This window comes from Alkalibacillus silvisoli, from assembly GCF_039521975.1.
Classification (GTDB): Bacteria; Bacillota; Bacilli; order Bacillales; family Alkalibacillaceae; genus Alkalibacillus; species Alkalibacillus silvisoli.
This window is the reverse complement of record NZ_BAAACZ010000018.1, coordinates 115343-173013: the sequence shown is the minus strand read 5'-3', so window position 1 is coordinate 173013 and position 57671 is coordinate 115343. Positions and strand designations below refer to the sequence as shown.

Sequence of the window (57671 nt, the reverse complement as noted above, 5' to 3'; positions counted from 1 at the left end):
AGGCAGGTTGCTTTTCTTCTTCTACTTGTTGTGTTTGTTCTCTTCGGTGTTTTCTCGTAAATAAATAAAATAATGGTGTATCGATTGCGGCTATAGTTAATTTAATAACATATTGACTTAAAATCATCACCCAAATATTTGGCACAGTGCCTATAAAGGCGATCGTAATAAAAATCGACGTGTCAAAAAACTGCGATGTTGCTGTGCTTAAGTTATTTCTTAACCACTTCAGTCGATTTTTGGTCATCTTTTTAATTGTTGAAAAAACAAACACATCAATGTATTGTGACGTTAAATATGCTGCTGCAGAAGCTAATACGAAGCGTGCATTTTGGCCTAAAAGTGTCTCATAAGCTGATTGCGACTCTTGTGCAAACGGGGCAACTGGTAACAGGTACCCTAAGTAAATCATAATACTTGCGAAAATTTGTGCGCAAAAGCCAAAAAGAATCGTTTGTTTTGCCTGCTTCTTGCCATACTCCTCATGTACGATATCTGTAATTAAAAACGTTACTGCATAAACAACAACAGCAGCTGGCACAACAAAGTTTTCACTAAAAGCCACTAGCTTCCCAGCTAACACATTAGCAATAACAAGTGATGTCGCAAAGATGACATTCAAAAAAATTAACTTTTGATCTTTACTCATCCCGGTTACGCACTGCTTTCGTCGTCAATTCAATTCCACCACGTGCAGACTGATAAACGGTCACTTCTACACTTAAAGGATCAATTGCATAGATGAAGTCATCAGCAATTTGTGCCGCTAACGATTCGCAATAAGCCCCCTCGTCACGATAAGACCATAAGTAGAACTTAAGTGATTTAGACTCAATACACTTTTCATTCGGTGTATATGTGATCTCAACTTGACCAAAATCAGGTTGACCAGTCTTCGGACAAACAGCTGTAAATTCTAACGCCTTAAACGTAATAGTCTGTACATTCGGCGCTTCAAATGCTTCGTCCTTAAGGATTGCACGACCCTCATTAACATTTTCTGGTCTTGGCATTGGCCCAGACCTTGGTAAATAATAATTCTCTGACATAATCATCATCTCTCCTTAGTTTTGATTAAGCAGGATTTCGCGAACTGCTCTTAAATTATAGTTTGCACAAATATATATTTTAACAGATTAAAAGATATTCGTTAACTCATAGACTTTTACAAAATAATGAAGATCCCTTTAAGGAATAGCGATTGCTCCTACCTAATTCTATTCTTCTCCAATTTTTTCTACAAAACGTTTTAAAACATGAATCGTTTGAACACAATCATTTAAAGAAGACCATTCTTTTGGGTTATGGCTAACACCGTCTAAACTTTGTGTAAACAACATCGCCATAGGTACATATCGACCTAAAATCATCGCATCATGACCTGCCCCACTCGGTAAAGAAAACGGTTCTAAGCCAAGAGTTTCTTGAACCGCTTCTAAAGCTTGCTTTTGCATCTTCTCAGGTACTTGAACAGGTGGAACATTCATACTCTCCTCAATCGCAACTGTTGTACCATGTTGTTTACTAACTGAGTGTGCAGATTCTATAACTAACTTAGCAATCTCATCTTTCCATTCCTCTTTAATATCTCGAATATCAACTATTAATGTCACTTCACCAGGAATAACATTAACACCATTCGGGTCAACTTCTAGCTTCCCAATTGTAGCAACACCTGTATTACTTACTTGTGGTGGCAGTTCTTTCACCTTCATTACAAAATCTCCCGCTGCAACTAGCGCATCTATACGATCATTCATCGGCGTATTCCCTGCATGCCCTGCAACTCCGGTAAACGTCACTTTAAGCCATGTTGGCCCTGCAATCCCTGTTACAACACCAACCGGTAAGTTTCGTTTTTCCAGCTGTTTACCTTGTTCGATGTGCACTTCTACAAATGCTTTAACTTGAGATAAGTCACGCTTGGCCTCTTTAAAACCTTTTGGTGTTAACCCGACATTAGCTATTACTTCTTCAAAAGGTGTCCCATTAAAGTCCACACGTTTTTTCTCTTCCTCGATTTCTAATTCACCTGCTACTGATTGACTACCTAGCAGCCCACCATTAAAGCGTGCGCCCTCTTCATCAGTAAACACAACCACTTCAAAAGGAGTAGACGGTATTTCAGCTGAATCTTTCCAGGCAGATGCCACTTCTAAAGCACTAACAACACCTAATGGACCATCAAAATGTCCACCATACATTACACTATCTAAATGAGAACCTGATATGATCGATGGCCCTTCTACTTGACCTTCTATTCGACCAAAAACGTTACCAGCACCATCAACAGTTACCTCAAGACCATCTTCTTCCATCCACTGTTTCACAAGGTCCTTAGCTTCTTTTTCCTCTTGTGAGAACGAAATGCGCCGACAACCACCCTCTTCTGTCATTCCGATTTCTGCTATAGCGGTTAAACGCTCTGCCACACGCTTCCCATCAATACCTGAATGACTAAGACTATAGTCATACTCATAAATTAATCGGTCGTAAAACGCCTCAACTTGTTGCTTAATTTGACTCGTCATATTCAAGCTCCTTCCAAGTTTTAAGAGAGTAATAGTCTTTAACACGATAATTGGTTTAATTAACATTATATATGTTCAAGTGCTGATACAAAAGGTAAAACAAACATATAGTACAAGTGACTTTTTTACTTATTCACGTTATTCTTAGTGAAGTAGGAATTATTGGAGTGAAAGAATTGAAAAAGTTAAGCAAAAAACAACTTGCAGCTAACCGGATTGATGAGCATATCCAGATATTTAAATGCCCTATTTGTCATAAAAGCATGTCATTAAAGGACGAAACACAATTAACTTGTTCAAACAACCACATGTATGACCTTGCTAAACAAGGGTATTTAAATATGGTCCAACAAGGAAAGAAAAGTCAATATGATCAGTCTTTATTTCAAGCAAGACAACGTTTAATAAAGAGTGGGTTTTATCATAAATTGCTCAACCAACTTGAGATGATTTTAAAAAATCAAAGTACTCATTATATTCTCGATGCTGGTTGCGGAGAAGGTTCACATTTGTCATCTCTTTTAGAGCGTGTCAATTATAGTATGGGGATCGGTATTGATTTAGCGAAAGAAGGGATTCAAACAGCCGCTAAAGGGGATGAGCAAGGGCAATGGATTGTCGCTGATATAGCCAACACCCCGTTTAAAGACCAAGCTTTTAACTTCATTTTGAACATTTTATCTCCGTCTAATTACGATGAGTTTAAGAGGTTAATCAAGGATGATGGAATTATTATTAAAGTCGTACCAGGTGCAAATTACTTAAAAGAGATTCGCGAACAAATATTTGAAGGTACAGAACAGATCGATTACTCAAATGAACAGACGATTAAACGCTTTGAAGAGGCCTTTCAACTAAAACAGCGCGAAAACATTACGGACTATGTGTCACTTTCAGAAGAGCAATTTCACGATTTAATTCATATGACACCCTTAACTCAAGATGCTGAGTTGGAAGCTATCCATTTCGTCGATCAAGTTACGATTGATTTAGAGGTTTTAGTCGGGCAAAAAATCAATCAAACGTACTAGCCATATATTAAAGACCTGCTATTTTAAGCAGGTCCTAAACACTTAATCAACTTTACGAAACGTTACAATAACGAATAAGAAAAAGCTGATTAATAAAATTGTCCCCCCAAGGATAAAGAACACTGTCACAAATGGATCGGGTAAAGCAAATGGGCGGACATAATATAACCACATTCCAATCGTTAAACCAAACGCACCAATAACACCTGTCCATACGTGTGATGCTGTAAGTAGTGACGGGGCAGGGTCGTATACTTTATAAAAGATTGACCAAGCAAATAAAGTCAACCAGCCAACAAGTAAAATGTGCGCGTGTACCGTTTGAAATTCATAACCACCAGCACCTGCCATGTGTGAGCCAATAAAAGCTCCAACCGCTGCAAAGAGAGCCGATAACCTTAATAGCGTTTTACTATAATTCAATTTATTTTTCCTCCCTCACAATGAAAAATCCTGTTAATATGCTAAAATCATGCTATGCTATTAAATAACGTAACATACATGAAGACCACGGAGGTATTATTATGAATGAAGATTTAGTGAAAGCCTTTTGGGACAAGTTTGTTCAAAACAACCCGCATTTAGCCAATGAAAATACACCTTATACAACCTGGGCATTTGGTAGTGATGAAAAACTAGCTCGCGAACTACTTGATTTAGTGAAATCAGGCGATAAGACAGCCACTTGCTCGTTATTTAGAATGTATGAAGTTGAAGATGAGCCACTACCAACAGAAGGCGAATTTAATGTGATAACTGATTGGAACGGAAATCCAGAAGCCATTACACGTACAACAGATATTGATATTATCCCATTTAGAGCAGTTCCTGAAGACTTTGCTTACAAAGAAGGTGAAGGGGATAAAAGTTATGAATACTGGCATGAAGCTCATGTGCGATTTTTTACTGAGGAGTTAAAAACCATTAACGAACCATTTGAAGATGACTTACCAGTTGTTTGCGAACAATTTGAATTACTTTATCAAGAATAAAAGAAGCCTCAGTTAGATTAAATACTAGCTGAGGTTTTTTAATGTTGGGCCTTTTTTTTAGGTGCATTAATATCAATAACCACTTATTAACTCACTTAGTTTGTTACAATGTATAAAGACTTACAAAAGGTGAGATGAAATTATGCAATCTATTAAATTCTACATATATTCATCATTTGTCGCGTTATATATGATTAACCTATTTGCTGACAGTAATGTCGTGACATATACTCAAGGGGCGATTGGAATCATAGCTTTACTGATCTCAATCTATGGAGCTAGCAAAACTTATCAAGTGATTGGTCTAATTTTTACTTTTTTTTCAAGCATTATGTTCATAGTCTATGAAGTCCCATTCAGTAATATAGCACCTTATTTTACATCTATGGGCCTACTAATCTCATTATTATATATTATTCCGTTTATTAACCATTACATGATTGTTGGTCGTTTTGATCAATCGTTATATCAAATATTGCAATCAAACACGCCACACCTTGGGAAGTTTTACGCCAAATCATACTTAACGAGCTATGCTTTAACATTGTTTATCTTTTTATCGATGATTCCCTTGTCCTATCAATTCATTAAAGAACGGACGAGTCAATTCAATGAAAAGCTTACACACCAGTTTGCCACACGTTCAATTCTAAGACCGTTTGCTGCTGCTAATGTGTGGAGTCCAATCGAAGTTTATATAGCACTTGTTGTAGCCATTACAGGTGCTTATTATTTGCATTTACTTCCGATTTTACTTGGCTTTTCAATTATTATGGTTTTAATAGACTTAACAATCAACTATTCTCGTTATCGAAACTTACCACTCTCTACTGATAGTCAAACAAACAAACTCAGTAAAGAAACGATTCAAAAGGTTGTCTATTTAGTCGTGTTTCTCATCCTATTCATGATCACCGCAACAACGACACACCTTGTATTTGACTTAGAGTTTTTTGATGCTATTGTGCTAGTCATTATTCCATACACACTCGCTTGGGCATTGGCTACTGGGAAGCTTAGAACTTTCATTCGTTATAACCGGGAAGTATGGGGCACACAGCTTTGGACGATGCAAAATTTCATGATGCTATTACTCCCCGTTGGATTCTTCAATGAAATCGTGAGTGATACAGGGGTATTTGAACCTATTCTAGAAAGCTTATCTTGGTTGGAATACCAGCCTTTATTATTATTTAAGTTTATACTGTTAAGCTCTATGATCTTAGCCTTTTTCGGCTTCCATCCACTCGTTACATTAAGTTTACAAGGGTTATTTGTTGCACCGTTTTTAGATACGATCAACCCTTTAAGTATTTCAATCGTTATGATTGTCTCTGTTGTCGTTAATGACATGACTGGGACATTTAATGTGCCCATTACAATGCTAAACCAATACTTTAAGCGTAACCCGTATCAACTAACATTTTGGAATATTGGATATGCCCTAACCTTTGGTGTAATAGGGGTGTTGATTGGCTATTTATTAAACTACTTGTAAAAAGAATTCTAAAGAAGAGTTGTAGCTTCAATTGATGTTATAACTCTTTTTTTAATCCCCGTCTCAAGTCTGAGATAAAATACTCCTCCACAGTCTTGTAAAAAAATCCTCTTCATTTATAATGGAAATTGTTGGTTTGAAACATTTTATGTAAGGGGATGTATGTCTATGGACTGGTTGAAATTTATTATTCAACGGAAGATTTTAGTTGGTTTACTTGTAGCGTTTATAGTTATGGTTGGTAGCTACGCTGTTACTAAATTAGACAGAGAGTTATTACCAACGATTGATATGAATGGTGCAATTGTTGAAGTAATGGCAGGTGATATGCCTGCATCTGAGGTAGAGAACTCAATTACCAATACCCTTGAATCACAACTACAAGGGATTGATGGAGTTGATGGTACTTATTCGACAACCAATGTCGGGCAAACTACTATTCAAGTAGCATTTGAGGGTAGTGATGGAGACGACATATACAACGAGATTGAATCAATTGCTCATGAGTCAGCTTTAGAAAACCATAATATACAAGATGTTTTCGCTTTTCGTATGAGCACTGATCAAGACTACGAATTTTTCCTAGATATTTCTGGGGATGATTTAGCAGAATTGTCCACCTTTGCAACCGAGATTTTAGAACCTCGCTTAGATCGCTTACCAGAAGTTAACAACATTTCACTAGATGGATTATTCGAACAAGAATTAGTTATTGAGTTTAATCGTGAAGACGTAAACGAACACGGAGTTGAGATTGATCAAATCATCAATATTATTAACACGACTAATGATGAATCTGTGTTAGGTGAGTTAAAAGATGATGATGACTCTCCTACATTACGCTGGGATACACAATTGGAGTCAGCCCAAGAAGTAGAAAACCTTCAAATCCCATCTCAAAATGGTTATGTTTCCTTAGATGAACTAGCAAATATTTCAGTTCAACCATCTCAAAACACTTCCTACGTTTGGAAAGATGGTGCTAAGGACTTTATTTTCATTCAAATTGGGCGTGTACCTAATGTGACCCAAATTGAGATGGCAAGCGCCGTACGGTCTGAAATAGAAAACGTCCATCAAGAAGGTTTAGTCGACGGCTTTGAAGTTAACGAATTAGTTGCACAAGCCGATTATGTAGAAAATTCATTGGACGGTGTGACACAAAATATATTAATAGGTGGTGCTTTAGCGCTAGCCGTATTATTACTGTTCTTACGAAATATTAGAGCAACATTCATAATCGGGTTAACCATTCCAACTTCAATATTATTAACGTTTACGGCGATGTGGCTATTTGACTATAGTTTCAACATGTTAACATTAATTGCTCTAGGTTTAGGGGTTGGGATGATGATCGATTCTTCTATTGTCATACTAGAATCCATTTACCGTAAAAAAGAGCAAGGCTTTGAAAAACTTGAGGCTGTCATGAAAGGAATCAAAGAAGTAGCTACAGCTGTCATTGCCTCCATGTTAACGACGATTGTAGTATTCTTACCAATCGGATTGCTTGGTGGAGACGTGGGTCAATTCATGATCATCCTATCTTTTGTTGTGGCCGCTACTTTAATTAGCTCTGTCGTCGTTTCATTTACTTTGATTCCAACACTGGCAGAACGCTTTTTAAACGTTAAAGATTCACAGAAAAATAAACAAGATGGATTAATCTTACGAAACTATGGAAATATCATTACTAAAATTGTTAAAAGAAAACGAAACAGCTTAGCGGTAATAGCTATTTTTATATTAATGTTTGTGGGGTCATTATTTTTAGTTACTCGCGTTCCAATGGCCATAATGCCTGACATGCTAGACCGTTACGCTGAAATTATGATTGATGTTGAACCAGGTTTATCTGAGGAAGAACAAGATGAATTAGCCCAAGAACTTAATGATTCTCTAAGTTCCATTCAAGATGTCGAATCTAACTATCTTATGGAATACAGTGGCATCTATTTCCTTATGATTAATATGACGAAAGATGACGAGATTACTAGAGAGCAAGATGAAGTCAATGAAGAGATCTTCACGACATTAAGAGAATTATCTGATTCACAGCCTATTAATAGTGTGCAAGATGCGATGACCGGTGGCGGGGGCGTTCAACCCGTACAAATTAACCTCGAAGGAGACGAATTCGATCAACTGTTAACTATCTCAGAAGATTTCATCGATGAATTAGAAGGAATTGACGGAATAGTTGATGCTAGGAGTTCAATTGATAGAACTTCAGTTGAAGAAGTTATAGATATAGATGAGGATGCTGTTCTAGATGCAGGTTTAACAGTCAATCAAGTTAAACAATTTATAGAACAATCTTTCATGCATATGAATGTCGGCGAAATGTCTATTAATAATAGTGATATACCAATTAGCGTTAGGTGGAGTGATACAACAACGACCCAATCAGACTTCCTTGATTTAGCCATAACAACTCTAGATGGTAATGAGGACCTATCGAACTTTATTGAACTCAACCAAGTCGAGGTCCCTAATCAGATCTCACGCATAGATGGTGATCGGTTTGCTTCGATCACTGCTGACACCGAAGGTAGAGACTTAGGTTCAATCAATCGTGATGTCCAAAGTTTAATTGATGATTACAACGCACCTGATGGTTACAGTCTGTCAGTCGCAGGGGATTTAGAGCAACAACAGGAGCTCATGCAAGAAATGCTGATTATTATCGGGATCTCAATTTTCCTTGTTTACTTAGTTATGGCTGTTCAGTTTAACCACTTGTTCCACCCGTTGATTATTATGTCTGTTATTCCGATGACAATTGTCGGAGTCATACTTGGATTATTTATCACACAACAGGAACTAAGTGTATTATCTGCCATGGGTATTGTTATGTTAATTGGAATCGTCCTTAACAACGCTATTTTATTCATCGACAGAACAAATCAATTACGTCGTTCCAATTATTCAGTTGAAACAGCACTCGTTGAAGCTGGTAAAAACCGTATTCGACCAATCTTTATGACGAGTTTAACAACTGTCGGTGGAATGTTACCACTAGCTCTAGCAACTGGCGCTGGCGGTAATTACCAGGCACCGATGGCAACTGTTATTATTGCAGGTTTACTATTCTCAACGTTGATCACTCTTATATTAATCCCAGCTGTATACAAACTTTTCACTTTCAAAAGGGCTAAGGCAGGTAAGAAGCGTAGAAGACGTCGAAATAATCAAACACAATTAGATGAATCACAAGCTGTAAGTTAAAAATGAGCACCTAGTTTGGGATTAACCAACTAGGTGCTCAACTGTTACTTAACATCATATAATTCATCACAATATTTCGCTAACGTCGTATCTTTCTCTGTTAAGCCACCTTCATCCCAAGAAGTCCATTTTACTGTCACTGTTTTATAATCAATGACAATATAAGGGTGGTGGTCTTTAGACTCAGCTTGATTCGCAACTTGCCTTACAAAATCGACACCGACTAAATAGTCATCAAATTTAAAATCACGCTTTAAAATTCGACCCTTTTCTAACTCCCACTCTAGTAAACCTTCTAAAGCACTTTGAACATCAGCATCTGACAATTTTGCCAATATTAAGCCTCCTCATTTAAATCCTTCAATTCCTCAATATATGATTTCACATAATTTAAATGTTCCCCATCTTCTTTAATGATAATCCTTTTAATCAAAGGTTTATAAATTAAATTTCTCACTCCAGATGTTTTAATATTCCCTGTAAAAGAAACCATAGTTCCTTGGTCCACCTCTGAAAATGTATAATCATAAGTCAAGAAGAGCTTGTTTTGTTCACTCTTTACAACGAAACGTTTATTTGATTCGCATTGAATAACTTCCCATGCATTTTGAATGTTTTGTCCACTAACACTTCTCGTTTCAATAATATGGTCTCCTACTTGCAAAGCTTCATTTTCAATTTTTATGTCTAAAACATGGTTAAGTTTTTTGACTGCATATTCATATCGCGTTATGACTTGAAATACTTGTTCAATTGGCGCATTAATGGTTACCTCACGATTGAAACCCATCTTACTCCCCCTAGATCAACTTCTATTTCTAACTCAATCTTAACACAGTCACTTCAAAATAATATAAATATTCTAAAATATCCTTATAGCCTAAAACAAGGTGGATGAAGTGCTGCTTAAGCTATGAACTTCTAATACCTTGCGTTAGATGAGCCGTTATGCGGGTGGATCATTTTATCGACGTTCGGGAGTTTTATCAGCGCTCAAGACTTTTGATGTAGCGATATCGAAACGTAAAAATCTTAAGCGAGTTCAATATGATCGTTCGGATTTTCAATTAAAACTAATGTTCATGCTAAATCTTCTCTATTTAACACTTTCACACCCTTAATATAGTGTCTAAGTTCTTCGATTCCCAACGGTTTATGGAAATGATACCCTTGGAAGAGTTCGCAGTTCAATTGTTTTAACTCCTTAAGCTGACATCCCTCTTCAATTCCTTCTGCTACTACTTTTAAATTCAATTCATGTGCTAACTGGATAATAGTACTGCAAATTGTACGGTCGACTTTATTATCTTGAATGTTTCTAATGAAAGAGCCATCTAACTTAATGACATCTAAAGGTAAATGTCTTAAATAATTTAAGGAGGAATAAACCGTACCAAAATCATCAATCCATACTTGAGCTCCCAAATTACGTACGTCATTAATGACATATGCTGCTTCCTTTAAATTAACGACTAATGATGTTTCTGTCACTTCAATCGCTAAAAGCTCTGGTGGGAAAGATGTCTTCTCTAACGTTTCTTTCAACTCTTTAATATAGTGACCTTTTGTGATGTGTTTTGCTGAAACATTAACGGTTAATATAAATTTCTGTCCTAATTGATCCATCAATTGTTTCATTTCATGACAAGCGTACTCACACACATAACGATCAATTTCATCTACAAACCCTTCTTCTTCTGCAAAAGGGATAAACTTATTAGGTGGAATCGTTCCTTGTTCAGGGTGTGGCCAACGTACGAGCACTTCAAAACCGTAGACTTCTCCATCACCATTCATGATTGGCTGATAGTGAGGTCGAATCTGCCCTTCTTCAATCCCTCTTCTAATCATGAACATATACTTTTCACGATCTGATAATGTTACTGGCCATTCCACTTTACCCAGATCTTTATATGCATCATTTAAACTAACATGACTTTGGTTATTCGTTTTATTATAATTTGAAATTATTAAGCTGATCAATTCTTTGAATGATCGAACAGTCTCCAATTCATCTTCTTCTGGTTCTTTAATATGTTTAGAATACATCGCAAATACACCTGCGATTTGGTTAGTTTCAGGTGTATAAATTGGGATTGACCAACAAGACTTTAAACCGAGGTCATTCACCGCATGCCTAAACTGATCCCACTTCTCATCATCCTTAATATTTGATGTAATCACCATTTCTTGACGCGAAACCGCTGTACCACACGTTCCCATTCCATCATACAGCTCAATCCCCGTATAATAATCACATAATTCTTTTGGTAAACTGTGTGTGACACCACCGGTAAAATGGCTTCCAGTCTCATCTAATAATAAAATAGTGCCTTTAGTAGACTCAAATCGTTTTTCAAAAAACTTAAGTGCCTTCTCTAAAACATCTTTAAGTGGCACACCATCACAAATATACTCTGTTATATATTGATAGCCCTCTACAAACTCTTCAGGGCTTAAGACATAATGATCCTGATTATGATGACTCACATACGAGCCTCCTAACTATAATTCTGAATAACTTATATTAAAATTTGATATTCTTCGACAATTTACTACATAAGTAAATTCTACTACTAAATAACTACTATTGAAACAGGTCTTAAGTTCTAAGGTTAATCCATTTTATAACAATTAAGCTTATGCTTTCTTTAACTTTCTCCATAAAGTAGATCGATTAATCCCTAATCGTTTCGCTGCTTTCGACTGGTTATAATTCTCCTCTTCTAAAACAGACTGTATAACTTGAATCTCGATATCTTCAAGTGTTCCTTCTAATTGATAGACAGAGTTCGAACGCGATTCATACTTCTCTTGAAGATGCTTTCTCACATGCTCAGTCTTTAAGACATAACCCTTTATGGCTAAGACAACGGTTTGGATAAATGACCTCAATTCTCGTACATGACCAGGCCACTCATGTTTAGCTAGTTCAGTAGCCACATCGCTTTGTACCTTAATTACACTAGTACCTAAGTTTTGATGGTAGTGAGCGGCAAATAATGTCACTAATCCTTTAATGTCTTCATGCCTACTCCTTAATGGTGGGACGAATATTTCCAGTGCCTGATAAGATAACTGAGAACTAAATAGGTGTAGCAATGATTCATTAACAGAAACGATGACTTTCTTATTAGACTCTAAGGCTTTCTTTAAAAACCGACCTAATATATCAAACCTGTCATGAGCTAACTGTGAGGCATGGCGTAAATAAATGGTTCCAACATGAGGTGCTAATAATTCATCTAAATATTCATATTGACAACGGTTTAAATCGACTTCTAGTAACGCACGTCCAGATTGACTTAAATCATGCATGTAGTGTGCTAATACCCCTCTTCCAGCACCTGCTTCACCTACTAAGAAAAACAACTGATGTGATTCAAGCCCACTATGAATGACTCGCATGACCGCATTCATTGCCTCACTATCAGCTACAACAGTAGGCCTTTGCTTCAAATATACCGTATTAACCCAAGACAGTTGGTTTAACAACTCATCATTACGCTTGAAACTTAACAAATAATAAGCGTTTCCAACATGTTCTAAAGTCTCTGTTTTAATATCAATTTGTTGCCTACCTTTAATATAGTAACGCCAGCTAACACCACTTGTGATGTTAATCTCTTTAATATGCTGTACAATTTCATCATGTTCTAAAGGACAACGATCAAAAGAACCCCATACATCTAGTAACACTTCACCTTGTGGATTGACAACCATAAAATCATCATATTTATGACGAATGATTTCAGTTAACAAGCTAATCTTTGTAAAGTTCCATTCATAAAAATTATACTGAGCTTTAGCAAGTTCTATCGCATCTAAAATGGTTTCACGACCTGATTGAATAAGAAAGCTTTCAAGACCATGGCGCAAAGCCGCTCCAACCGTACCAACATCCCCGATAATGATTTGATAACCTAAGCTTCTTAACTCACTGACTGTTGACTCTATTTCATCAACGGAATTAATCGTATATAAATCAACTGATAAATCTAATATATCAATAACAGCCTGTGCCCCCATTGTCATGGTTGGGTAACCAACTAATGCTTTATTCCCTTTAAAGTCCTTAGCCATAGTTAAAACTCGCAACAAATCATAACCAGACATAGAAACATCAATTACAGGAATATCAGTCATGTGCCGTAACAAAAGCGCTGTTCCTGCTCGACTAATAATGACATCGTAGCCTTCTTGCTCAGCACGGCAACCAATCAAAGCCCCTTCTTCCATATTACCGACTTCAATTGAAAGCTCTAACCCTTCCGCTTCTTCTCGACACTCTTCTATTAAGGGAACCATTGAACTGTACGGCGCAATAAATTTTACTTTTATGCTCATTTTTACAACACCCCAGCAATCATCTTATGTTGAACACACTCTATACATTGCAATATACAACAAAATCAAAAATAATTCGACTATTTGCTGTTTTTTTCTACAATACTATATTAATAACCACACCACCCCCTTGACAAAAATAATAATATGTTTAAAATGTATAATATAAATTAAATAAATTGATTACCTTTTTGAAAGGTGGATTTAACAAATGAATGAAGACTTGGCGCAATTACATGAGTCTGAGGACGTCATGATCAGTGCGATTGCTCAGTCCATGACTGTATATGGGGTGACACCTTCTGTTGGGCGTATTTATGGTGTACTTTATTTCTCTTTTGAACCTATGACTTTAGATGAAATAAAAGATCAAGTCGCCATGAGTAAAGGCAGTGTCAGTAATGGAATTCGAGAGTTAATGGAAACTGAAATGGTGACTAAAGTTTGGAAGAAAGGTGAACGAAAAGACCATTTCATAGCTGAGAAAGACTTCTTAAGAAACTTCATTAACTTCTTTGTTAAAACGTTACGGCTTGAACGTAATTTAATTAACAAAGCAATTGAACAAACCGAACCAACCATTACTGAAATAGCTAATAGTTCAGAAGATGATGAAGCACTGCGAATCGCGAATCGTGACCTAGAACTGATTCAAGAATCAAAACAGTATTTAGATTGGCTTATGCGTGTAGCTAATTCAATGGAATCAGGGGATATTTTTGAACATCTACCTAAGAAAAAGACATAAAGGAGATTTGTTATGAGGACAAGCGATTCAGCCTTAGTTTTAATAGACTTACAGAAAGAATCAAACTTTGGCTTAAAAAACATGGAAGAAGTAATCAAAAATACAGAGAAGCTACTACCAGCTTTTCGAGCGTCTAATATACCTATTATTTATACAAGACAAATAAACCGTGCCGATACGATCGGCTTATCTAAAGGTGAGCCATTAAATGATGATGGGACACCTTATTATTACAATGCTAATTCGGACCAAATCGAGATATTCGATGAGATTAAACCGAAAGAAGATGAAATCGTCATCGATAAATACCGCTGGAGTGCATTTTACGAAACAAGTCTAGACTTAACCCTAAGAAGTCTAGGTGTTAAACACCTTTATATCGGCGGTGTTGTCACAGATGGTTGCATGATGACTTCTATTTTCGATGCGTATTTTAGAGATTATCAAGTTAATTTAATTCATGATATGTGTACAGCTAGTAATGAAGGGGCCCACCAGTCAGCGATCTTAACGATGACGAATTGGGTTTATAATATGAAGATTTACAAGTCAGATCAGCTTATTAATAAATTAAATGGACAATCACACCACTTCTTTGAAGCTGATCGTGCTGATTCTATGCAGTTCACTAAAGACACTATGGAAGAACAATATAATAAAATTGTTAATTCATTATAGTCATCTAACCGCTTCAGATGAAAGTTAGTTCTAGATAAATAAAACAATCACTTAGTTAAATCACTAGACAATCACTTAATCTTATTAACAGAAAGGGAGTTTTTGATAAACATGAAGAAGTTTATTGCAGTAACAGCAATGATTACAATGTTAGTACTTCAAGCTTGTGGTGATACTGACGGTAATGGAGATGAAGGTGCAGAGGAAACAGAGGAAAAAGGTGAGATCGTTTTCGGTCAAACATCTTGGACAAGTACAGAAGCACCAACAGAAATTGCTAAGCAAATTTTAGAAGAAGTTGGCTATGATGTTGAAATTACATTACTAGACCAGCCTGTTATTTGGGAAGGTTTAGAAAGTGAGGAGATCCATTTCTTTATGGATGCATGGCTACCCTATACAGAAGCGGCATTATGGGATGACTATGAAGACTCATTACAACAAGTCGCAACAAGTTATGAAGAAGTTCCATTAGGTTGGGTAGTTCCAGAATATGTTGATGCTGATACAATCGAAGACTTAGAAGGACGCGCTGACGAATTCGATGGTGAGATTGTCACAATCGGTGAAGGTGCTGGAATTGTTGAATTAACGTATGACGTATATGAAGATGAAAACTATAATTTTGATGGTTATGAAGTTACGCCAACTAGTGAAGCTGCTATGTTAGGTGTCTTAAACAACAAGATTTCAGATGAAGAACCATTCATCATCACTGGTTGGAGACCACATTCCATGTTCTCACAACACGACCTTAAGTTCTTAGAAGATACACAAGGTCATTTCCAGTATGACAATGTTTATGTGCTATCTTACCAAGGAATTGAAGACCAACCAGAATATGAAGAAGCATATAACATCTTATCTCAATGGAGCATTGATGTTGATGATTTAGAAGACATGATGTATGACTACGAGCAAAACGATGTTAGCTTTGAAGAGTCGGCAGCAGAATGGATTGAAGAAAACCGTGACACTGTCGATGAATGGGTTAATCAATAAGTGAGCAACTTCTCCTAAATATATAGTGTTTAACCGAACAACCCCGCAAACTTAAAATGTTTGCGGGGTTGTTCATTTCGACATTTCCTCGGAAATATTGATTAAATTCCTCATTTATGACCTGACTCATCACTAAAAATATTAAAACGATCCCAAACGCCTTCTAACTCTTCTAAATGCTGCTCAATCTCTTTACGTTTACGCCGCCCCACTGCTGTTATTAGTGCATTTATTAAACTGAGTGGCGCAACAAATGAATCAATCAATGATGACATGTCACTTCTAGCAGTCAAAGATATATCCGCATATGGAACGAGGGGGGATAATTTATTGTCTGTAATTGCAACGACTTTCGTTCCGCGATCTTTAGCAAAGGATAGCGCTTCGACTGTATTTTTGGTATATCGAGCAAAACTTAAACCAATGACGACATCATCTTCATCAATCCGGAATAACTTCTCAGAAACACCATGTGGATTGCGAATTAACTCTGCGTTCTCTAACATGACATCAAAATAAAACTCCAAGAAAGACCCAAGGGACACAGCACTCCGATTAGCTACAATGAATATACGTTTCGCATTCACGATTAAATCAACAGCTTGATTAAAATCTGCCATACTTAACTGTTGTGTCATTTCTCTAATTCTTTCAACATCTTCTTCAAACATATCTAACGTGGCTTGGTCTTCTTCATCATAAATATCCTCAGAAAGCTTTAATTGCTCCACAGTCGTTAGCTGTTTTTTCATCGCTTCTTGTAATGCCTTTTGAAACTCAGGGTACCCACTGTAACCTAAATAAGTGGCGAAACGATACACCGTCGCTTCGCCAACTCCTACTTGTTTTGCCAGCTCGCCAACTTTTAAGAAAGGAACAGAGTTCATATGACCTAACACATACCTTGCTATTTCACGTTGAGATTTACTCATATTTGGAAGTTTATCAGTAATCACCTGATATAAATCTGCCATATAAACACCATCCCTATCAATCTATTTCAGTCGCTTAATTGCTTGTTGATGTGCGTCAATAGTAGCTTTAATGTCTGCTTCACTATGAACGGTACTGATCGAATAACGATTACCAGGTTTCGTATAAATGCCTAAATCCAACAGTTCATAGTCTATCCTTTTACGGAAATCTAAATCAGCTTTACTTAAATCGCGATAGTTTTTCACTTTTTCATCTGTAAATACTATATTAAAAATACTCCCCATGCCAATGGTTTGCATCGTAATTGAATGGCGGTGATATAGATTTTCTAACTCGTTTCTTAAAAGCTCTGTTTGTTGAAGCAATCCTTTCATCGTAAGCGGATCCTCTAATACTTCAATCGTTGCAAGTCCTGCTGCCAATACTGTTGGATGACCATTATAGGTCCCACTATGAAACAATGCACGATCTGTCGCTTGTTGATTACCGCCAGATGTTAAAATATCCTGACCCTTTTCAGGTGACATAAGATCCATTATTTCAATCTTACCACCTAACGCTCCAACAGGGAAACCACCACCTAACACCTTACCTAATGCTGTTAGGTCAGGTTCAACACCATATAACGACTGAGCACCACCAACCGTTAAGCGAAAACCAGTTTTCACTTCATCAAAGATTAATATAATCCCTAATTCAGAAGTAATCTGCCTTAATCCTTTTATGAATGATTCATCAGCCGAAATAAACCCACCTTGAACAGGCTCTAAAATAACAGCAGAGATTTCATCTTGCTTTGCTCTTAAAATTTTCTCAGTAGCTTCTAGGTCATTAAAAGGTAAAACGACTGTATGTTCTAGGTAATAATCAGACATACCACTAGACTCCGCTACTGAATTCGGACTTGTTGGTTCACCAGCACCATTAAGGTCCGGATTAATACTGACTAACATTTGATCATATCCACCGTGGTAATGACCCTCGAATTTAGCCACTTTATGCTTTCCTGTGTAAGCCTCAGCCAAACGAATACTAAGCAAAGTCGCCTCTAAACCAGAGTTTGTAAAGCGAATCTGATCCATACCTGGAAACAAGTCGACTAACTTTTGCGCCATTTGATACTCTAAATTATGCGGCGCACCAAATACAAAAGAACCACACTGCTCCATTTGTTTATAAACCGCTTCTTTCACCCTTGGATGACCATGCCCTAAAATTAAGGCACCATAACATAATAAATAATCAATATACTCGTTACCATCAATGTCTATTAACTGACTTCCAGATGCTCGGTCCATAACAATTGGATGAGGTGCGAAGTGTTTAATATTAGCCGTCACCCCACCTGGAATCACTGATTTGGCTTGCTCATAAGCCCTCGCTGACCCACTTACCTTATCTTCAAAATTCATTTCTCTAATAACATGTGCACTCATTTTCCACACACCTTTTGTGAAATATTTATTTCATATAATTATCTATATGATGATTTTATTTCATAATGCAGGTTATTTCAAGTAAAATGAAATATTTTTTTCATTTTGTGTGTGGGGTGTGGTTCGGGGGCTAAAGAGCAGGAGCGGAATCGGGCGAACGCTTAATTAATTAGGCGTTCGCCTGATTATTAAAAAAATCGCCTGATTCTAAAATAATCAGGCGATTTCATTTGAGGTTAACCACTTTATTCCAAATGCATACTGCGATAGTCATCGTAAGCTGCTTCATCTTCTTCTATATGCGCTTCTATATAAGCTTGTTCTTCCTCTTCACTTAAGACCCCAGTTGCCTTGCCGATCTCTCCATTTTGCATTCTCCAAATCGTGTTATGGTCTTCATCCGCTCTTGAAAAGTCGCCTTCTTTAAAGCGCGTCAAAATATCAAGATAGACCCCTGCATCTTCACCTAATTCATCTTGTGAACGCTCAATCCCTTGAATTAACCATTCAATCCGCTCATCAGTTATTAGATAGAAACCCCTTTTTACACTTGCTTCAACTTTTTGGTGAGACATTTTATGAATATAGTCACGTACTTGGGCGTAAGTGAGCTCTGATTGACTAACTGAATCGCCAAATGGATTAAGCTCCACATCTGGGGCTTCTCCTTCTCCTTCAACCTCGTCTTCTATTTCTTCTTCTCTGCCAACATTTTGCTCAACTTCCAACGTCTCTTCATCTTCTTCAGCTTCAACATCGTTAGATTCTGTCTGATCTAAATAAATAACGACACCAAAAAACACAACGAAACTTAACAATATAGCTAGTAAACTACCAATAATCCATCTATAAATACTCATAAACTTCCTCCACTAAATCCAAACTACAAAGAGATTCATAATTTCTAGTGTCTTACTTACTAAACTAGCCATAATATCATGAAATATGCAAATAGCATGAGATTTATTACACCTACAAAAGGTTTTCCTCTCTTAGGAAAAACCTTTTAAGTAGCAGGTTGAGATCATTTCAAATCAGTCTGTTTCTTACTTACAACTTAATTTTAACGCCTATTTATTTTATATTTAGACTATATTTATTATAACGAATAACAATAATATAATCTTTGAAAAGAGTACCTCATATTTACAACTTTCCTTTGAACTTTATTAGTTGGTTGTTCACCTTTAATCACATCGGCGATTAACTTAGCAATATCCGCCATTTCCTTTTCCTTCATCCCTAAACGGGTTACTTCTGTTGTTCCAATCCTTAAGCCACTTGGTTTATCCCAATCTTCCGGTCTGTCTTTTGGAATCAGGTTTTTATTGACTATTATATTAGCCTCAGCTAATTTGTTGGCTACATCATAGCCGCCACCAAAACTACTGACATCTGCAATTACTTGATGAGTCTCTGTATAACCTTTATGCCCACCCATAACCGAAACACCTTCATTTTCAAGAGCTTGAGCTAATGCCTTTGCATTTTTTACAATTTGAGTCATGTACTCTTCACCAAAAGCTAAAAATTCTGCTGCTGCTATTGCTAATGCCGCTACACGATTCACTTGATGAGTAGCTGCAAGAGTAGGAAAGATTGATTCTGTTACCGGCTCAGTTAATTCTGGGTCATTCCATAAAATAATTCCACTTTGTGGACCACTAAATGTTTTTCCAGCAGAACCTGTTACAATGTCAGCACCTTCCTTAAGAGGGTCTTGAAACAAACCAGCCCCAATTAACCCTAATTGATGAGCTCCATCAAAGAAAACTTTTCCTCCCCATTGGTTTACAATCTCTGAAATCTCTTTAACTGGCAATGGGAATAAAGTCATCGAAGCGCCTAGTGAGACTAACTTCGGTTTAACCTCACGAGCAACTTTTTCAAAGGCGGCCAAATCTACTGTCAAGTTCTTATCATCCATTGGTATATCATGAATATTGAGTCCACGAACACCAGCAGGCCCATCATAACGGTTACTAGAGTGCCCACCAAATGGTTGAGTAAGACTCATAATATGATCACCAGGTTCAGCTAACGCAGAATAAACTGTCATATTCCCTACCATGCTAGCAACTAATCTATGATCAGCATAGTTTACTCCAAATGCTTTTTTTAGTAACTCCATACAAAGTGCTTCAATTTCATCAATATATTGTGTACCAGCAAACCAACGTTCTAACCTTCCTATATTCCCTTCAGCTGCTCTCGTACCGACTTCAGATGATAATAAGTCACGAACTATCGGACTAGTAGGCGCTTCAGGCGCTAATAAGTTCAAACACTCTTTACCACGCCAAATTTCATTTCTCCTTACTGAATTTAATACTTCATCAATAACAAGACGTTGAGACGGCACATTATCAATCGTATTCTTTGCCCACTCCAAAACATTGATATCATGCACTTCCTTGCTTCTTTCTGTCACACTCATCTTTTACAAACCTCCTATTTTTGAGTTAACAACTCAAACAAACTCATCCAATTTTGTTTAACGAGGTCTGATACTTTGTTTAAATTTTGGTGATTGCTAGCTTCTATTATTAGTTCATGATCACTCACTGAGTAAATACCTTCAACTGAATTAAACTTCGCAAATTCTAAACGGCGAATTTTGGGCTCAACAGGTTCTAGAGCTCTAATAATTTCATCATTACGAGATTGTTCCAAGAAAACATTGTGGAATTGATCATCACACTCAACAGCACTGATTAAATCATTTTCTCTAAGGCTAAATTCTAGCCTATGATTAATCTGACGTAACTCTAATAAATCTTGCTCTCGCAAGTAATAACACGCTTCACGAGCTGCTAGTGCGTGTAACGTGGCAACCACAAGAGTTGCTTGTTTCACCTCCTCTTCGTGAATTTCAGCTACGCGGGTAAATGATCCTGGGCTTGTAACTACTAATCCCTCATCTTCTAAACGTCTTAAAGCTTCTCTTACAGGTGTTCGACTAACTTGGAATTTCTCTGCCAATTCTTGATCCTTTACCTTTTGACCGGGTTCTAAATCCAATCGAATAATAGCTGTTTTAAGTTGATGATAAACTTGTTCTCTTAATGATTGACGTTGAATTGTTTTAAATGAATTTTGAGTTCCCATAAATCCAATATATTGCATAACAACTAAAAAATGAAGGGTTTTCTTTTACTTTTCTTTCCAAAAATATCGACATTTTCAAACATACTAAAACGGTTAACCTATCCTAAATGAAAAAAGAGTCCACTATTTGAACTCCTTTAAAATACCGGCCAGCTTTTTTGCGTCGCTAACTTCGCCATATTTTCATCAGGATTCACGACGATTGGGTAATCAACGAGATCTAATAACGGCGCGTCTGATTCGCTATCAGCATAGGCATAAAGCGTTTCAGATTGCTCATCCTTCTCATTCCTCCTAAGCCAAGCACGCAGTTGATTAACTTTTTCATCTCCGTTTACTATACGTCCCATCTTACCAACACAAACACCTTCATCATCGAAAACAAGTTGCGTACCAATCGTCGAGACGTTTTCTAACCCGACTTCACGAACAAACGCGTTTAAAAAAGGCATTAATGCACCTGATAAGATAACAATGTCATCACCGTCTGCTTGGTGACGCTTAATCTTGTCCACTAACTCACGATTGACTTTCTCTAGATCTCCACGAGCTAACTCATCAAAAAACGACGCTAAATCTTCTTGCGTCTTTCCTTTAAACGACTTCACAAAACCATGGAAAAACTGGTGCTTAAACGCCTCTTTCCCTTTAAAAATTCCGACGAACACACTCTTAACTAACCCAGCGCTAACTACAGCCCACTCTTTTACACCATACTCTTTATTAGCAACTTGAAACATCACTTTAAATGAGTTACCTTGATACAACGTACCATCAAAATCAACTGTCACGACTGCCATCCAAACACTCCATTCGACTTGTTCTACTTACTATTTTAGCATACTAAATTCCATATATCACCAGTCAGTATTCCGTGTTACAATATAATTTATTTATAAAAAGCAAAAAGGGATGTTCCATATGATTTATAAACAATTGATCATCTTCTTCACCGGTTTAGTTATATTTGCATACGGCATATCACTTGCCATTCAAGTGCAATACCTTGGGATTCACCCTTGGGATGTATTAAGCCTTGCTCTTTTTGACTTAATAGGGTTAACGGTTGGAACGTGGACAATCATCATTGGCCTCATTATTATGATTTTTACATTTTTCACAAGACGCCAATACATCAACGTCGGGACATTCCTTAACGCCTTTTTAGTCGGTGTATTTGTGGATCTATTTCTATACTTACAATGGTTCCCTGTTGGAAGTTCGTTAGTTGAGGATATCGCTATTATGCTGTTAGCGATCGTCGCGATGGGCGTTGGAGGCGGAACCTATTCTGCTGCACAAATAGGGCTTGGCCCTCGTGATGGCTTCATGCTTTCAATCGCTGATTTAACCGGTAAATCGATTCAAAGGATTCGTATTTACGTTGAGTCGTGTGTGCTTTTAATTGGATTAGTTTTAGGTGGGCCTGTCTTTGTCTTCACGTTTATTTTTACTTTGGTTCAAAGTCCGATTTATCAAAAGATTTTTCTTAGCATTAAGCCGTATACGACGCGTGTTTGATACACACTTCCCTTAGGCTTTACCTTGTGTTTCTCTAGCGGTTGGTTGATGTGTACTTAGCAGTGAACATTCACCCCATAGATCGTTGCCATGCTTAGCACACAATAAAAAGTAATCACCTCAAACGAGCTAAGAAGTGATTACTTTAACGTTCCGCTTCAAATATTAAGAGTATTGCTTTCTTGTTAACAGTCCGTCTCGCATTTCAAACAAATGGTCTCCGTAAGTGCTTAACTCTGTATCATGGGTTACAAGAATAATTGTGATCCCTTCTTTTTGAAGGTCTTTGAGTATAGACATAACATGATTTCTGCTTTCTACATCTAAATTTCCCGTTGGTTCATCACAAAGCAATATGTTAGGCCGATTGATTAAGGATCTTGCAATCGCTGTTCGTTGTTTTTCTCCACCTGATACCAAAGCCGGCTGATGCTTCTCTCGATGTGAAAGATTTACTTTGCCCAGAATTTCCTTTGCATTTTTCTCAATCTGTTCCTTCTTCTCATACGGCAATAAAGGTATCATCACATTTAATAATAAGTTAAACTGCTCAAATAACTTAAAATCTTGAAATATATAGCCTATATTGCTTCTTCGGAAATTTCTTTTTTCCTCTTCTTCCCCTTCAGAAATATGAAAATCACCAATCATAATAGACCCTTCATCAGGTTGTTCAATGCCAGATAAGACTTTCAATAGCGTTGTCTTTCCTGAGCCGGACGGTCCAGTGATCGTCAGCCAATCACCTGATGCAACTTCAAAATCAATCCCTTTTAACACGTGCACATTTTCCTTATTTATTTGATAGGATTTTGTTACATTTTTAATCTTGATAAGCATGGTCATCTACCCCTCTAAAAAAGAACCAATTCATAGATTGGTTTGCAAATAGTAAAGTAAGTCCTAAAATAAGCAGTATCGAAACAATACTTCCTACAATAACATGGAAAGATAATTCTACTACGAATGCTAGAGCAATAAGACTGATCACACAACCTAAACCAGTCGCTATACTTCCCCAAATCAAAACTTCTTTCAAAAAATATTGTTTTATTTTCTTTTTACTCCAGCCAATGGTATTAAATAAAGAAATTTCCTTCTTTCGCACTCTCCACAAATTGGACAACGATTGAATAACAGTGATCATCCCCACTATATATAAGAGAAATACCATCACTAGAAATATTCCTTCAATATTGCCATGTACATACACACCAAGCCTTGTTTCCGTAACATTTCCAATGAATTGCAGAAGGAAAAATGGCAGAAAGCAAGTCATCAACGTAATGATAAAGATCTGTATACATGCAGCAAGAATCAGCGGATAATAGAAAAAGATATTTTGAGTCAGTATACTTTTCCCAAGTAATACAACTTGACTGTTTTTCTTCTTAACTAATCGTAACGCAATTACATAGCTTATCAACACTAATATACTGAGAATAACACTGTAGATCAACATTGTGTTATTTCCTGATCTAATATCAATAAAACTGCTTATAAGTAATGCAATCACAATGGGAATCAAAAGCAGTCTCGACCATTCTTTTAATTGCAATTTACGGATATGATTAGCTGACCAGCCAAGTTGTGCTAATAAAGCTTCATCCTTCTGTCTTGCTTTAAGCATTTGATGAAAAGTAAACAGGATAAATGTAAATGCAACGAAAAAGAAAAGAATCGTGATTAATAATTGCAAAGCATTCCAGCTATGCAGAATTTGATCGGCAGCACCTAGCGTTGTAAAAGGCTGAATCACTTGACCAATGCCCTCTACATCGACAGTCATTTCGGTTAAAGATGCTCCAGCAACAATATCTACAGTATAACCCTGCGCTTCCCACTCATTGGCAAGCGACTCAATCAATTCTGCCGCAGCTTGGTCATATCCATCAATTCCCGATACTCTGACACGAATTGCATCAATTGGTTCTTCTCCTTTCACCCTTTCAGCCCATTCCAGTGAAATTAATCCATGTGCAGGTGTTGTTATATAGCTACCTGCAATAGCAGATGGATGCAAGGTAACGGATTCATCACTTTTTAGGTAAGGGGTTTCGCCACCATAAATCCCTAAAGGGGAAGAGGCTAATTGATTTTCATACTCTGTAATCGAGTAGGTGCCATTTTCCACAAATGCAAAAAATTCATTATCGTTCAGTGGTCTATTTTCTTCATCTACCTCGTAAATTGCTTCTTCATGCATTTCTCGATAAATCGGTGCTTGATAATAATCATCTACCCCTACTTGTTCCACTGCCAATGATCCATCTTCCCGTATATTATAGTCTACAGGCTCCAGGTTAAATTTTATTCGTTGAGCAGTATAATGGGATACTTGACCATAATTAGGAATATCATCTGGATCACCAATAGATAAATTCCCGTCTTCCGTTACATATAATACACCTTCAGAAAAAGGAAAATGATTGTCACTTGGATGCAGTTCTAACGTCTTAGGATTATGTAGTCTTTTGGGCGATAGATACTCCTCAACTAATCTAGCATATTCTTCAGGGAACTCTGCCATTGTTAACATTGGATTCCCTTCAACAGAATGATCGTATATTTCCGTCAAATCCGCATCGGTCAATGGTTCTAATGTATCAACAGTTACTCGCATTTCCACAGGAACAGAAACATCAGACAGTGTCATGATGGATGCATATCCTTCTTCTCCCTCAGAATAACCAGTGGTAGGATCAAATGCCTTTTCTTCTAGAGGAGAAAAATCTTGTCCAATTAATTCCCCTTCTTCCACCGGGTCAACAGCAACAACTTGATGATATGAAACAGGAAAATTAAAAGTCGCAATATCCTCTCCAAAATAAGCGCTGCTTACGTCAAAACTTGAACCAAACCTGAGCTGGGGCTCACCAAAATCATACATAAACGTCTTCTCTTGAGCGGTATACTCGTGATACCCGTCCGAAGTACTGTATTCCACTTCATAATAAATGGGGTCAACAGGATCCTTTTCCATCATCCATGTTCTGTCAAGGGCCGTAAACAGACCAATAGAGGCGACGGGGGCAGCAATTTCCACATCCGCATGATTTTTAATATCGGACCATTCTTCTAAACTGATACCACCTTGTCCAACTCCTAAATAATTTTCCTCCACAAGATTTAGTTGACGTTCCAATTCCGTTCGAGCATCTTCAGGACGAACCAGAATATCATAACTACCTCTTGAGAAATCTGTAATATTTTGAGTCACTTCCTCATTCGCTTGTTTCATGATCGAAAAGCTGTAAGCCAGCGTACTAATGATAATCATTAGTACGCTGGCTACTATAAATAAGATACGATTTCTGTGCAAATTCATGGTCTTCCACCACCATTATTAATAGCTTATCGTTGCTTTACCGTAAAAAACTGCTCCGGGACCATAGTCGGCACTAACCGCTTGTCCTGAGGTTGTATTTGTTTCCAAAGAGTTTGTGCTGAATGCATGTGAAAAGTTTCTTGATCCTGTACCATTTCCACTTCTTACTCCCGAACCATCTCCTGGATCAAATCGAAAATTAGTAATTCCACCAACATTTGTACTTACTCTAAATGTATAGTAAGTATATGCTTCTCCGCTTAGGTTTGAAGGCGTTAAATAAGATTCTACACCACTATAAACTTCTGCTTCTCCTTCTCCTCCTTGACTTCATCATCACTTGCCAATACGCCAGTACTACCAAAAAAAGCATAAAACCTGTGACAAAAAGTACTGAAACTATTTTTTTCAATGTTCACCACAACTTATAGTGATGAACCATCTTTATGTAAATATTACACAATAATCTAAAAATTGTCAATTTTAGATTATTGAACAAGGTTTGTAAGTAGATTTTTAACGAACCTATATAATCCTCTCTGTCACAAGACACTAATAAACTGTAGTTGTTAATAGGACAACTATACGGATCATACCAACCCTCCTAAAAGTTTTTACCACCACACCTTTTCCTTCTATTTTAAAATAAATTTTCCATTTAATATTTGATAGAAATTAATCCCTTTTCCAAAAAGATGTTTTTGTAATAAAACTTTGTGAAATATATAAGTAGAGTCGTTTGAAAGGAAGAGGCCAATGAAGTGGAGTGAAAAATTGAATCATTACAGTGTTTTTATCGTCTCAGCAATTGTTGTGTTAGCTGTTGTCGTTTGGGGTGTTGCCGCTCCAGAGGGGATGACATCCACAATGGAAGCTATGATGACGATGATGATTGAGCAATTCGGTTGGTTTTATGTGCTAGCTACAGCATTATTTGTAGGTTATTGTTTATTTTTAGGATTTGGACCGTATCGACATATGAAGTTAGGTCTTAAAGGTGAAAAGCCTGAGTATACATATTTCACATGGCTTGGAATGCTGTTTGCAGCTGGTATGGGGGTTGGACTCGTGTTTTGGGGTGTAGGTGAGCCTTTATCTCACTTCCATGATCCACCAGATGGAATTGAACCAGGCAGTCAGGAAGCAGCTAATTATGGTTTACTTTATGGAATCTTTCACTGGGGAGTTCACCCGTGGAGCATCTATGCCATTGTTGCCTTAGCCCTAGCTTTTGCGAAATTCCGTAAAAATCTCCCAGGCTTAATTAGCTCAGCTTTTTACAATGTCATTGGGGATCAAATCTATCGTTGGCCTGGTAAGACTATTGATATTATCGTTATTATCGCAACAACGATTGGAATTGCGACATCATTTGGTATGAGCACACTACAAGTTGGTAGTGGACTGTCTGAAGTGTTTGGAATTGAAAGTGGCAACATGGTTTACTTGATGATTATCGCCACTGTGACATTCATTTTCTTACTTTCTGCTGTAACCGGCTTAGACTCTGGAATGCGTTATTTAAGTATATCGAACCTAGGGCTTGCAGGCATCTTACTTGTAGCTGGCCTTGTACTTGGGCCGACAATCTTCATATCAGAACATGTGGTTAATGCCATTGGACAATACACCACAAGCCTTCCTGAATTAAGCTTTATGACAACACCTTATACAGACAATGAATGGATGGGAGAATGGACATTATTTTACTGGGCATGGGTCATATCATGGAGTCCTTTTGTTGGTACCTTTATAGCCCGAGTGTCTAAAGGGCGTTCATTACAAGAGTTCATAATAGGTGTGCTCTTTGTTCCTACTTTAATCACCATTCTTTGGTTTGTCACCTTTGGCGGAACTGGCCTACACTTAGAACTTAATAATGACCTAGACATTGCAGAGTCGACAGCTGAAACACCAGAAGTTGGTATGTTTCTTGTCCTCGAACAATTACCAGGAAGCTTACTACTAAGCATTGGCGCTTTAATATTGATTACGATTTTCTTTATTACATCAGCTAACTCTGCTACTTATGTTCTTGGTGTATTCTCATCAAAAGGAGATCTTAACCCAAATAGCTCTACCTTGATCATTTGGGGATTACTAATTTCATCGATTGCAACCGTTTTATTATTAAGCGGTGGCTTAGAAGGGCTACAGGCAACAGCAACCATCACCGCATTTCCTTTTACTTTCTTAATGGTCCTACTCATGTATGCCATCTACATTTCATTGAAGAATGAAGGTCTTCGTAAGCGAAAAGTGAAAGAGAAGGAAGATTGGTAACATTATCAAGGCGCCTAACCTTATAGTTAGGCGCCTTAAACATCTTAATAATCCTCTTCTACTTGAAGTGTCTCGCCATCTTCAAATTCAATATCCAATTCAATCTCATCTACTTCACCTTCCATAATCTCAAGGTGGTCATAGATACGTTGGAACACTTCTTCTTTAGACATGTTAGGGGCAAACTGTACAGCCTCAAACATATTTTCAATTTCTTCTTCCGCTTGATTTCCATCACGATCAGATTCCTGACCATTATCAATCTCCACTTCTGCTTCCTTATCTCCATCCCCTTTTATTTCATATTCGAAGCTCCACTCGCCACCATTTTCAAATTCTATCTCTAGCTCAAATTCTCTAATTCCATAATTACGGCCTTCTTCAGCTTCTTCTTCCATCTCTTCTGACTCCTCATGAAGTTCATCATCTTGATCTTCTATTCCTGTACCTTCTTCCTCATCACGATCCAAAGACTCATCAGGGTCCTCGCCCGCTTCCATATCTTCCTCTTGATCTTCCGGTGCAGGATCACCCATGCCTAAATCCTCATCAGGCTCATCTGCTGTCCCACATGCCGCTATAACTAACATTAAACTTAACACTAACGTCATTAAAAGCTTCATCTAAAGCACTCCTTACTATTTCATTTTATGCCATAACCTTTTCTTACCCATATATTCGGCTTTTTATGCTTATATAAAGGGGGATTTTACCAAAATGGGGAGAAAGGATGATGTTGTAGGAATATGGTGAATTGATGAAGTTATATAAATTGTTTACAATTATATTAACAGTTTGAGGAGGGTAATTATGCCAACTTATAATAAGCTTGTCCGTGACAAAATCCCTGAAATAATTGCAGCTTCTGGAAAAAACTTCACCACTGAAACACTGACGCAAGAAGATTACATAAAAGAATTACAGAAGAAATTAAGCGAAGAAGCAGACGAGTACTTCGAGGCTAGCCATGTTGATCAAGCATTGGGAGAATTAGCAGATATTTTAGAGCTCATTCATGCCTTGGCACAGGTTCACGGTTCAACGTTTGACCAAATAGAAAACATCAGACAAGAAAAAGTAGAAAATCGTGGTGGATTCGCTGAAAAAATATTCTTAAAAGAGGTTGAGGACTAATGTCTAACGTTTCTCTGTATACTCAAAATTTATATCAACACATTAGATCTGATATTCAAAACTCTACAACGATTTATTTACTAAGTTCATTTATTATGGAGTCTGGAGTAAAATTAATCCTTGATGATCTAAGGGAAGCTCTAAACCAAGGTGCAGACGTTAAAATATTAACAGGAGATTACCTATACATCACACAACCAAAAGCCTTAATTAAATTGCTAGAATTAAGTGAATACGAGAATTTCGAGTTACGCCTATGGCAAAGCTCAGGCCATTCTTTTCACCCTAAAACTTATTTATTTAAACATAAAGAGCAAGGTGCTTTAGTAGTTGGATCTTCAAACCTTTCACGCTCAGCTTTTACCTCTGGTGTTGAGTGGAACCTTCGAATGGAGAGAAGCCATTCTACTACAGTTTTTCATGAGGCGTTAAATAAATTTATTGAAATGTTTTATAGTAATCAAACAATAGAAATCAACCATGAAACTATTAAGGAGTATGGATTAACCCATGAGCAGTTTCATGCCCAATACCCTAACTTAAATACTAAATGGACTAAACAAGAAGAAATAGAACTTACTCTCCCTACAGTAGATGAAGTCAGCCAACTTGAAACAACAACAAGAGAAGTTGAGTCAAGGTATAGAGAAAAAATTCCAGAACCAAGACCTGCTCAAAAAATTGCACTTGATTCATTATCTGAAACGGTTGATGAAGGGTATAATAAAGCAGTCGTTGCACTAGCAACAGGTTTAGGAAAAACGTACCTTGCTGCATTCTTCTCTAAACAATACTCTAGAGTTCTTTTTATAGCTCATCGCGAAGAAATTCTTAACCAAGCACGACAATCTTTTGAGCATGTCTTAGAAAAACCAGGTGGAATATATAATGGAACTTCAAAAGAAAAAGATAAAGATATTATATTCGCATCTGTACAGACTCTATCAATACAAGAGAGATTAGAAAGCTTTGATCCAAACGAGTTTGATCTAATTATAGTTGATGAATTCCATCATGCAGCAGCCAACACTTACACAAGAGTCATTAATTATTTTAAACCTGAGTTCCTACTAGGGTTAACAGCTACTCCAGAAAGAACGGACGGGCAAGATGTATTAGCTTTATGCGACGGCAATCTTGCCTGTGAAATTAGCTTCATTGATGCCATTCGCCATGGTTGGCTCTCACCTTTTCAATACTATGGAGTTCTTGATGATATTGATTATAGTGAGATTCGATGGTTAGGAACGCAGTATGACAAAGAACAGCTAACTATTGAGCAATTGCAAGAGGATAGAGCTTCTTACATTTATCAAGAATGGTTAAATAAACGTCAAACAAGAACAATCGGTTTTTGTTCGACAATAAAACAGGCAGAATTTCTTGCACAATACTTTAAAAAACAAGGTGTTGAAGCTATTTCATTAACAGGACAATCCAACAAAGACGTACGTAAAGAAGTAATAGGTCAATTAGAACGACTTGAAGTTGAAATTATATTTACAGTTGATCTATTCAATGAAGGTGTCGATATTCCTTCTGTCGATACTTTATTATTTGCACGACCAACTGAATCGTTAGTCGTATTCACCCAACAAGTTGGACGTGGGCTAAGAACTTTGGCTAACAAGGACTATTGTGTCATTATAGACCTTATAGGTAACTATCGAAACGCAGAGACTAAACTCATGATGTTTAATGATTCCAAACAACCTGGCAAGACTAGTCAACTCTCAATTGAACCAGTCGTGCCAACAAGTTGTTCATTCAACCTAGAAACAGAAGTTATCAATCTAATTGAAGAGTTAAAAAGAAAAGCTAGTCCTTTAAAAGAGAAGATATATCTCGATTATTTAGACACTAAAAAGCAGTTAGGAAGGCGCCCATCTTATAAAGAGGCGCACTTAAGTGCGACAATGGAATCAAAATTATACAAAACAAAATTCGGTGGCTATTTTGCTTTTCTAAAAGAATTTGATGAATTATCTAGTCACGAAGAAGAAGTTTTCAACAAACACTTTCATTGGCTCTCAAAAGTTGAAAAAGAGACAATGTCTAAGTCTTATAAAATGGTGATCTTACAATACCTATTAGAGAAAGGATCTGAAGAATGGACAAACCCTATCACCCCTAAAGAAGTAGCGCCTTACTTTCATAATTTCTATATGGAAAAGAATTATAGAAAACATATCGATTTCTCTGATAAAGCAAACCAAAAACTTTGGGAGTATGATGAGAGAAAGGTATCTAATCTAATTGCTAAAATGCCAATGACAAAATGGACTACAGGCAATGATAACTTAGCTACTTTTGATGATGCCATGTTTCAATTTAATATTGATATTGACGGGAAAGATGAGCAGATATTATTTAAGATGACAAGAGAAATATGTGACTATAAAATGCATACTTATTTTGAACGTAGAATGGATCGAAATCAGTAATGTCTTAGTTTTTTTCAGAGCTCAACCAACAAACATTTGACTGGGTACTTTTCTACCCACCCCATTTCCTATAATATATTTGTAATCAAATTTGGGAGGGGTTAAATTATGAAAAAGCTAATTTTATCTGTTGTTTTGTTGTTTGTTGTATCTTTGTTTTTAGTGGCTTGTGACGAGTCTAGCGTGGAGTCTGTTGATGAGGATGTTGAAGCATCAGAGGAAACGCAAGAAGATAATGGAAATGGTCAAGAAGAGGCTGATCAAGAAGAAGCTGATAACGAAGATGCTAGTGAAGAAGATGGAAGTACAGAAGAAGAGGGTAATGAAGAGGAAGAAGTATCAATTGGTGATACTGTTCAATTTGATGATTTAAAAATCACTTTACTAGGTACTCGTCAAATCGAAAGTGATAACGAGTTTATTGAAGAAGATAACGATTTATTCTTAGCGGTTGAACTTGAAGTTGAAAACACTGGAGATGAAGAAGAATCCATGTCTACTATGTTAAATATGTCACTTTTCACTAGTGATGGTTATTCTCAGGATCAGACATTGATGGTTGATGGGCGCGGAAGTCTAGATGGTTCACTCGGTGCAGGGCGCTCGATGAAAGGCGAAATTGTATTTGACGTTGAAGATGCTGACTTTTATGAATTCATATTTGAGAATCCATTTACAACAGGCCAGGCGATTTGGGAAATTCCAAAAGACGCCATTGAATAGTAGGTTGGAAGTCACATCCGCTACCAACCTCGCATTAATTAAGATGAAAGCTCAGGGTTAATAGCTCTGAGTCTTCTTATTTTACATCTCTATTCAGGCGCCTTCTTTTCATAACCAAAAGTGAAAGCATGATCCCTAATATGATAAAAATCACCAAGCCGCTTAACACCTTTATAGGTGAAATCGTAAAATTCGGGGGTGAAATGATCGTAATATCTTCGTTCTCTAACGTGATTTCTCTAATTGATTTTACCGTCCACCAGTCATCAATAGTAGAGTGATTAGCAGACACATACAGCCATATTAAAAAACTAAACATAGTAAATAAAGCTACAGCTTCAATCCTACTCAAAAAACCACCTCAATTCAGTGAGATATATGGATTTCTACTTATCATGCATCAAAGCCTCTAGGTTCTTCTATAAACAGTTCACTTGTTTATTTCTCCTTCTGACCTTTACACTCCTCTTTAGTCGCTTCATTAACTTTTTTAAAGGAATTGTCCAAACTTTGTCGTAATAGTATTAAATATACGGTTTAATTATGGAGGGTTATTATGGCTTCGAGACAATTAATAATCCCTGGTGGTCTATTGTTAGGCATGGGGATTGGAATGATTTTTGGTGAATCTGGTGCTGGCATGTTTATTGGTCTTGGATTAGGTCTACTGGTTAGCGCCTTTTTAGCCTTTTCAAGTAAGAAAAGTGAAAACGACCTTGAGAGGCGTGTGGCGGAGTTAGAGAAGCAGCAGCTGGACTATAAAGAAGAAGAAACTAACATTTAAGCATACTCTTGTTTCAATGGCTGGGTTGTAAAAGCAAGTCACAGGACATATTTCTGTGACTTTTTATTTGCAAAACACAAATGTACGTTCGATACAACTTCATAAAAATTGGAGGTTCATGTATAATTGAGACAAGCAGTAATTCGTTAAGCAAGGTAAGGGTTTTACCTCTTTTATCTCGTCTATCTATAGGTGAGAAAGGGGGTGAGCCTATGAGCCATAAAATGTTATGGGTAATCCTAGGATCTATAGGATTCATGACGTTATTAGATGCTCATATTTTTGTCTTTCCGTTTATCTTCATGATAAACACAGGCAAAAATAAACTACCTTGCTGTAGCGAGCAAGGTAGTAAGAAAAAAGTTTAGCAACTGAGCTGGTAACAACCCTTACCTTGTGAGGCGGAGAGCTGCTACTAAGATGGAATGTGACAGCATTCCATCTTTTTTAGTTTTAGTTAATACTATTCATTTTATACATGTAACATGTATTGTTTATTTATCTACATTATAGCCATATGTTGATGAACCTGTCAATTTGTTAACATTAATAGGTTTTATAAGTATAATGTTTCTTTTCAAAATTGTTGGCGAAGTTAGAGAAGCAGCTGGACTATAAAGAAGAAGAAACTAACATTTAAGTATACTCTTGTTTCAATGGCTGGGTTGTAAAAGCAAGTCACAGGACATATTTCTGTGACGTTTTACCTCTTTTATCTCGTCTATCTATAGGTGAGAAAGGGGGTGAGCCTATGAGCCATAAAATGTTATGGGTAATCCTAGGATCTATAGGATTCATGACGTTATTAGATGCTCATATTTTTGTCTTTCCGTTTATCTTCATGATAAACACAGTCAAAAATAAACTACCTTGCTGTAGCGAGCAAGGTAGTAAGACAAAAAATTAACACCACAGACGGTAACAACTCTTACCTTGCGAGGCGGAGAGCTGCTACTAAGATGGAATGTAACAGCATTCCATCTTTTTTAGTTTTAGTTAATACTATTCATTTTATACATGTAACATGTATTGTTTATTTATCTACATTATAGCCATATGTTGATGAACCTGTCAATTTGTTAACATAACAAGTTATTCAAGAGTTATATAAGTTTCCTCTATGACGTACCTAGCCTAAATGAATTTGTAAGTTAGCATATTTGATTATGCGCTTTCCACCTTTGACTTGCCACAGATGAACACCTGTATCACCAGTATGCAAGGTAACATTCGTATCCATCGGGAGATTCATAAAGCTTTGATAAAGCATATTAATCGTTCCACCATGCGCCACAATACATATACGCTCTGCTTCAACTTCTAATAATTTCGACCAAAATGTTTCTATACGCGCTCTAAAATTAATCATCGACTCGCATTCATAATAATCATCATGTCGTTTACGTCCTTCTTGCGGTAATGGGAATTGATCCACCGCTTCAGTCTTGAGCATCCCTTGAAGCTTCCCGTTGTTCCACTCCATTAAAGCGTCATCTTGTTTAACAATTCCACCGACTTTACCTGCAATGTAATTCGCTGTTGTATTAGCGCGTCTTAATGGGCTTGATATAATGTGATCAATTTCATAATGATCATCAATCCATGTTGCAACTTGATTTGCCTGCTCTTCTCCTAAGCTTGTTAACGGAAAGTTAGCCCTTCCTTCATGTCGGTTTTCAAGGTCTGCAACAGACTGACCATGCCTTACGATTAATAGCTCCATTTACCCACCACCTTTACTCTATTGTAATTAATTGTCGTGCTTACTGCTAGTTCATTTTCTTCAATGCTTGTTTCCGCTTAATTAACTGATCAAATTCTTTCTCGAGCTCTTCTGACGGGGTTAAGCTTAATTTACCTAATACTTCTGAAATTTGGTTTTCAATCACTAATAACTCTTGCTCAAGGTTATTGACTGCGCTCGCATGTGGCACAGAATTTTGCCATTCATCTAAACTACCTTCAAACAAATGAACTTGTTGATTTTCTATAATAAGTAGTTTCTTAGCAAGTCGATTAACAAAGCTCCGGTCATGTGAGACGAAAATTAACGTTCCTGGGTACTCCAGTAGCAACCCTTCTAATGCTTCTAGCGCTTCTATATCTAAGAAGTTCGTTGGCTCATCTAACACTAATGTATTAACATCACTTACAAAAATTTTAGCTAATGCGACTTTTACACGCTCACCACCACTTAAAACGCCGACTTTTTTATAAACTTTTTCACGCCTAAACCCTAATCGAGCTAGGATCGTTCGCATTAGGGTTTCATCTTGAATCGAGGTTTCGCGAACATTATCTATAATCGTTTTTTCACTTCGTAAAGTCTTGAGTTGTTGATCGAAATAACCAATTTTTAATTGAGGCGAGTGTTTTACTTCTTCTCGTTGTTCCATTATATTTTTAATCAGTGTGCTTTTGCCCGATCCATTCTCACCAATGATCGCGATTCGCTCACCAAATTTTATATAAAATGTTGTCGGGTAAAATAACGCCTTATCCCCTGCTTTACCTTCCAAGTCTTCACAACGAATTAACGTTTTCGAACCTAATTCTTCAGTATTTGGCAATTGCATTTCAATCGGTGGTAGTTCTTTAATTTTTTCAACTGGGTCAAGTTGTTCAAGGCGTGTTTTTAACGCTTTTGCACCTTTATTGAGCTTCTTCTGCTTTTTGGCAAAGTATGGCTTAGCTCCTGTGATTTTGGCTTCTGATGCTGAGACGTTTTTAGGCTTTTTTGTTGCGCGGGCAGCTTTTGCCTCTTTTTGTTCAATTGCTTGTTCTAAATGCTGCTTCTGTTCCAAGTATTTTTCGTATTCTTTTTCATGGTGCTGTTTTTCGACTAGCTTCTGCCTTTCGTAATCGTCATAGTTCCCTTGATACTCATTAACGGCTTTACCGTCAATTTCCCAAATTTGATTACACAATCGATTTAAAAATGTACGGTCATGAGAGACAATCACCATAGGCTTTTTATACGCTTTCAATTGTCGTTCAAGCTCTTCAATCCGCCAGTAATCTAGATGAGTCGTTGGTTCGTCTAATAAGATGAGATCACTCTCTCTTGCAAATAAGTCCTTTAACCACTCTTGAGTTAATTCCCCTCCACTCATACCTTGTTGTGCTGGTTTAATTTGTGGCAAAAGTTCTACTTGGCTATAGCGTTTAATAGACCCCTTTGTTGGTTCAAGGTCTCCATTAATTAAACTTAGTAATGTTGATTTTCCAGAACCATTCTTTCCTACCAACCCAATGCAGTCACCCTCTTGAATGGTTAAGTCTTTTACTTGAAACAACATATGGCTACTAATTTCATATTCAACTTCATAAATACGACATAACATATAACCTACTCCTTTCGTTTCGGAGCAAAAAAAGCCCCTACCTCAATCTCATGAGGATAGGAGCTAAGAAAAATTACCGTTCAAAATTAAAATGAACAAGTAAGACCACCACTCCTATCCTACAACTAACCAAAAGCATGCAAAATAAACTCTCTTAATGAGAGCATAAACGACATACTTTTCCGTTCGTGTGTAAAATAGGAGTTTACTTCATTAGCCTACAGTTCACTTCCTTTATTCGTTTGTGTTCACTTTATATGATGTTGATTGAAACGTCAAGACAGTTCATTACAACCCATTATTTCATACTAATACTTTGGTCTACTCGAAAAATGCCGAAAACCCCCTAAGCTAGGGTATAAGCAAATTCTAACAAGTATATATAATCTATTACTCTATTAACAATAAGGAGTTATGCACTATTTACAAGAGTAGGGTACACAGATGAAAATAGAATTAAGATTAAATTCTGAATATTTATTCAAATTTAACCTTTACCTACTTCTAAGACACAGACCTCAAAAGTTTATTATTTAACGAAAGTGAGGAGAAGTCTATGAAACGTTCTTTGTTTTATTTGTTAATCTTAATCTTAGTTTTTACAATGGTACCTCTATCAGGTTATGCAGATGATACCGGTAACCCTGGGGATCATGCTTTTGACAACCGGGTTATAAAACAAATTGATATCGACCGAATTTACGAGCATGTTTCTTATTTATCTGAAACGATTGGTCCAAGAGTTGCTGGAACTGATGCTGAATTAGAAACGGTGGATTATTTAGTTGAGGAATTTGAAAGTTATGGTTATGAAGATGTAGAAATCCAACCTTTTGATACATTAGGATTCACATCTTACAACGTCATTGCGACTAAAGAGCCAAACAATCGTAACCAAGATAGTGGGCAAAAGTTAATCGTAGGGGCACACCATGATTCTGTTCCAGGTTCACCTGGTGCCAATGATAACGCTTCTGGAACTGGTGCTTTATTAGAATTAGCTCGCGTCATGGCTAATGCTCCTGTAGATACAGAAATTCAATTTATTGCTTTTGGAGCTGAGGAGCGAGGCTTAGTTGGTTCTCGTTATTATGCGGAGAACATGAGTGAAGATGAGGTTGAAAGTACTGTAGGCATGTTCCAGTTAGATATGATTGGAAGTGCTGATGCTGGTGATTTAACCATGTTCACAGTTGATGGTAATCAAAATACCGTAACTGATTTAGCCGCTTCAGCTGGTGCTAGAGTGTCTCATAATGACATACCGCCATTTAGCATGCTTGGTCGTAGTGACCACGTGCCATTTTATGAAAGGGGAATTCCAGCAGCCCTATTCATTCATACACCATTAGAGCCATGGTACCACTCGCCAGAAGACACAATTGAAAAGATTAGCACTGAGAAATTAGAAGATGTAACGAAAATTGTAGGTGCAGCTGTTTATCATGCTGCTAGGCCTTCTACACCTGCACTAGAGCGTTCAGAAATCGCTCCAGAACCAGTTGATTACTATTATGAAGACCCAGAACTTTAATAAAAGTAAAAGCTGTCCTACCGTTAAATAGGACAGCTTTTACTTGTTCATGTTTTTGAAATTGCGCGATCACGAGATTTAATTAAAATCTGAACAAGCCAGTATGCACCTATAGCAATGACTATATCGATAAGAAAGATGTAAAAATAATTAAACCCTTCCCCTAAATAAGTAAGCCCAATCATCGTTTCTAATGGGGCGAATAATAACGCGAAAAAAGCACTTAATAATATCACGTAGATATAGAAGTTTTTCCCTCGGTTGGTACAATACTGATACAATAACATAAAAGCAACAGGTAAGGCTGAGGCAACCATTGAAAAGGCGTAAGGTAACAACGGTGTAGTAAAATAAACGGTTACAAACAAGGTTTCTGATTCTAAGTAGTTACTTGAATAATTCCAAAGCATATGAACTGAAAGACCATAAAATAAAATTTCAAATATTCTAGTGCGATCAATAGCAAAATACAAAATAATTAATGGAAGAATTACTAAAAATAGATTGACCCAAAATTGCCAAGTATCGAATGAAGAAAATTGATGCCAATAAGTTTCTATTTGTTCATGTAGCTGCTCTGTTAACTCCATTATCTGATTGAAGTGCTCTTGTTGCGCCACTAAAGTTACCTCCGAAAATGTATTAATAAGTCTTCCTTAATTTTGGCTAAGTACTATAATTTTTATACATTTTTCGTTCAGTTACATTCGTTCATATAAACTACGACGAGCCAAACCCTTCAGGCATGACAGCTGCAACGACAAGCCCTTTAGCGACAAGATCTTCATGAGCATACACTTCTGTATGTACATTAAACTTTTTCGAGTGGACTTCTTCAACTTGTCCAATTGTAAGTAATTCAACGTTCTGAGGCGTTGGCTTTAAGTATTTCACTTCCAATGAAGCTGTTACGAAACGAGGTGGTTCTATACTATCTTCTGGCTCGTTGCCCTGTTTGCGGTGCAAGGCTAAAGAAGCTGAACCTGTCCCATGACAGTCAATGAGTGATGCTAATAAGCCACCATAAACAAAACCTGGAATAGCTGTATGCTCTGGTTCTGGCTTATAAATGGTTAACGTTTCATCACCACTCCATCCTGTTCTAAACCCATGACCTAATTGATTATTACGACCACATCCAAAACAATGGGCTAAATCTTCTGGATAGTAATCCTGAATCGCATACTTAATAGGCGTCATTACCCTCATCCTCTCCTTATTTTGTGAGTTTTTACTTTCTTAATGCCTCGTACCATTTCTGAACTTGACTTTCATTTTCATGGTTAATGGTGGGGTTTCCCCATTTAAAATACACCTAGCTGACCAATTCGCTTCATCGCCTCTTCTAATCGCTCTGGCTCATCGAGTAATCCAATACGGACATAACCTTCACCTGTTTCACCAAATCCACTACCTGGTGCGACAACAACATGCGCCTCACGTAACAAAAGCTCAGCAAATTGCTCTGAGGAATATCCTTCAGGCACTTTAAACCAAGCAAAGAATGTTCCTTTAGGTGCGGTGACTTCCCAACCAATAGATTTTGCTGCTTTAACTAATGCATCTCGCCTTGTCTCATATGTAGTCACCAACTCATCCACCGCAGACTGATCTCCTAATAATGCTTCAGCTGCCGCTTCTTGTACTGCACCAAACAAACTAACGTACAAGTGGTCTTGAATGACGTTCAAGCTTTCAATGACAGAATGATTACCGACTGCAAAGCCAACTCGCCACCCAGCCATATTATAAGTTTTCGATAACGTATAGGTTTCAATACCGACTTCTTTCGCTCCTTCAGATTCGAGAAAGCTTGTCGGCTTTTGACCATCAAAGCCAATCGCCCCATAGGCAAAATCATGCACGACACAAATATTGCGCCTTTTCGCTACTTCAACTGTCTCATCAAAGAATTCACGCGTAGCTGTTGCTGAGGTTGGGTTATTCGGATAATTTAAAAACATTAATTTCGCCAAATCAAGCGCTTCCTCACTCATCTCATCATAGTTTGGTAGAAAGTGATTCTTTTCTAAAAGTGGAAAAAAGCTCGGTTTAGCGTTTGCTAAAGCAATGCCGGATAAATAATCAGGGTAGCCTGGGTCAGGTAGCAGTGCTGTATCGCCAGGATTTAAGTAGCACTGACTAATTTCAACTAATCCTGTCTTCGTCCCAAAAAGAACCGCGACTTCTGTTTCTTGATCGAGTGTAACACCATATTCACGCTCATAAAATGTTGCGACGGCTTCTTTTAAAAATGAAAACCCCCGAAACGGCGAGTACTTATGATGGATAGGGTTTCCTGCGGCATTTTGCAAAGCTTTAACAACATTGTCCGGAGTTGGTTGATCTGGATTGCCTTGACCTAAATTTATGACATCATGTCCTTCACGCTTTAATGCCTGTGTTTTACCGACAAGACTAGCAAAAAACTGCTCGGGTAACCGCTTTAGTAATTCAGATTGTTCAAAATGTACGATTGAGATTACCTCCTTCATCTTTCAACTCATTACTTTGAAGATTATATGCTTTTTCTGCTTTTGTAAAGACTGAAAATTTAAACAGATTAACTGGAGGTGCTTCTATGAAGGTAGCACTGTTACAAATGGATTTAACTTCTGGTGAGCCTGAATTAAACAAAGAAAAGATTAACAATAAATTAAATAAACTCACAAAAGACATTGATGTTGTTGTTCTACCTGAGTTGTGGAACACGTGCTACGAATTAATCCAGCTAGATGACATCGCTGATTATGAAGGCTGGGACTCTCATGCCTATTTAAGTCATCTAGCTCGTAAACACTCAGTCACGATCATTGGTGGTTCTGTTGCTAAAATTGGAAATTCTGGATTCACCAACACCATGTACGTCTATGATGAGAATGGCCTATTACTCAAAGAATATAGTAAAGCTCATCCATTCCCCTTAATGAAGGAGCAAAAGTATTTTATTGCAGGAGAAGGTGATGGACTGTTTGAAGTACATGGGATTCCAAGTGCCGGGTTGATTGGGTATGACTTACTGTTTCCTGAATGGGTCAGGTCGCACGCCATTCACGGTGCGAAAGTGGTTTACTTAGTGGCACAGTGGCCAGAAGAAAGGATCGGCCATTGGCGTACATTAATTCAAGCGCGAGCAATTGAAAACCAATGCTATATCGTGGCGTGTAATCGCGTTGGAAGTGACATTAACTATAGGTTTGGTGGGCTTTCGATCGTTGTTGATCCAATAGGGGAGATTTTAATGGAAGGCGATGATGAAGAAGATATCTTAACTGTGGAGCTTGAGATCAATCAGGTCGATCAAATACGGAACTTTATGCCGATGTTTCAATATTTAAGATCTGACTTATATTAAAAAATGAGCCGGCAAGTGTGGTGTGCACTTACCGGCTTAGTCGTTTCATCTATTTGAATAGCATGAAAAATTATATATCTAACTCGATTAGCGGTGTACTAGATCCATTTCAGCTTCGGCTTGAACTGGTTCTAGGCGTAGATCTGATTTCTTCTTCTTGATACGCGTCATAATGCTGTCCACGAAATAAACTGTCGCTAAAAAGAAAAACACAATCGTTGAAACAAGAATTAAAGATGTTGTCATAACCATCTACCCCTTCCCAGAAAATTTTACTGTTTAACAGTATTTCCTTCTATATAGTACCACATTTACTCCTAATTTCAAGTTATAAACATCATTCTTTTAAAAACTTTTAAATGCTGTCAAATGCTTTTTATTCCTCCAAATTTATATTCAACCTAACAAATGCGCTCCCTACAGCATTGGTAGCGTTTACACAAACTAAATACCCCGCAACATCTTATTTTTTAAAATTTAATAAGTCCATTTTCCTTAGCTTGACTCACTGTTTGAGGTCGCTTTTAGCCTATCACCATCACACACTAGCTAAGAGCAATTTTAAAGGATTAACTATGTACACTAACAGAGCGTTATTAAGTGATATTTAATTCATCTTTACAGTTGCCTAATTTTAGAAAAGGGCTTAGGTTTTGCAAAGTTTATTAGCATTCATAGGATTGATGCCCCTCCACTTCTCTAAAGAACCTCATAAAGTAGGGGTGAGAGGTAGGTTTATAGTTTTAAAAATAATGAGATAGAACAACCTTCCTACCAATAGGCTTTTTTATAAATATAGCAGTGGAGGTGAATACCATGAGTGATGGTGCGAATGATAACAACCAGAATAACCAAAACAACGAAGAAACGAACCAACCTCAAGATCAACAAAACAATGATATTTCTAATGATTTACAAGTTGTATCTAATAAGGTCATTGACTTATTAGTGGATACGACCTTAAAGAAACACAATGTTGATCTTCAAAACACTCAAGTAGATGACACGACTAAACAGCAATTAAAAGAGCTAGTAGAAGGATTACAAAAGTCTGTCGATTCTCTAAAAAACAATCAAAACAATAATGATTAATTCTACTAAGCCTATATGTTAATAAAATAATTGATTGGCCTTTCCTAGCAAGTCACTTTTTTCATATGTAAGTAATGTAAGGATTGATAGAGGAGGGAAAATAGAATGCCAAGAAGAACACCTCAATTCTCACAACAAAGAGCACCAGTTGTTTATAACACCGGAAGACAAAATCGTCTTTCATGTGGTGGACCAAAGAGATGGAATGCTTTAGATCCATCATCTTGTCATCCATTAGATTCAGATGATACACAAGATGCAACACAAACTATTAAAACGAGTCAACAATCTTATGAATCTATTGTTGTTAGAGATTCATGTGACGTTGAAGTGACGACAACTAGCACACAAGCAGCAGTTAACGTTCAAATTGGATTACAAGCAGCCATTGCGCTAATCATTAGTATTTCAGTAGCTGATAGTGATCGTGCTGATGAGCTAACACAAGAATTAAATGAGAAGATTAAAACGACTCAAATTAATCGTCAGCAAACTTATATCGAGAACTCTCGCGGAGTCAATGTAACGACGACTGACACAGATGTTGCTGTTAACGCTCAAATCCTATTGCAAGTATTACTTGCGCTCGTAGCTCGTTTAAATATCCTTTAATACTACGTAGATAGGATAAAGTTATAACGTTCTGATCAATCACAAGAACCCAACCATTTATGACATTCACTTAAATGGTTGGGTTTTTATTTTAAATCGACTGTCACGCTAAGAAAATTGCTCCATAAGTTAGTGCCCCGACAATGACATAGGCAGGATGAATATTCCACCTTTCTAATGCGAGAAAACTTAATACGATCAGTATAATCGTTTGGACGAGTCCTGCTGCTTCATATGACGTTTGGAAAAATTGATAAGCTAACACACCTAATAATATGGCAATCGCTGGGCGGATCAGCGCTGTCATTCGCTTAACTTTTGGTGAATTTTTATATTTAACGAGTAATTTTAAAAGCACAATCATCGCGACTAAAGATGGAATAACTGTCGCTGAAATCGCAACCGTTGCACCAAGAACACCACCAACTTCATAGCCAATATAACCTGCCATTTTCGTCGCAATCGGTCCTGGTAACGCATTCCCTAAAGCTAACACTTCAGCAAATTCTTGTGTCGTCATCCAGCTAAAACGCTGGACAACTTCATACTCAATTAATGGAATTGAAGCTGGACCACCACCATAGCCGACGATACCCGGAATTAAAAAAGCAATGAATAAATGCCAGTACTCAATCATGCTGCCTCACCCTCCTTCTTGTTATTAGAAGGTGATTTTTTCAATAATGCGTATATAATAAGCGCTCCTATTAATATTGCTGGATGCAAACCGAGTAATTCAAACGCAATTAAACTGACAACACTTAAAGCAATTGCGACTTTCCATCCGAGGTCTTTTTTAGAGTGGCGTAAAAAATTAAATGTCAGCATAAATAACATCACACCAACGACTGGCGCAATCGCACTCGTCATCCCTTGAACAATTGGTGCCTCCCGGTAATTTATTAACACACTTATAAGTGCAATCATAATGACGACAGTCGGCAAAACACTTGCTGCTAAAGCCGTTACAAGGCCTGTCTTCCCACCTACTTGGTAGCCAATGTAACCGGCCATTTTCGTCATAATCGGCCCTGGAAGTGTATTAGCAATCGCTAATATGTCTGAGAACTCCTCATCATCCATCCAGCCATAGGTTTCAACGACTTCTTTATGAACTAATGGGATCGTCGCAGGGCCACCTCCGTAACCAAGCATGCCAGTACGAAAGAAGCTAATAAAAATATCTTTCTGTAAAGGAAAATCCAAAGTTGTCACCCTTTCTGTCTCCCCCACGCTTCATAATCGTTTCAATTTCATTAAATTTTCGACATAAAATATGACAATCTGCCTACTTTCTTTTATAATGAAATCAGTAATCAAATCTGATAAGCGTGGTGTCTTGATGAAATTAACGGATACAGATTTTAAGATTTTAAATATTTTAAGTGAGCATGGACGTATGTCCTATGTTGACCTTGCTAAAGAATTGGGTTTATCACGTGTTGCCGTACGTGACCGGATCAATCAAATGCAAGAAGCTGGAATTATTGAGAAATTCAGTGTTGTTATCAACTCTGAACAAGTCGGTAAAGGCGTATCAGCTTTTTTCAATGTTGATTGTGAGCCGAACTCACTTATATACGTTGCCGAAAAGTTGGCCGAGCATCCTAGTGTAGCAAGCTGTTACCAAATGACGGGTCCAAGCACTTTACATACACACGTGCTAGTAGAAGACTTCCATGCATTAGAAAAGTTTATCAATGAAGAGCTGTATGCTTTAGAAGGCATTACGCGTGTGGAAAGCCACATCTTACTACGCCGCTTCAAAAGTCGAACAGGGCTTAAACTTTAAAAATCAGGCTTTAATGTCAGCCTGATTTTTATGTTTTTGGCTGATGATGGTAGATTAAGGTTTCTAACAATCGAATACCCAATCTCAAGCTCTACAATCCATCCTTACCAAGCTGAAACTTCGCCATCCGTACGAGATTCAGTACCACCACAAAGTACTCCTGTTTCTGGATCGCGCCAAATAATTTGTCCACGCCCGAATTCGTTCGGGTAAAGAGTACGCTGAATATGATGTCCTTTTCGCTGAAGCGCTTGTGCAATATGATCAGGAAATGAAGGCTCTACTTTAACAACTTTATCTTTCACCCACTGCCACCTTGGTGCATCAAGTGCCGCCTGTGGATTTAAATGAAAGTCAACTGTATTCATAACAACTTGCGCATGACCTTGTGGCTGCATGAAACCACCCATCACACCAAACGGGCCAACTGGCTGATCACCTTTCGATAAAAATCCAGGAATAATCGTGTGATACGTCTGTTTACCTGGCTTCAACACATTCGTATGGTTTTCATCAAACGAGAACGTAGACCCGCGATTTTGCATCGCAATACCCGTACCAGGCACAACTACACCGGAACCGAAGCCCATGTAATTACTTTGGATGAATGAGACCATGTTACCTTCACCATCAGCAGTTGATAAGTAAACTGTACCACCACGTGGCGGCTCACCAACCTCTGGCTGTAATGCTTCATCATTAATTAAAGCACGGCGCTTTTTGGCATACTGATCTGATAATAGATCATCGACAGTCACATTCATATGTTCCTCTTGTGTGATAAACTCTAAACCGTCTGTAAAAGCAAGCTTCATAGCCTCGATTTGCTTATGATATGTATCAACACTTTCTTTTTCATTAAATTCATAGCCTTTAAGCATGTTTAATGCCATAAGCGTAATTAAACCTTGAGAATTAGGTGGGATCTCCCACACATCATAACCTCGGTAATTCACTTTAATCGGATCAACCCACTCCGGCTTGTATCCTGCTAAATCTTCCTTCGTTAAATAACCATCATGCTTTTTGAAAAAGGCGTCAATTTCATCCGCTAATTGCCCACGATAGAAAGATTCTGCTTTCGACTCGGCAATTTCACGTAGGGTTCGAGCATGATCTTTTGACTTCCAGATTTCACCGACTTCCGGTGACTTGCCATCCGGTGCGAAAGTGTTGAACCAGTTTTGAAAAATGTCATCTTTAAACGTTTCATTAAACTTGTTGTACGCCGCTTTCCAGTGGAATGCTAACGTTGGAGACAGTGGATAACCTTCTTCAGCATATTCAATCGCGGGAGCTAAGACATCTGTTAATGCTAGTTTTCCAAAACGTTCAGATAACTCTACCCAAGCAGCAGGTGTCCCTGGTACCGTTACTGGCACCTTGCCAAACATCGGCATCTCTTCATATCCTTCTTTTTTCAATTTGTCTACCGAGATCTTTTGCGGTGCATAGCCGCTCGCATTTAGTCCATGAATTTTCCCATCAACCCATACAAGCGCAAACGCATCAGAACCAATTCCGTTTGATGTAGGCTCTAACACTGTTAAAGCAGCCGCCGTCGCAATCGCAGCATCGATTGCATTACCTCCTTGTTTCATAATATCTAAACCAGCCTGCGCCGCTAGTGGCTGAGATGTCGCCACCATACCTTTTCTCCCATATACCACATTACGACGCGAAGCATATGGATAGTTTAATGCATCATAACTTACCATTTTGTTCCCTTCCCCCTTCATTTTCTATACAATTATTAAACATTTTTATTAATATTATCACAATTAGTAAATATAATCGACCACCTTTATACAAAAATTCATACAAATCTTAATTTTCCACCCATAAAAAAGAATCCTTATCTGGAAGGATTCACATTAGAGATTCATATTGTCCGTACCTAATATAAAAGGTAGCAACCCAATTACAGCCCCTATAACAATTACAATCGTGCCAAAAAATCGTAAAGACAACTTGTCATTATAAGGGACTCCTGTTTTAAGGAAGTAATCCAAAACAGACGGTGCTTTACCCGTAAAGATTAACACACCTAAATACATAAAAAATAATCCAATAAACATAACGATATAAGCTTGATATGGCATAAGGTCTCCTCCCTCATTCTTATATTACCATAATTATTCAAGGATATTTGCGTGAACGCTGTTAAATTCAAGCGAGCGCTGACAAATTCGGGCGAGCGCCGTTAAATTCAAGCGAGCACTGTTAAATTCGGGCGAGCGCTGATAAATTCAGGAGAACGCCGTTAAATCCATACGAGCGCTGATATATCGCTCCGAACGCTGATAACCGCACGCTCCATAAAAAACCACAGAACGTATTCTGTGGAATAAATTGATCATCTTAGTTATGTTCTTTACATTCGGTATTACAGTAAGTCATGCCACCTTGTGAAATTCTACATTTCGAACACAACAACTTGTAGCAAGACCTGCACTTACTCACTGCTCGTGAATTGCAGAAGCGGCACTGATCCATACGCATCCCCCTAAGAAAATTATCGTACTGGTTAATTTCTAATTATTCTATGAAAAACCCTTGTCGACTAGGATAGGAGATTTTGAGAGAGATTGTAGAAAAATGTCTTGTATCTCACATTCGTTTATGGTAATTTTTTTACAAAAGTTGTGAAATTAGGAGGATGTATGTACTTAGATTCAATTTTAGTTCTATCAGCCATGTTTCTCACACCCATTTTAGCGATTCTTTTCAGCTTCAACTTAATCGCGATCATTAAAAAAACGCAACGTAATGAAAAGACGACCGAAAATACGTTTTGGGTCATCTTTTCATTCAGTTTATTGATGTGGATTATAGCCCTTACATAATAAGGGAGTTTAAGCTTAATCAGCTACGCTCTCTTACTTATTCCTCTCACCAAACTCAACCATCGCCTCACTCATAAACTGAGCTAGACCATCACCGAATTGGTCGATATTTTTCGTGAATCGTTCATCTTGAACGTACATCATACCAAGCTCTTGGAACATTTCTGGTGTGTAAGTTGTGAAATTGTTGTTTAAAAAGTCGTACCATTCATTAATCACAGACTGTGCTTCTTCTGACTTTGGATCACCATGGCGTAGTTCAGCCAACTTATGATAAATGTCATTCATTCGCTCTTGATCTGTTTCAGTGAACCCCTTTGCATTTTTCTTTGCCTCATCAACCTTAGCATCACCCCAGCGTTCACGGGCTTCTTCCTCATACGGGTTATCACTAAAGTCAAAACCTTTAAACTTGTCTTGATTAGCCATTTCCACCCCTCCTTCCTTCGCTTGAATGGTTTGGTCAAGCGTTTGTAGCATAGCATCCATTTTCTCTCTTTTTTCCATCAACATTTTTCGGTGCAATTGCAAGGCTTCTAGTTGGTCGTACTCTGGACTGTGGATTACTTCTTTAATCTTTTTAAGTGGAAACCCAATTTCTTTAAAAAATAATATTTGCTGCAGCAATGTTAAATCATCATCTGAATACGTGCGGTAGCCGGATTCTTGATCTTTATTTGGTGTTAATAATCCAATCTCATCATAATGATGCAGTGTGCGCACACTGATTCCAACGAGTTTTGCGACTTCATTTACCTTCATATGACCAACCTCCTTACATCTCAACTATAAGCTCTCACGTAACGTAAAAGTCAACAGGTGAATTCAGACGAATGCTTAATTAATTAGGCGTTCGCCTGAAAATTAATAATTTCGCCCGATTATTTTGATTTTCTATTAAATTTTATGAATTTCACTCGATTCCATATTAATCAAGCGAAAGGTCTTCACAAGCTTTATACATTCTCGTGGATAAATACTCATATCATGTGAATATCTTTTGGAAAACTGAACAATTCCTGTGGATAGAGTTGTACTTGTCGTTCAAATTTTGTGGATAAATGCTTTTACTGTCTTATATAGTCCACATTCCGCCTTATTTATGCACAATTTCATGTTAATAACATAGACTTATTCACATTCGAACTATGAATATTGTTATTAAGCCATATTAATGCAATTTTAAGAGGATATTAGATTTTTTTATTGAATAAGTAAACAAGTACATAATGTTAGGCGGGCTCCTCATGATTATTAGAGAAGTTAAATCAGCAGATTCAGAGAAATTATCTACACTCATTCAGCAGGTAGACCAAAGTTCAGATTACATGCTTTGGGAACCGGGTGAAAGAAACATTAGCCCTGAAAACCAATTAAAGATGATCGAAAATATAGAAACCCAAGAAAACTCTACTATTCTTGTATCAGAAGATAATGACCATTTAGTAGGTTACATACTAGCTTTGGGTGGAAAAGCGAGAAGAAATAGACATTCAGCTTACCTAGTGGTTGGAATATTGAAGGAATACAGAGGACAAGGAATTGGGAGAAAGCTTTTAAGCGCAATAAATCAATGGGCGACTGAGCACAACATTCATAGGTTAGAACTAAGTGCAGTCGGAAGAAATAAAGCCGGCTTGTCATTGTATAAAAAGATGGGCTTTGAAATTGAAGGAACGAAAAGAGATTCATTGCTCATTGATGGAGAGTTTGTTGATGAATACTATATGTCAAAGCTCTTGTAAGCTAGTCTTGAAGGTTTGCTAAATAATATAGAAAGGTGTGATGGCTTATGACAAATCATTTAAAAGTAGAAACAGGTGCACATGTATTTAGGAGAATTTATATTCAAAGGAGCTGTCACATTGATATTGGAAAGCCAAAAATTTGATATTATTGCTGAAACAGAAAGATTAATCATTCGACCATTGAATGAAAATGATTACGAAAATTGGTTAAATGAATTTACTAACCGCTTCCCATCACAACACAGGCATGACATGGGAAAAATGGATATGAGTAAATGTTCGTATGAATGGTTCAAAAACCTGATCAATCAACATCAAGAGTTAGCATTAACAGATACAGCCTACATTTTTGCTGTATTCCTGAAAGAAGATGGTAGACAATTAGGTAAGGTAGACTTTTCTACGTTAGAAAGAGATGATTTCCAGTGGGGAAGAGTCGGATATAGCTTTCACAATCAGCACTGGGGAAAAGGCTACGGGCAGGAAGCTGTTAAAGAAGCATTAGATATAGCTTTTAAGATGTTAAATTACCACCGCATTGAGGCTCATATCAACTTAGATAATCCCGCTTCAATCAAACTAGCCGAAAGTGTTGGCATGGCGTATGAATGTACAAGAAAAGGTTTCATTTATGAATTTGGAGAATGGACAGATAATCTAATTTATTATCTCAATTTTATAGAATAAGTTAACACTCAAAATTAGCGCCTCGATTCAAGTGATCGAGGCGCATTCCATCTATTTATTTAAAAATCTTCTGTGGCAAATAAGCTGAAACTAAATAATTCGGCACATCGACGATTTCACTAATCTTCAAATCGACAGCGACACTTGATAAGGCGTATGCTTCTTGGTCGCTTAAGCCATATGTCTCTCCTAAATGCTCAATCATATATTCAACAGCTTTTTTACTCGCGAGCATAAGATCGTCACTATGTCCTGTTGTAACGTAATAACCTTCTTCATCCAGGCCTGTCGTTAAAGGACCTGGTGTGATAAAGCGTGGCTCTTGAATCGTTTTCCCCTTGTGTAGTTTAAACTTTAGTTGGATTTCCATTGGCGCTTCGATTGCTGTTCCGCATACTTCCCCATCACCTTGGGCAGCATGTGTATCACCAACTGAAAATAATGCTCCTTCTACCCAAACTGGTAAAAGTAAACGCGTCCCCTTCGTTAAGTGACGAATGTCCATGTTACCACCATTTTTTCGTGGCGGTACGACGCTATGCTCACCATCTTCAGGTAGCGCAACGCCGATCGTTCCAGGAAATGGCTTCGTCGGGATCTCAATCCCATCTGCAAACTGTGCAACATTTTGGTTATTTAAATCCCACACTTTTAAGTACGGATCTTCAAATTGTTCATTGAGCAGGCCGAAACCTGGAATGATCGCTGTCCACCCCCAACTCATCGTACTGAAATGTTCAATCTCAACCTCTAACGTATCACCTGCCTCAGCACCTTCAACGTATACAGGACCTGTAACAGGGTTTACTTTACTAAAATCCAAGTTTGGTACATCAGCTGAAGTCGACTTCGAGGAAAGCTGTCCACCTGATGCATCATGCACTTCGAAATTAACGCTTACCCCCGGTTTAACTGACATGACTGGCTCTAGGCTATTGTCCCACACAGCATGGTGGCAATGTTTATGAATCGTATGATTACCATGTTTCATCGAATCACTCCTTTTTTAGAATAATATCATAAAGGAGTTTGAATTTTTAGTAAAAAATTCGGTCGTTATTTTTAATTGATAAGGATCGATTGTGCGATTTTGAAATATATTGAGCGAAAACCCAAAAACTATTGTGCGAAATACTATATATTCGAGCGAACCCTTACGATAAATATGCGATATTCGATTCTGAGCGAATTATTTGTTTAACATAATAATTCGATCTTACAATAAGTAATGTAACCAACTTTTAAAAAGAAGGTGATTTCAATGAAAGCAATCGTCATTAATGAATATGGTGGAAAAGAACAATTACAAGAGCAAGAGGTCGCTAAACCAACTCCAGGGGCTAATCAAGTAGTCGTTAAGCAACATGCCACTTCGATCAACCCAATCGACTGGAAGCTTCGTGAAGGGTATTTAAAAGACATGGTACCTATGGAATTCCCGTTGATTTTAGGATGGGATTCAGCCGGCGTCGTTGAAGAAGTTGGTGAAAGTGTAACTGATTTTAAAGTAGGGGATCGTGTTTTCACTCGCCCGCAACTAACCAATCACGGAACTTATGCTGAATACATTGTAACTGAAGCTGATATTTTAGCGCATATTCCTGAGAATATTAGCTTTAATGAGGCCGCTTCAATACCTTTGACTGCGTTAACAGCTTGGCAATGTTTATTTGATTTTGCTGACCTTCAAGAAGGACAGAAAGTGTTAGTCCACGCTGGTGCTGGTGGTGTTGGCGTGATGGCGATTCAAATCGCGAAAAATGCTGGTGCTTACGTTGCAACGACAGCAAGCACGAAAAACGTGGAGTTTTTACAGTCACTAGGTGCTGATGAAGTGATCGATTATAAGAAAGAAAACTTTGATGACGCATTAAAAGGCTATGATGTTGTTCTTGATGCATTAGGTGGCGACATTCAAGAGAGAAGCTTCAACGTGTTAAAGGATGGTGGCACGTTAGTTTCAATCGCTCAACCGCCTAGTGAGGAAAAAGGCCAAGAGCATAATGTAAAAGTAGGATTCGTCTTTATCGAACCTGATGGTGACCAAATGCGTAAACTCGCTCAATTGATGGAAGAAGGGAAGCTTAAGCCAGTCGTTGGTCACACATTCCCGTTTTCAGAACAAGGGATAAAAGAAGCTCATGAATTAAGCGAAACGCACCATGCTAAAGGAAAGATTGTTATTGAAATTCAATGATTGAAAGGAAAAATCCAGCCGTGATAGCTGGATTTTTTAAACTTCATCGCTTATTTTTCGACGAACACATCGATATTCGACAAAAATCGCCATACACAACCATTAACTGGTAAACAGCTCTTCTGATGCAGACAAGAACTCCTTCAAACTCCCTGATACACTTTGGGCATTATCGTAACCAAGGTTATATAAAGCTGTTAATTTATCTTTATTTCGTTCCACACGCCCAACCTTCATTTCATCAGATGGGCTAATCACAAACACATTACCTTTCTTCTCTTCATCAAAAATGTATTGTAACGTGTCGTTGTATACTTCATGGCGCCTATCTAACGCTTTGAGTAACCCAGGATAATCTCGATACTTTCGACGTATATACCAACTAAATGATTGCGGCTTCTTATAATACCCGCGAGCTTTTGTTAAAATGACGACGTTTTTCAAATTGCCATCGCGTTCTGATTGGCGCAACGGAATCGGATCTGCAATACCGCCATCCATAAGTGATCTGCCTTCAAATTCCACAACCGGCGCCACTAACGGAAGCGAACTTGAGGCACGAAGCAACGTCACCATGTCATCAGCATAATCCGACTTGTTATAGTACAGCGCTTCACCAGTCATACAATCTGTCACACCCGCAATGAAATCCTCTTCAGCCGCATTAAACGTCTCATAATCAAACGGCGCTAGCTCATTCGGAAGCGTATCGAAGAGGAAATCCATCCCAAACAACTGCCGCTTCTTAATATAATTTCGTAACGACAAGTAGTCCGGATGATCTACAAAGTCGATATTCACCTTTCGATTACGATCCAACTGACGCGCAACATATGAAGAGCCATTACACGCCCCAGCGGAAACTCCAATCGTATAAGGAATATATACATCATGTTCCATCATATAACGCAGCACACCAGCCGTATACACTCCACGACTACCGCCACCTTCTAAAACTAAACCTGTCTGTTTCATCGAATTCCTCATTCTATTAATGTGTACATATTATTTTATCATTATAAGATTTTAATCAAAACTATAGCACTCAGTTTTAGTGTTCATAAAAGCCTTAAATGGACATACTGTTCTTAATAAAGGTGGATACAGCATGAAAAAAGGAATTACAGGCTTAACTATTATAGCTTTTCTTGTGATTACACTATCAATCACACTCAACTCTCAAGAAACTGAAGAGACCGCCACAACAAGTATTAGCCAGGATGAAGCTCATCAGCAAGTTAATCAAATGACAGTCAATATAGTTCAACAACTGCAGAACTTTGAGGTTTTTACAGAAGCTGATGAAGATATTGTGTATGATTCTTCAGAGGGCATCACAATACCGACTACGATTAACACATCTGAACACAAGGATGTTATGTTAGCCTACACAATTAACAAAATGGTTACCGACATTTTTAAAGATCATGAAGAAATTCTTGAAGAATTGAACTTCTCACAAGAGGTCCACATTCTAGATCAAAACGGAAATAAAATCGACTAGCATAACTTAAGAGGTGCATCTCCGCACCTCTTTTTACTTAGTACGTCTCAAACGAATCCGCTACGTCTATTAATTCTTCCACCGAATACTCATCACCCGTCGAAACCGAAACTTGATACGTTAAGTCAGCTTCATCCCACAGTAAAACTTGTGACGACTCATCATAGAAATACTGCGCTTCTTTTCCATCACTTAACGTGACCTGTTCTTCAGTTAACCCTTGTGTATCTTCTACCTCTCCCTCATTTTGAACACCGACAATGAGGTGCTCTTCTTCAGAATCATTGCCTTGAAAGCCGGCTATTAAGACATATCGATCTGGTGAAGTTTCTTCACTTTCATCAATACCCATTTTTCTAATAAACGTTTCTTCCGCCTCAAACGGTAGTGAAGTTGGCATTTTAAAATCAAAAGGTACCTCTTCATCATAGTATTCCTCTTCTTCTAACTCTCCTGCATACGGGTGAGAGTTTGTTGTCCCACCGACACAAGCACTTAGTAATAACAATAACATCACGATTAACAACAACTTTAATTTGATAGTAAAACCTCCACAAAACAGTTATAAATTTACTTAATACGTCTCAAACGACTCAGCTATATCAACTAATTCTTCTACTGAGTACCTTTCTTCACCACCTACAGAAACAGATATTTGATACATTAGATCGTCTTCATCCCAAGTTAAGATTTGCGACGCTCCATTATAGAAATACTTTGCGTCCACACCACCGCTTAATGTCAGCCGTTTTTCATTTTGACCTTGTGTATTTTCAATGCTTCCATGGTTATGAATCATCACGGTCAAATGCTCTTCTTCAGGATCCTCCCCACGAAGTATAACGTCAAACATATACCGATCAGATGAAACAACTTCGATTTCATCCTCACCCATTTCTCTAATAATGATCTCATTTAACCCAAACGGAATCGAGGTTGGCATTTTAAAGCTATAAGGAACATCTTCATCATAGCCCTCTGCTTTCTCTAATTCTCCTGCATACGGGTGAGCACCTGTTGCCCCAACTCCACAAGCACTTATTAACAAAAATAACGTCACGAATAATAATTTTACCATGATCGTTACACCCCCATTGTAAATAGTATTCGTTATCAAATTTAGAAGACCTCCCTTTTAATAATGATTTGCCCCCTCTAAGCCAAAATAAGCTCTAAACGCGACCACTATGTTTAGAGCTTTACATATTTTTTAAACCTTCTACAGATTCACCTTCAACGTCCCAACCTAAAGGTTCAACCGCATCATTAATCGTGCGCTTCGTGTCGTTGTCTGGATATCAGAAGCAACTTTTAGTCTTATAGGTTGTGAACGAATTATTGTAATTCAGGGAGCTTTTTCAAAACATCCATCATGTCATCTACCACAACATCTGCTTGAGTTAATTCTTCCTCCTCTGCAAAATCAAACCTGCAGCCTACAGAGTATAACCCATTAGCCTTAGCAGCCTTAATATCTGACAAGCGATCACCAACCACTACACCACTTTGAATGTCATACTTCAAAACAATTTCACGAACCAAGTCTGCTTTATCTAAAGAGCTAATCTGTTCAATACTGAAAACTTCAGTAATAAAACGGTCCAGCTGAAAAAAGTCCACAATTGTATTTAAGTAATCTACTAATCCATTACTCGCGATGAAAATAGAATACCCCTGTTCTTTTAAACGACTCAACGTCTCTACTACATTAGGATATAATGCGCCTCTTCCAGCTCTAATATTGTCCAAAAGCTTCTCAAGAAACATCTGATCAACTTCATGCCTAATACTCTCTGGTTGGTTCGGCAGTAACGCCTCCCATACTTTAGGTAGAGGCACACCCATAATTGAACGGTATTGTTCTATTGGCGTGTCCCCTTCCCACAGCCCTCGCAAGCGCAAGTCATCAAAAGTATCATCAAGTGCGAGCTCTAGTATTTTGTCTGTTTGAAATAAAGTTCCGTCCATGTCGAAGATGATGTGTTTAGAGTTCATGTTATTCTCCTATTCTACCACCCCACCCGCTAACATAGAGTTATATAAACACTGATAGGGGTGAGCTTTTATGTTGTTTTTAGCCATTATCATAATCAATGTATACATGGCCTATACCGCTTTTGTTGAAGGTAGAAGATTGCAAGACAAAGCGAAGAAGTCCTTTGCCTATTTCCTATCAACTACCTTCATTGGCGTTTCATTATTAATCCTGTTTTCTATGACATTGTATATTCCTGGTGGTGTTGATAAGGTGGAGATCATCTACCATTGAGTCATTACAATATATTTTTATTCGCCTTAGGCACTAAATAAGCTGGCATTTCTTCACGTAGTTGCCACACGAAATCGATTGGCTTTTCCCCGGAATGCTTCACATAATCAGCTGTTCCTAAAAATGTGTAAGGTGCTGCATAGCCGTGTTCTTGCTTATATTCTCTAACAAAAAGAGCAATCTGATGTTGCTTTTGTCGATGGTAAATGTAACGTTGAGCTGTCTCAGATACTTTTGATGTTTGAGATTGTGTTTGCCAGTGAAACATTTTTTCGTTTATAGCATAGTCCTCATATAAAGTAGAAGGTGAAAAGTCTTTCTCAGTTTTATTTAAAGTAATAAAGAAAGTATCCAAACTTTTATCGTCGAAGTATTTTACACCTTCCCTAAACTCTGGTCGTTGCGTTTCATTAAAGTTCTCTAATGCAGCCATAATTTGATCTCGAGAGTATTTCGCATGGACGCGAAGTGGTGTATCAAACGTCAAGTCATGCTGTTTATCTGTCGTTTCTAGATGATTTAAATTGTATTCAAGTATGATTCTAATTTCTTGTTTCATTTCAGGTGACTGCAACACTTGAAGAATACCTTCTGAGATCGATTGAAAGCCTTCTTTTTCTGGCTGGTTTAAATAGAAGGTATAATATAGCATGTTCTGCATTATTTCCTCTTCTTGATCCCTAACCTCTAAATCCTCAATAAACGTTAAATAGAATTTTAGTAACTTTTCAGAGTTTAGATGCAATAAGTAAGGCAATCTTTTCGTAACTTTCTTTTCATGTGCATAATGGAAATCTTCTTTAAGCCCCGCTTCAACCAATAACCTTGCAAATGACCGGTCCCCATTTCGCCCGTAGAATTCATATGCTGACATTTGGTAAAAGTTAAGAAAGTTGTTTAACGTTAGCGGCTGAGTCGTCTCTTGTGAAAATGTTTTCA

At 37.6% G+C, this 57671-nt stretch carries 59 protein-coding genes (2 of these 59 running past the window's edge); 24 read left to right on the top strand and 35 right to left on the bottom strand.

Annotated elements, in window-relative coordinates:
* From ABDZ63_RS11665 to ABDZ63_RS11655, 3 genes are all read right to left on the bottom strand, one after another.
* Window positions 1-649, bottom strand: the 5' portion of a protein-coding gene (locus tag ABDZ63_RS11665; RefSeq protein WP_343783699.1) for a queuosine precursor transporter. 2 nt of this gene lie to the left of the window's left edge; 649 of the gene's 651 nt are visible here — the first part of the coding sequence; it begins with the start codon at window positions 647-649; its stop codon straddles the left edge of the window (only 1 of its three bases is visible, at window position 1).
* Entirely contained in the window at window positions 642-1049 is a 408-nt protein-coding gene (gene queF, locus ABDZ63_RS11660) for a preQ(1) synthase (RefSeq protein WP_343783698.1), read from the bottom strand. The genes ABDZ63_RS11665 and queF overlap by 8 nt, the downstream gene beginning before the upstream one ends.
* Before the next feature lie 168 nt (window positions 1050-1217).
* Window positions 1218-2531 carry a M20 family metallo-hydrolase gene (locus ABDZ63_RS11655; protein ID WP_343783697.1) on the bottom strand — a complete coding sequence of 438 codons (1314 nt, stop codon included), beginning with the start codon at window positions 2529-2531 and terminating at the stop codon, window positions 1218-1220.
* A gap of 116 nt (window positions 2532-2647) precedes the next feature.
* Between ABDZ63_RS11655 and ABDZ63_RS11650 the strand changes: the two genes are divergently transcribed.
* Window positions 2648-3562: a putative RNA methyltransferase gene (locus tag ABDZ63_RS11650; protein WP_343783696.1), complete on the top strand. Its 915-nt coding sequence runs from the start codon at window positions 2648-2650 to the stop codon at window positions 3560-3562.
* Between the two features lie 42 nt (window positions 3563-3604).
* On the opposite strand, the gene ABDZ63_RS11645 is transcribed toward ABDZ63_RS11650, so the two are convergent.
* Entirely contained in the window at window positions 3605-3985 is a 381-nt protein-coding gene (locus tag ABDZ63_RS11645) for a hypothetical protein (protein WP_343783695.1), read from the bottom strand.
* Window positions 3986-4086: 101 nt separating this feature from the next.
* On the opposite strand from ABDZ63_RS11645, the gene ABDZ63_RS11640 reads away from it, so the two are divergent.
* The 3 genes from ABDZ63_RS11640 (at window position 4087) to ABDZ63_RS11630 (ending at window position 9280) form a co-directional block, all read left to right on the top strand.
* On the top strand, window positions 4087-4554 hold the full coding sequence (locus tag ABDZ63_RS11640) for an ASCH domain-containing protein (protein WP_343783694.1): 468 nt from the start codon (window positions 4087-4089) through the stop codon (window positions 4552-4554).
* A gap of 142 nt (window positions 4555-4696) precedes the next feature.
* Window positions 4697-6052, top strand: a complete 1356-nt coding sequence (locus ABDZ63_RS11635) for a hypothetical protein (RefSeq protein ID WP_343783693.1) — start codon at window positions 4697-4699, stop codon at window positions 6050-6052.
* A 168-nt stretch (window positions 6053-6220) separates the two neighbouring features.
* A complete protein-coding gene (locus tag ABDZ63_RS11630) occupies window positions 6221-9280 on the top strand; it encodes an efflux RND transporter permease subunit (RefSeq protein WP_343783692.1) in 3060 nt (1019 codons plus the stop codon).
* 44 nt (window positions 9281-9324) lie between these two features.
* On the opposite strand, the gene ABDZ63_RS11625 is transcribed toward ABDZ63_RS11630, so the two are convergent.
* From ABDZ63_RS11625 to ABDZ63_RS11610, 4 genes are all read right to left on the bottom strand, one after another.
* Window positions 9325-9615 carry a 4a-hydroxytetrahydrobiopterin dehydratase gene (locus tag ABDZ63_RS11625; protein WP_343783691.1) on the bottom strand — a complete coding sequence of 97 codons (291 nt, stop codon included), beginning with the start codon at window positions 9613-9615 and terminating at the stop codon, window positions 9325-9327.
* 2 nt (window positions 9616-9617) lie between these two features.
* A complete protein-coding gene (locus ABDZ63_RS11620) occupies window positions 9618-10070 on the bottom strand; it encodes an SRPBCC domain-containing protein (protein ID WP_343783690.1) in 453 nt (150 codons plus the stop codon).
* 290 nt (window positions 10071-10360) lie between these two features.
* Entirely contained in the window at window positions 10361-11770 is a 1410-nt protein-coding gene (locus ABDZ63_RS11615) for a sensor domain-containing phosphodiesterase (protein WP_343783689.1), read from the bottom strand.
* A 150-nt stretch (window positions 11771-11920) separates the two neighbouring features.
* The gene (locus ABDZ63_RS11610; protein WP_343783688.1) at window positions 11921-13627 is read right to left on the bottom strand and encodes a PrpR N-terminal domain-containing protein; all 1707 of its coding nucleotides are present in this window, start codon (window positions 13625-13627) and stop codon (window positions 11921-11923) included.
* Between the two features lie 211 nt (window positions 13628-13838).
* On the opposite strand from ABDZ63_RS11610, the gene ABDZ63_RS11605 reads away from it, so the two are divergent.
* The 3 genes from ABDZ63_RS11605 to ABDZ63_RS11595 all read left to right on the top strand — a co-directional run bounded on the left by ABDZ63_RS11605 (window position 13839) and on the right by ABDZ63_RS11595 (window position 16055).
* Window positions 13839-14375: a GbsR/MarR family transcriptional regulator gene (locus ABDZ63_RS11605; RefSeq protein ID WP_343783686.1), complete on the top strand. Its 537-nt coding sequence runs from the start codon at window positions 13839-13841 to the stop codon at window positions 14373-14375.
* A 12-nt stretch (window positions 14376-14387) separates the two neighbouring features.
* Window positions 14388-15053, top strand: coding sequence for a cysteine hydrolase family protein (locus ABDZ63_RS11600; protein ID WP_343783684.1), 666 nt, complete (start codon window positions 14388-14390; stop codon window positions 15051-15053).
* A 111-nt stretch (window positions 15054-15164) separates the two neighbouring features.
* Window positions 15165-16055 (top strand): glycine betaine ABC transporter substrate-binding protein, encoded by an 891-nt coding sequence (locus ABDZ63_RS11595; RefSeq protein ID WP_343783683.1) that lies wholly within the window; start codon window positions 15165-15167, stop codon window positions 16053-16055.
* A gap of 110 nt (window positions 16056-16165) precedes the next feature.
* Here the strand turns inward: ABDZ63_RS11595 and ABDZ63_RS11590 are convergent, their stop codons facing one another.
* The 6 genes from ABDZ63_RS11590 to ABDZ63_RS11565 form a co-directional block, all read right to left on the bottom strand.
* Window positions 16166-17029 (bottom strand): MurR/RpiR family transcriptional regulator, encoded by an 864-nt coding sequence (locus ABDZ63_RS11590; protein WP_343783682.1) that lies wholly within the window; start codon window positions 17027-17029, stop codon window positions 16166-16168.
* Between the two features lie 21 nt (window positions 17030-17050).
* Window positions 17051-18427, bottom strand: coding sequence for an aspartate aminotransferase family protein (locus ABDZ63_RS11585; RefSeq protein ID WP_343783681.1), 1377 nt, complete (start codon window positions 18425-18427; stop codon window positions 17051-17053).
* Between the two features lie 245 nt (window positions 18428-18672).
* Window positions 18673-19287, bottom strand: a complete 615-nt coding sequence (locus ABDZ63_RS11580) for a DUF6241 domain-containing protein (protein ID WP_343783680.1) — start codon at window positions 19285-19287, stop codon at window positions 18673-18675.
* Window positions 19288-19526: 239 nt separating this feature from the next.
* Window positions 19527-20864 (bottom strand): serine hydroxymethyltransferase, encoded by a 1338-nt coding sequence (locus ABDZ63_RS11575; RefSeq protein ID WP_343783679.1) that lies wholly within the window; start codon window positions 20862-20864, stop codon window positions 19527-19529.
* A 14-nt stretch (window positions 20865-20878) separates the two neighbouring features.
* Window positions 20879-21535 (bottom strand): GntR family transcriptional regulator, encoded by a 657-nt coding sequence (locus tag ABDZ63_RS11570; RefSeq protein WP_343783678.1) that lies wholly within the window; start codon window positions 21533-21535, stop codon window positions 20879-20881.
* Between the two features lie 137 nt (window positions 21536-21672).
* A complete protein-coding gene (locus ABDZ63_RS11565) occupies window positions 21673-22335 on the bottom strand; it encodes an HAD family hydrolase (protein WP_343783677.1) in 663 nt (220 codons plus the stop codon).
* A gap of 121 nt (window positions 22336-22456) precedes the next feature.
* Between ABDZ63_RS11565 and ABDZ63_RS11560 the strand changes: the two genes are divergently transcribed.
* Window positions 22457-23056, top strand: a complete 600-nt coding sequence (locus ABDZ63_RS11560; RefSeq protein WP_343783676.1) for a YczE/YyaS/YitT family protein — start codon at window positions 22457-22459, stop codon at window positions 23054-23056.
* 165 nt (window positions 23057-23221) lie between these two features.
* On the opposite strand, the gene ABDZ63_RS11555 is transcribed toward ABDZ63_RS11560, so the two are convergent.
* Both ABDZ63_RS11555 and ABDZ63_RS11550 read right to left on the bottom strand, forming a co-directional pair.
* Window positions 23222-23896: an ABC transporter ATP-binding protein gene (locus ABDZ63_RS11555; RefSeq protein ID WP_343783675.1), complete on the bottom strand. Its 675-nt coding sequence runs from the start codon at window positions 23894-23896 to the stop codon at window positions 23222-23224.
* Window positions 23880-26384, bottom strand: coding sequence for an FtsX-like permease family protein (locus ABDZ63_RS11550; RefSeq protein ID WP_343783674.1), 2505 nt, complete (start codon window positions 26382-26384; stop codon window positions 23880-23882). Before ABDZ63_RS11550 ends, ABDZ63_RS11555 begins: the two co-directional genes overlap by 17 nt.
* A 756-nt stretch (window positions 26385-27140) precedes the next feature.
* On the opposite strand from ABDZ63_RS11550, the gene ABDZ63_RS11545 reads away from it, so the two are divergent.
* A complete protein-coding gene (locus ABDZ63_RS11545) occupies window positions 27141-28667 on the top strand; it encodes a BCCT family transporter (protein ID WP_343783673.1) in 1527 nt (508 codons plus the stop codon).
* A gap of 44 nt (window positions 28668-28711) precedes the next feature.
* On the opposite strand, the gene ABDZ63_RS11540 is transcribed toward ABDZ63_RS11545, so the two are convergent.
* The gene (locus ABDZ63_RS11540; RefSeq protein WP_343783672.1) at window positions 28712-29290 is read right to left on the bottom strand and encodes a YusW family protein; all 579 of its coding nucleotides are present in this window, start codon (window positions 29288-29290) and stop codon (window positions 28712-28714) included.
* A 187-nt stretch (window positions 29291-29477) separates the two neighbouring features.
* Between ABDZ63_RS11540 and ABDZ63_RS11535 the strand changes: the two genes are divergently transcribed.
* The 3 genes from ABDZ63_RS11535 (at window position 29478) to ABDZ63_RS11525 (ending at window position 32968) form a co-directional block, all read left to right on the top strand.
* Window positions 29478-29801: a pyrophosphohydrolase domain-containing protein gene (locus tag ABDZ63_RS11535; protein ID WP_343783671.1), complete on the top strand. Its 324-nt coding sequence runs from the start codon at window positions 29478-29480 to the stop codon at window positions 29799-29801.
* Window positions 29801-32245 carry a DEAD/DEAH box helicase family protein gene (locus ABDZ63_RS11530; RefSeq protein WP_343783670.1) on the top strand — a complete coding sequence of 815 codons (2445 nt, stop codon included), beginning with the start codon at window positions 29801-29803 and terminating at the stop codon, window positions 32243-32245. The genes ABDZ63_RS11535 and ABDZ63_RS11530 overlap by 1 nt, the downstream gene beginning before the upstream one ends.
* 108 nt (window positions 32246-32353) lie before the next feature.
* The gene (locus ABDZ63_RS11525) at window positions 32354-32968 is read left to right on the top strand and encodes a DUF4352 domain-containing protein (RefSeq protein WP_343783669.1); all 615 of its coding nucleotides are present in this window, start codon (window positions 32354-32356) and stop codon (window positions 32966-32968) included.
* Window positions 32969-33044: 76 nt separating this feature from the next.
* Here the strand turns inward: ABDZ63_RS11525 and ABDZ63_RS11520 are convergent, their stop codons facing one another.
* The gene (locus ABDZ63_RS11520) at window positions 33045-33320 is read right to left on the bottom strand and encodes a hypothetical protein (protein ID WP_343783668.1); all 276 of its coding nucleotides are present in this window, start codon (window positions 33318-33320) and stop codon (window positions 33045-33047) included.
* Window positions 33321-33524: 204 nt separating this feature from the next.
* On the opposite strand from ABDZ63_RS11520, the gene ABDZ63_RS11515 reads away from it, so the two are divergent.
* A complete protein-coding gene (locus ABDZ63_RS11515; protein WP_343783667.1) occupies window positions 33525-33752 on the top strand; it encodes a hypothetical protein in 228 nt (75 codons plus the stop codon).
* A 1129-nt stretch (window positions 33753-34881) separates the two neighbouring features.
* Here ABDZ63_RS11515 and ABDZ63_RS11510 read toward each other — a convergent pair.
* Both ABDZ63_RS11510 and abc-f read right to left on the bottom strand, forming a co-directional pair.
* Window positions 34882-35475, bottom strand: coding sequence for a histidine phosphatase family protein (locus ABDZ63_RS11510; RefSeq protein WP_343783666.1), 594 nt, complete (start codon window positions 35473-35475; stop codon window positions 34882-34884).
* A gap of 46 nt (window positions 35476-35521) precedes the next feature.
* Window positions 35522-37096 carry a ribosomal protection-like ABC-F family protein gene (abc-f, locus tag ABDZ63_RS11505; protein WP_343783665.1) on the bottom strand — a complete coding sequence of 525 codons (1575 nt, stop codon included), beginning with the start codon at window positions 37094-37096 and terminating at the stop codon, window positions 35522-35524.
* Window positions 37097-37652: 556 nt separating this feature from the next.
* Between abc-f and ABDZ63_RS11500 the strand changes: the two genes are divergently transcribed.
* The gene (locus ABDZ63_RS11500; protein WP_343783664.1) at window positions 37653-38630 is read left to right on the top strand and encodes a M28 family peptidase; all 978 of its coding nucleotides are present in this window, start codon (window positions 37653-37655) and stop codon (window positions 38628-38630) included.
* 47 nt (window positions 38631-38677) lie between these two features.
* Here the strand turns inward: ABDZ63_RS11500 and ABDZ63_RS11495 are convergent, their stop codons facing one another.
* The 3 genes from ABDZ63_RS11495 to ABDZ63_RS11485 all read right to left on the bottom strand — a co-directional run bounded on the left by ABDZ63_RS11495 (window position 38678) and on the right by ABDZ63_RS11485 (window position 41107).
* Window positions 38678-39250 carry a hypothetical protein gene (locus ABDZ63_RS11495; protein WP_343783663.1) on the bottom strand — a complete coding sequence of 191 codons (573 nt, stop codon included), beginning with the start codon at window positions 39248-39250 and terminating at the stop codon, window positions 38678-38680.
* Window positions 39251-39350: 100 nt separating this feature from the next.
* On the bottom strand, window positions 39351-39830 hold the full coding sequence (locus ABDZ63_RS11490) for a PaaI family thioesterase (protein WP_343783662.1): 480 nt from the start codon (window positions 39828-39830) through the stop codon (window positions 39351-39353).
* A gap of 104 nt (window positions 39831-39934) precedes the next feature.
* Window positions 39935-41107: a pyridoxal phosphate-dependent aminotransferase gene (locus ABDZ63_RS11485; RefSeq protein WP_343783789.1), complete on the bottom strand. Its 1173-nt coding sequence runs from the start codon at window positions 41105-41107 to the stop codon at window positions 39935-39937.
* 104 nt (window positions 41108-41211) lie between these two features.
* On the opposite strand from ABDZ63_RS11485, the gene ABDZ63_RS11480 reads away from it, so the two are divergent.
* Window positions 41212-41985, top strand: coding sequence for a carbon-nitrogen family hydrolase (locus ABDZ63_RS11480; RefSeq protein WP_343783661.1), 774 nt, complete (start codon window positions 41212-41214; stop codon window positions 41983-41985).
* Window positions 41986-42072: 87 nt separating this feature from the next.
* On the opposite strand, the gene ABDZ63_RS11475 is transcribed toward ABDZ63_RS11480, so the two are convergent.
* Complete coding sequence (locus ABDZ63_RS11475) at window positions 42073-42231, bottom strand: hypothetical protein (RefSeq protein ID WP_343783660.1); 159 nt, start codon at window positions 42229-42231, stop codon at window positions 42073-42075.
* Between the two features lie 570 nt (window positions 42232-42801).
* On the opposite strand from ABDZ63_RS11475, the gene ABDZ63_RS11470 reads away from it, so the two are divergent.
* Window positions 42802-43077 (top strand): hypothetical protein, encoded by a 276-nt coding sequence (locus tag ABDZ63_RS11470; protein ID WP_343783659.1) that lies wholly within the window; start codon window positions 42802-42804, stop codon window positions 43075-43077.
* Between the two features lie 105 nt (window positions 43078-43182).
* Window positions 43183-43689: a spore coat protein gene (locus ABDZ63_RS11465; RefSeq protein ID WP_343783658.1), complete on the top strand. Its 507-nt coding sequence runs from the start codon at window positions 43183-43185 to the stop codon at window positions 43687-43689.
* 103 nt (window positions 43690-43792) lie between these two features.
* On the opposite strand, the gene ABDZ63_RS11460 is transcribed toward ABDZ63_RS11465, so the two are convergent.
* Both ABDZ63_RS11460 and ABDZ63_RS11455 read right to left on the bottom strand, forming a co-directional pair.
* Entirely contained in the window at window positions 43793-44323 is a 531-nt protein-coding gene (locus ABDZ63_RS11460) for a chromate transporter (RefSeq protein ID WP_343783787.1), read from the bottom strand.
* Window positions 44323-44895: a chromate transporter gene (locus ABDZ63_RS11455; protein ID WP_343783785.1), complete on the bottom strand. Its 573-nt coding sequence runs from the start codon at window positions 44893-44895 to the stop codon at window positions 44323-44325. Before ABDZ63_RS11455 ends, ABDZ63_RS11460 begins: the two co-directional genes overlap by 1 nt.
* Before the next feature lie 136 nt (window positions 44896-45031).
* Between ABDZ63_RS11455 and ABDZ63_RS11450 the strand changes: the two genes are divergently transcribed.
* Complete coding sequence (locus ABDZ63_RS11450) at window positions 45032-45481, top strand: Lrp/AsnC family transcriptional regulator (RefSeq protein ID WP_343783783.1); 450 nt, start codon at window positions 45032-45034, stop codon at window positions 45479-45481.
* A gap of 104 nt (window positions 45482-45585) precedes the next feature.
* Here the strand turns inward: ABDZ63_RS11450 and ABDZ63_RS11445 are convergent, their stop codons facing one another.
* A complete protein-coding gene (locus tag ABDZ63_RS11445; protein WP_343783657.1) occupies window positions 45586-47199 on the bottom strand; it encodes a gamma-glutamyltransferase family protein in 1614 nt (537 codons plus the stop codon).
* Between the two features lie 156 nt (window positions 47200-47355).
* Complete coding sequence (locus ABDZ63_RS11440) at window positions 47356-47583, bottom strand: hypothetical protein (RefSeq protein ID WP_343783656.1); 228 nt, start codon at window positions 47581-47583, stop codon at window positions 47356-47358.
* 561 nt (window positions 47584-48144) lie between these two features.
* On the opposite strand from ABDZ63_RS11440, the gene ABDZ63_RS11435 reads away from it, so the two are divergent.
* Entirely contained in the window at window positions 48145-48327 is a 183-nt protein-coding gene (locus ABDZ63_RS11435) for a hypothetical protein (protein ID WP_343783655.1), read from the top strand.
* A 33-nt stretch (window positions 48328-48360) separates the two neighbouring features.
* On the opposite strand, the gene ABDZ63_RS11430 is transcribed toward ABDZ63_RS11435, so the two are convergent.
* A complete protein-coding gene (locus ABDZ63_RS11430; RefSeq protein WP_343783654.1) occupies window positions 48361-49089 on the bottom strand; it encodes a MerR family transcriptional regulator in 729 nt (242 codons plus the stop codon).
* 485 nt (window positions 49090-49574) lie between these two features.
* Between ABDZ63_RS11430 and ABDZ63_RS11425 the strand changes: the two genes are divergently transcribed.
* Window positions 49575-50072: a GNAT family N-acetyltransferase gene (locus tag ABDZ63_RS11425; protein ID WP_343783653.1), complete on the top strand. Its 498-nt coding sequence runs from the start codon at window positions 49575-49577 to the stop codon at window positions 50070-50072.
* A 126-nt stretch (window positions 50073-50198) separates the two neighbouring features.
* The gene (locus ABDZ63_RS11420) at window positions 50199-50762 is read left to right on the top strand and encodes a GNAT family N-acetyltransferase (RefSeq protein ID WP_425541987.1); all 564 of its coding nucleotides are present in this window, start codon (window positions 50199-50201) and stop codon (window positions 50760-50762) included.
* A 55-nt stretch (window positions 50763-50817) separates the two neighbouring features.
* Here the strand turns inward: ABDZ63_RS11420 and ABDZ63_RS11415 are convergent, their stop codons facing one another.
* Window positions 50818-51753 (bottom strand): acetamidase/formamidase family protein, encoded by a 936-nt coding sequence (locus tag ABDZ63_RS11415; RefSeq protein WP_343783651.1) that lies wholly within the window; start codon window positions 51751-51753, stop codon window positions 50818-50820.
* A gap of 270 nt (window positions 51754-52023) precedes the next feature.
* Between ABDZ63_RS11415 and ABDZ63_RS11410 the strand changes: the two genes are divergently transcribed.
* On the top strand, window positions 52024-52959 hold the full coding sequence (locus ABDZ63_RS11410) for an NADP-dependent oxidoreductase (RefSeq protein ID WP_343783650.1): 936 nt from the start codon (window positions 52024-52026) through the stop codon (window positions 52957-52959).
* A gap of 102 nt (window positions 52960-53061) precedes the next feature.
* On the opposite strand, the gene ABDZ63_RS11405 is transcribed toward ABDZ63_RS11410, so the two are convergent.
* Entirely contained in the window at window positions 53062-53934 is an 873-nt protein-coding gene (locus ABDZ63_RS11405) for a patatin-like phospholipase family protein (protein WP_343783649.1), read from the bottom strand.
* 133 nt (window positions 53935-54067) lie between these two features.
* On the opposite strand from ABDZ63_RS11405, the gene ABDZ63_RS11400 reads away from it, so the two are divergent.
* Entirely contained in the window at window positions 54068-54463 is a 396-nt protein-coding gene (locus ABDZ63_RS11400) for a hypothetical protein (protein WP_343783648.1), read from the top strand.
* Between the two features lie 37 nt (window positions 54464-54500).
* Here ABDZ63_RS11400 and ABDZ63_RS11395 read toward each other — a convergent pair whose 3' ends face one another.
* From ABDZ63_RS11395 to ABDZ63_RS11385, 3 genes are all read right to left on the bottom strand, one after another.
* Window positions 54501-54977 (bottom strand): hypothetical protein, encoded by a 477-nt coding sequence (locus ABDZ63_RS11395; protein WP_343783781.1) that lies wholly within the window; start codon window positions 54975-54977, stop codon window positions 54501-54503.
* Window positions 54978-55037: 60 nt separating this feature from the next.
* Window positions 55038-55541 carry a hypothetical protein gene (locus tag ABDZ63_RS11390; RefSeq protein WP_343783647.1) on the bottom strand — a complete coding sequence of 168 codons (504 nt, stop codon included), beginning with the start codon at window positions 55539-55541 and terminating at the stop codon, window positions 55038-55040.
* Between the two features lie 257 nt (window positions 55542-55798).
* On the bottom strand, window positions 55799-56458 hold the full coding sequence (locus ABDZ63_RS11385; protein ID WP_343783646.1) for an HAD hydrolase-like protein: 660 nt from the start codon (window positions 56456-56458) through the stop codon (window positions 55799-55801).
* A 70-nt stretch (window positions 56459-56528) separates the two neighbouring features.
* Between ABDZ63_RS11385 and ABDZ63_RS11380 the strand changes: the two genes are divergently transcribed.
* A complete protein-coding gene (locus tag ABDZ63_RS11380; RefSeq protein ID WP_343783645.1) occupies window positions 56529-56732 on the top strand; it encodes a hypothetical protein in 204 nt (67 codons plus the stop codon).
* Between the two features lie 4 nt (window positions 56733-56736).
* Here ABDZ63_RS11380 and ABDZ63_RS11375 read toward each other — a convergent pair whose 3' ends face one another.
* Window positions 56737-57671, bottom strand: the 3' end of a protein-coding gene (locus tag ABDZ63_RS11375; RefSeq protein ID WP_343783644.1) for a DEAD/DEAH box helicase. It continues 2221 nt past the right edge of the window; only the last 935 of its 3156 coding nucleotides appear in the window; its start codon lies beyond the right edge, outside the window — the gene reads right to left on this strand; it ends in the stop codon at window positions 56737-56739.

Coding starts and splice junctions, on each gene's coding strand:
- queF (WP_343783698.1), bottom strand. CDS start 1,049: ATGTCAGAGAATTATTATTTACCAAGGTCTGGGCCAATGCCAAGACCA.
- ABDZ63_RS11655 (WP_343783697.1), bottom strand. CDS start 2,531: ATGACGAGTCAAATTAAGCAACAAGTTGAGGCGTTTTACGACCGATTA.
- ABDZ63_RS11640 (WP_343783694.1), top strand. CDS start 4,087: ATGAATGAAGATTTAGTGAAAGCCTTTTGGGACAAGTTTGTTCAAAAC.
- ABDZ63_RS11635 (WP_343783693.1), top strand. CDS start 4,697: ATGCAATCTATTAAATTCTACATATATTCATCATTTGTCGCGTTATAT.
- ABDZ63_RS11630 (WP_343783692.1), top strand. CDS start 6,221: ATGGACTGGTTGAAATTTATTATTCAACGGAAGATTTTAGTTGGTTTA.
- ABDZ63_RS11620 (WP_343783690.1), bottom strand. CDS start 10,070: ATGGGTTTCAATCGTGAGGTAACCATTAATGCGCCAATTGAACAAGTA.
- ABDZ63_RS11610 (WP_343783688.1), bottom strand. CDS start 13,627: ATGAGCATAAAAGTAAAATTTATTGCGCCGTACAGTTCAATGGTTCCC.
- ABDZ63_RS11605 (WP_343783686.1), top strand. CDS start 13,839: ATGAATGAAGACTTGGCGCAATTACATGAGTCTGAGGACGTCATGATC.
- ABDZ63_RS11600 (WP_343783684.1), top strand. CDS start 14,388: ATGAGGACAAGCGATTCAGCCTTAGTTTTAATAGACTTACAGAAAGAA.
- ABDZ63_RS11595 (WP_343783683.1), top strand. CDS start 15,165: ATGAAGAAGTTTATTGCAGTAACAGCAATGATTACAATGTTAGTACTT.
- ABDZ63_RS11590 (WP_343783682.1), bottom strand. CDS start 17,029: ATGGCAGATTTATATCAGGTGATTACTGATAAACTTCCAAATATGAGT.
- ABDZ63_RS11585 (WP_343783681.1), bottom strand. CDS start 18,427: ATGAGTGCACATGTTATTAGAGAAATGAATTTTGAAGATAAGGTAAGT.
- ABDZ63_RS11580 (WP_343783680.1), bottom strand. CDS start 19,287: ATGAGTATTTATAGATGGATTATTGGTAGTTTACTAGCTATATTGTTA.
- ABDZ63_RS11575 (WP_343783679.1), bottom strand. CDS start 20,864: ATGAGTGTGACAGAAAGAAGCAAGGAAGTGCATGATATCAATGTTTTG.
- ABDZ63_RS11570 (WP_343783678.1), bottom strand. CDS start 21,535: ATGGGAACTCAAAATTCATTTAAAACAATTCAACGTCAATCATTAAGA.
- ABDZ63_RS11565 (WP_343783677.1), bottom strand. CDS start 22,335: ATGGCAGTCGTGACAGTTGATTTTGATGGTACGTTGTATCAAGGTAAC.
- ABDZ63_RS11560 (WP_343783676.1), top strand. CDS start 22,457: ATGATTTATAAACAATTGATCATCTTCTTCACCGGTTTAGTTATATTT.
- ABDZ63_RS11555 (WP_343783675.1), bottom strand. CDS start 23,896: ATGCTTATCAAGATTAAAAATGTAACAAAATCCTATCAAATAAATAAG.
- ABDZ63_RS11550 (WP_343783674.1), bottom strand. CDS start 26,384: ATGAATTTGCACAGAAATCGTATCTTATTTATAGTAGCCAGCGTACTA.
- ABDZ63_RS11545 (WP_343783673.1), top strand. CDS start 27,141: ATGAAGTGGAGTGAAAAATTGAATCATTACAGTGTTTTTATCGTCTCA.
- ABDZ63_RS11540 (WP_343783672.1), bottom strand. CDS start 29,290: ATGAAGCTTTTAATGACGTTAGTGTTAAGTTTAATGTTAGTTATAGCG.
- ABDZ63_RS11535 (WP_343783671.1), top strand. CDS start 29,478: ATGCCAACTTATAATAAGCTTGTCCGTGACAAAATCCCTGAAATAATT.
- ABDZ63_RS11530 (WP_343783670.1), top strand. CDS start 29,801: ATGTCTAACGTTTCTCTGTATACTCAAAATTTATATCAACACATTAGA.
- ABDZ63_RS11525 (WP_343783669.1), top strand. CDS start 32,354: ATGAAAAAGCTAATTTTATCTGTTGTTTTGTTGTTTGTTGTATCTTTG.
- ABDZ63_RS11515 (WP_343783667.1), top strand. CDS start 33,525: ATGGCTTCGAGACAATTAATAATCCCTGGTGGTCTATTGTTAGGCATG.
- ABDZ63_RS11510 (WP_343783666.1), bottom strand. CDS start 35,475: ATGGAGCTATTAATCGTAAGGCATGGTCAGTCTGTTGCAGACCTTGAA.
- abc-f (WP_343783665.1), bottom strand. CDS start 37,096: ATGTTATGTCGTATTTATGAAGTTGAATATGAAATTAGTAGCCATATG.
- ABDZ63_RS11500 (WP_343783664.1), top strand. CDS start 37,653: ATGAAACGTTCTTTGTTTTATTTGTTAATCTTAATCTTAGTTTTTACA.
- ABDZ63_RS11490 (WP_343783662.1), bottom strand. CDS start 39,830: ATGACGCCTATTAAGTATGCGATTCAGGATTACTATCCAGAAGATTTA.
- ABDZ63_RS11480 (WP_343783661.1), top strand. CDS start 41,212: ATGAAGGTAGCACTGTTACAAATGGATTTAACTTCTGGTGAGCCTGAA.
- ABDZ63_RS11475 (WP_343783660.1), bottom strand. CDS start 42,231: ATGACAACATCTTTAATTCTTGTTTCAACGATTGTGTTTTTCTTTTTA.
- ABDZ63_RS11470 (WP_343783659.1), top strand. CDS start 42,802: ATGAGTGATGGTGCGAATGATAACAACCAGAATAACCAAAACAACGAA.
- ABDZ63_RS11465 (WP_343783658.1), top strand. CDS start 43,183: ATGCCAAGAAGAACACCTCAATTCTCACAACAAAGAGCACCAGTTGTT.
- ABDZ63_RS11450 (WP_343783783.1), top strand. CDS start 45,032: ATGAAATTAACGGATACAGATTTTAAGATTTTAAATATTTTAAGTGAG.
- ABDZ63_RS11445 (WP_343783657.1), bottom strand. CDS start 47,199: ATGGTAAGTTATGATGCATTAAACTATCCATATGCTTCGCGTCGTAAT.
- ABDZ63_RS11440 (WP_343783656.1), bottom strand. CDS start 47,583: ATGCCATATCAAGCTTATATCGTTATGTTTATTGGATTATTTTTTATG.
- ABDZ63_RS11435 (WP_343783655.1), top strand. CDS start 48,145: ATGTACTTAGATTCAATTTTAGTTCTATCAGCCATGTTTCTCACACCC.
- ABDZ63_RS11430 (WP_343783654.1), bottom strand. CDS start 49,089: ATGAAGGTAAATGAAGTCGCAAAACTCGTTGGAATCAGTGTGCGCACA.
- ABDZ63_RS11425 (WP_343783653.1), top strand. CDS start 49,575: ATGATTATTAGAGAAGTTAAATCAGCAGATTCAGAGAAATTATCTACA.
- ABDZ63_RS11415 (WP_343783651.1), bottom strand. CDS start 51,753: ATGAAACATGGTAATCATACGATTCATAAACATTGCCACCATGCTGTG.
- ABDZ63_RS11410 (WP_343783650.1), top strand. CDS start 52,024: ATGAAAGCAATCGTCATTAATGAATATGGTGGAAAAGAACAATTACAA.
- ABDZ63_RS11405 (WP_343783649.1), bottom strand. CDS start 53,934: ATGAAACAGACAGGTTTAGTTTTAGAAGGTGGCGGTAGTCGTGGAGTG.
- ABDZ63_RS11400 (WP_343783648.1), top strand. CDS start 54,068: ATGAAAAAAGGAATTACAGGCTTAACTATTATAGCTTTTCTTGTGATT.
- ABDZ63_RS11395 (WP_343783781.1), bottom strand. CDS start 54,977: ATGTTATTGTTATTACTAAGTGCTTGTGTCGGTGGGACAACAAACTCT.
- ABDZ63_RS11390 (WP_343783647.1), bottom strand. CDS start 55,541: ATGGTAAAATTATTATTCGTGACGTTATTTTTGTTAATAAGTGCTTGT.
- ABDZ63_RS11385 (WP_343783646.1), bottom strand. CDS start 56,458: ATGAACTCTAAACACATCATCTTCGACATGGACGGAACTTTATTTCAA.
- ABDZ63_RS11380 (WP_343783645.1), top strand. CDS start 56,529: ATGTTGTTTTTAGCCATTATCATAATCAATGTATACATGGCCTATACC.